At 58.7% G+C, this 54,881-nt stretch carries 57 protein-coding genes, 1 tRNA gene and 4 pseudogenes; 24 read left to right on the top strand and 38 right to left on the bottom strand.

What is annotated here, in order from left to right:
• The 4 genes and pseudogenes from A3220_RS17765 to A3220_RS03185 all read right to left on the bottom strand — a co-directional run.
• Window positions 1–672, bottom strand: a pseudogene (locus A3220_RS17765) (hypothetical protein); the annotation flags it as partial.
• Window positions 673–1,080: 408 nt separating this feature from the next.
• Window positions 1,081–1,254: a hypothetical protein gene (locus A3220_RS17770; protein ID WP_252860411.1), complete on the bottom strand. Its 174-nt coding sequence runs from the start codon at window positions 1,252–1,254 to the stop codon at window positions 1,081–1,083.
• 147 nt (window positions 1,255–1,401) lie between these two features.
• Window positions 1,402–2,055, bottom strand: a complete 654-nt coding sequence (locus A3220_RS03180) for a DsbA family oxidoreductase (RefSeq protein WP_062373116.1) — start codon at window positions 2,053–2,055, stop codon at window positions 1,402–1,404.
• Between the two features lie 28 nt (window positions 2,056–2,083).
• Window positions 2,084–2,431, bottom strand: a pseudogene (locus tag A3220_RS03185) (MBL fold metallo-hydrolase); the annotation flags it as partial.
• Between the two features lie 123 nt (window positions 2,432–2,554).
• Here A3220_RS03185 and A3220_RS03190 point away from each other — a divergent pair.
• Both A3220_RS03190 and A3220_RS03195 read left to right on the top strand, forming a co-directional pair.
• Entirely contained in the window at window positions 2,555–2,800 is a 246-nt protein-coding gene (locus A3220_RS03190; protein WP_062373118.1) for a type II toxin-antitoxin system CcdA family antitoxin, read from the top strand.
• Window positions 2,800–3,117, top strand: a complete 318-nt coding sequence (locus tag A3220_RS03195; RefSeq protein ID WP_062373121.1) for a CcdB family protein — start codon at window positions 2,800–2,802, stop codon at window positions 3,115–3,117. The genes A3220_RS03190 and A3220_RS03195 overlap by 1 nt, the downstream gene beginning before the upstream one ends.
• Window positions 3,118–3,186: 69 nt before the next feature.
• Here the strand turns inward: A3220_RS03195 and A3220_RS17775 are convergent, their stop codons facing one another.
• From A3220_RS17775 to A3220_RS03215, 6 genes are all read right to left on the bottom strand, one after another.
• Window positions 3,187–3,351, bottom strand: a complete 165-nt coding sequence (locus A3220_RS17775) for a type II toxin-antitoxin system CcdA family antitoxin (protein ID WP_269474860.1) — start codon at window positions 3,349–3,351, stop codon at window positions 3,187–3,189.
• The gene (locus A3220_RS03200) at window positions 3,314–3,613 is read right to left on the bottom strand and encodes a type II toxin-antitoxin system RelE/ParE family toxin (protein WP_062373125.1); all 300 of its coding nucleotides are present in this window, start codon (window positions 3,611–3,613) and stop codon (window positions 3,314–3,316) included. Before A3220_RS03200 ends, A3220_RS17775 begins: the two co-directional genes overlap by 38 nt.
• Complete coding sequence (locus tag A3220_RS03205) at window positions 3,614–3,883, bottom strand: type II toxin-antitoxin system Phd/YefM family antitoxin (RefSeq protein WP_022990375.1); 270 nt, start codon at window positions 3,881–3,883, stop codon at window positions 3,614–3,616.
• A 215-nt stretch (window positions 3,884–4,098) separates the two neighbouring features.
• Entirely contained in the window at window positions 4,099–4,323 is a 225-nt protein-coding gene (locus tag A3220_RS16760) for a type II toxin-antitoxin system RelE/ParE family toxin (RefSeq protein ID WP_252860412.1), read from the bottom strand.
• Window positions 4,311–4,568 carry a type II toxin-antitoxin system Phd/YefM family antitoxin gene (locus A3220_RS03210; protein ID WP_022992576.1) on the bottom strand — a complete coding sequence of 86 codons (258 nt, stop codon included), beginning with the start codon at window positions 4,566–4,568 and terminating at the stop codon, window positions 4,311–4,313. Before A3220_RS03210 ends, A3220_RS16760 begins: the two co-directional genes overlap by 13 nt.
• Before the next feature lie 178 nt (window positions 4,569–4,746).
• Window positions 4,747–5,043: a hypothetical protein gene (locus A3220_RS03215; RefSeq protein ID WP_054641812.1), complete on the bottom strand. Its 297-nt coding sequence runs from the start codon at window positions 5,041–5,043 to the stop codon at window positions 4,747–4,749.
• Between the two features lie 138 nt (window positions 5,044–5,181).
• On the opposite strand from A3220_RS03215, the gene A3220_RS03220 reads away from it, so the two are divergent.
• Window positions 5,182–5,493: a BrnT family toxin gene (locus tag A3220_RS03220; protein ID WP_054641813.1), complete on the top strand. Its 312-nt coding sequence runs from the start codon at window positions 5,182–5,184 to the stop codon at window positions 5,491–5,493.
• Entirely contained in the window at window positions 5,468–5,740 is a 273-nt protein-coding gene (locus A3220_RS03225) for a BrnA antitoxin family protein (RefSeq protein ID WP_054641814.1), read from the top strand. The genes A3220_RS03220 and A3220_RS03225 overlap by 26 nt, the downstream gene beginning before the upstream one ends.
• A gap of 74 nt (window positions 5,741–5,814) precedes the next feature.
• On the opposite strand, the gene A3220_RS03230 is transcribed toward A3220_RS03225, so the two are convergent.
• From A3220_RS03230 to A3220_RS03250, 5 genes are all read right to left on the bottom strand, one after another.
• On the bottom strand, window positions 5,815–6,129 hold the full coding sequence (locus A3220_RS03230) for a HigA family addiction module antitoxin (protein WP_008174257.1): 315 nt from the start codon (window positions 6,127–6,129) through the stop codon (window positions 5,815–5,817).
• Between the two features lie 14 nt (window positions 6,130–6,143).
• Window positions 6,144–6,425: a type II toxin-antitoxin system RelE/ParE family toxin gene (locus tag A3220_RS03235; protein WP_054641815.1), complete on the bottom strand. Its 282-nt coding sequence runs from the start codon at window positions 6,423–6,425 to the stop codon at window positions 6,144–6,146.
• 138 nt (window positions 6,426–6,563) lie between these two features.
• Window positions 6,564–6,851: a HigA family addiction module antitoxin gene (locus A3220_RS03240; protein ID WP_036148342.1), complete on the bottom strand. Its 288-nt coding sequence runs from the start codon at window positions 6,849–6,851 to the stop codon at window positions 6,564–6,566.
• A 10-nt stretch (window positions 6,852–6,861) separates the two neighbouring features.
• Window positions 6,862–7,140 (bottom strand): type II toxin-antitoxin system RelE/ParE family toxin, encoded by a 279-nt coding sequence (locus A3220_RS03245; RefSeq protein ID WP_008174254.1) that lies wholly within the window; start codon window positions 7,138–7,140, stop codon window positions 6,862–6,864.
• A gap of 114 nt (window positions 7,141–7,254) precedes the next feature.
• Complete coding sequence (locus A3220_RS03250; RefSeq protein WP_062373128.1) at window positions 7,255–7,770, bottom strand: hypothetical protein; 516 nt, start codon at window positions 7,768–7,770, stop codon at window positions 7,255–7,257.
• A 137-nt stretch (window positions 7,771–7,907) separates the two neighbouring features.
• On the opposite strand from A3220_RS03250, the gene A3220_RS03255 reads away from it, so the two are divergent.
• Together A3220_RS03255 and A3220_RS03260 are read left to right on the top strand one after the other, a co-directional pair.
• Window positions 7,908–8,129 carry a hypothetical protein gene (locus A3220_RS03255; protein WP_062373131.1) on the top strand — a complete coding sequence of 74 codons (222 nt, stop codon included), beginning with the start codon at window positions 7,908–7,910 and terminating at the stop codon, window positions 8,127–8,129.
• Window positions 8,122–8,412 carry a type II toxin-antitoxin system RelE/ParE family toxin gene (locus A3220_RS03260; protein WP_062373134.1) on the top strand — a complete coding sequence of 97 codons (291 nt, stop codon included), beginning with the start codon at window positions 8,122–8,124 and terminating at the stop codon, window positions 8,410–8,412. The genes A3220_RS03255 and A3220_RS03260 overlap by 8 nt, the downstream gene beginning before the upstream one ends.
• Before the next feature lie 238 nt (window positions 8,413–8,650).
• Here A3220_RS03260 and A3220_RS03265 read toward each other — a convergent pair whose 3' ends face one another.
• The 6 genes and pseudogenes from A3220_RS03265 to A3220_RS03290 form a co-directional block, all read right to left on the bottom strand.
• A complete protein-coding gene (locus A3220_RS03265; RefSeq protein WP_062373138.1) occupies window positions 8,651–9,517 on the bottom strand; it encodes a hypothetical protein in 867 nt (288 codons plus the stop codon).
• Window positions 9,514–10,791 (bottom strand): hypothetical protein, encoded by a 1,278-nt coding sequence (locus A3220_RS03270; protein ID WP_062373140.1) that lies wholly within the window; start codon window positions 10,789–10,791, stop codon window positions 9,514–9,516. The genes A3220_RS03265 and A3220_RS03270 overlap by 4 nt, the downstream gene beginning before the upstream one ends.
• A complete protein-coding gene (locus A3220_RS03275) occupies window positions 10,788–11,417 on the bottom strand; it encodes a hypothetical protein (RefSeq protein ID WP_062362328.1) in 630 nt (209 codons plus the stop codon). Before A3220_RS03275 ends, A3220_RS03270 begins: the two co-directional genes overlap by 4 nt.
• A pseudogene (locus A3220_RS18250) lies at window positions 11,414–15,074 on the bottom strand (ATP-binding protein). The gene A3220_RS03275 and the pseudogene A3220_RS18250 overlap by 4 nt, the downstream one beginning before the upstream one ends.
• 103 nt (window positions 15,075–15,177) lie before the next feature.
• Complete coding sequence (locus A3220_RS03285; protein ID WP_062373144.1) at window positions 15,178–16,200, bottom strand: histone deacetylase family protein; 1,023 nt, start codon at window positions 16,198–16,200, stop codon at window positions 15,178–15,180.
• On the bottom strand, window positions 16,197–16,889 hold the full coding sequence (locus A3220_RS03290) for a GntR family transcriptional regulator (RefSeq protein WP_062373147.1): 693 nt from the start codon (window positions 16,887–16,889) through the stop codon (window positions 16,197–16,199). Before A3220_RS03290 ends, A3220_RS03285 begins: the two co-directional genes overlap by 4 nt.
• 212 nt (window positions 16,890–17,101) lie before the next feature.
• Between A3220_RS03290 and A3220_RS03295 the strand changes: the two genes are divergently transcribed.
• The 6 genes and pseudogenes from A3220_RS03295 to A3220_RS03320 all read left to right on the top strand — a co-directional run bounded on the left by A3220_RS03295 (window position 17,102) and on the right by A3220_RS03320 (window position 24,756).
• Complete coding sequence (locus A3220_RS03295) at window positions 17,102–18,658, top strand: ABC transporter substrate-binding protein (protein WP_062373148.1); 1,557 nt, start codon at window positions 17,102–17,104, stop codon at window positions 18,656–18,658.
• Window positions 18,659–18,719: 61 nt separating this feature from the next.
• Window positions 18,720–19,696, top strand: a pseudogene (locus tag A3220_RS03300) (ABC transporter permease).
• A complete protein-coding gene (locus A3220_RS03305) occupies window positions 19,693–20,526 on the top strand; it encodes an ABC transporter permease (protein WP_016914894.1) in 834 nt (277 codons plus the stop codon). Before A3220_RS03300 ends, A3220_RS03305 begins: the two are co-directional and overlap by 4 nt.
• Before the next feature lie 9 nt (window positions 20,527–20,535).
• Window positions 20,536–22,188, top strand: coding sequence for an ABC transporter ATP-binding protein (locus A3220_RS03310; RefSeq protein ID WP_062373150.1), 1,653 nt, complete (start codon window positions 20,536–20,538; stop codon window positions 22,186–22,188).
• Window positions 22,189–22,223: 35 nt separating this feature from the next.
• On the top strand, window positions 22,224–23,606 hold the full coding sequence (locus tag A3220_RS03315) for an FAD-binding oxidoreductase (protein ID WP_062373153.1): 1,383 nt from the start codon (window positions 22,224–22,226) through the stop codon (window positions 23,604–23,606).
• A 25-nt stretch (window positions 23,607–23,631) separates the two neighbouring features.
• Window positions 23,632–24,756, top strand: coding sequence for an aminotransferase class I/II-fold pyridoxal phosphate-dependent enzyme (locus tag A3220_RS03320; protein WP_062373156.1), 1,125 nt, complete (start codon window positions 23,632–23,634; stop codon window positions 24,754–24,756).
• A 50-nt stretch (window positions 24,757–24,806) separates the two neighbouring features.
• Here A3220_RS03320 and A3220_RS03325 read toward each other — a convergent pair whose 3' ends face one another.
• The 9 genes from A3220_RS03325 to A3220_RS03365 form a co-directional block, all read right to left on the bottom strand.
• On the bottom strand, window positions 24,807–25,763 hold the full coding sequence (locus tag A3220_RS03325; RefSeq protein WP_062373159.1) for a branched-chain amino acid transaminase: 957 nt from the start codon (window positions 25,761–25,763) through the stop codon (window positions 24,807–24,809).
• The gene (locus A3220_RS03330) at window positions 25,760–26,866 is read right to left on the bottom strand and encodes a class II histone deacetylase (RefSeq protein ID WP_062373162.1); all 1,107 of its coding nucleotides are present in this window, start codon (window positions 26,864–26,866) and stop codon (window positions 25,760–25,762) included. Before A3220_RS03330 ends, A3220_RS03325 begins: the two co-directional genes overlap by 4 nt.
• The gene (locus A3220_RS03335) at window positions 26,863–27,894 is read right to left on the bottom strand and encodes a histone deacetylase family protein (RefSeq protein WP_058579881.1); all 1,032 of its coding nucleotides are present in this window, start codon (window positions 27,892–27,894) and stop codon (window positions 26,863–26,865) included. The genes A3220_RS03330 and A3220_RS03335 overlap by 4 nt, the downstream gene beginning before the upstream one ends.
• Before the next feature lie 20 nt (window positions 27,895–27,914).
• A complete protein-coding gene (locus A3220_RS03340) occupies window positions 27,915–29,189 on the bottom strand; it encodes a TRAP transporter large permease (RefSeq protein WP_058579880.1) in 1,275 nt (424 codons plus the stop codon).
• On the bottom strand, window positions 29,186–29,731 hold the full coding sequence (locus A3220_RS03345; protein ID WP_058579879.1) for a TRAP transporter small permease subunit: 546 nt from the start codon (window positions 29,729–29,731) through the stop codon (window positions 29,186–29,188). Before A3220_RS03345 ends, A3220_RS03340 begins: the two co-directional genes overlap by 4 nt.
• Before the next feature lie 54 nt (window positions 29,732–29,785).
• Window positions 29,786–30,859, bottom strand: a complete 1,074-nt coding sequence (gene dctP, locus A3220_RS03350) for a TRAP transporter substrate-binding protein DctP (protein WP_058579878.1) — start codon at window positions 30,857–30,859, stop codon at window positions 29,786–29,788.
• A gap of 101 nt (window positions 30,860–30,960) precedes the next feature.
• Window positions 30,961–31,896: an ornithine cyclodeaminase family protein gene (locus tag A3220_RS03355; protein ID WP_058579877.1), complete on the bottom strand. Its 936-nt coding sequence runs from the start codon at window positions 31,894–31,896 to the stop codon at window positions 30,961–30,963.
• Between the two features lies 1 nt (window position 31,897).
• Entirely contained in the window at window positions 31,898–32,254 is a 357-nt protein-coding gene (locus tag A3220_RS03360; protein ID WP_008959745.1) for a RidA family protein, read from the bottom strand.
• A gap of 151 nt (window positions 32,255–32,405) precedes the next feature.
• Complete coding sequence (locus A3220_RS03365; protein WP_058579876.1) at window positions 32,406–33,173, bottom strand: AraC family transcriptional regulator; 768 nt, start codon at window positions 33,171–33,173, stop codon at window positions 32,406–32,408.
• 197 nt (window positions 33,174–33,370) lie between these two features.
• Here A3220_RS03365 and A3220_RS03370 point away from each other — a divergent pair, with 197 nt between their 5' ends.
• Window positions 33,371–34,741 (top strand): glycosyltransferase, encoded by a 1,371-nt coding sequence (locus A3220_RS03370; RefSeq protein WP_084812741.1) that lies wholly within the window; start codon window positions 33,371–33,373, stop codon window positions 34,739–34,741.
• Between the two features lie 96 nt (window positions 34,742–34,837).
• Here the strand turns inward: A3220_RS03370 and A3220_RS03375 are convergent.
• From A3220_RS03375 to A3220_RS03405, 7 genes are all read right to left on the bottom strand, one after another.
• Window positions 34,838–34,924, bottom strand: a tRNA-Leu gene (locus tag A3220_RS03375).
• A gap of 75 nt (window positions 34,925–34,999) precedes the next feature.
• The gene (locus A3220_RS03380) at window positions 35,000–36,169 is read right to left on the bottom strand and encodes a M20 aminoacylase family protein (RefSeq protein ID WP_058579875.1); all 1,170 of its coding nucleotides are present in this window, start codon (window positions 36,167–36,169) and stop codon (window positions 35,000–35,002) included.
• A 34-nt stretch (window positions 36,170–36,203) separates the two neighbouring features.
• A complete protein-coding gene (locus A3220_RS03385; RefSeq protein WP_252860414.1) occupies window positions 36,204–37,877 on the bottom strand; it encodes an ABC transporter ATP-binding protein in 1,674 nt (557 codons plus the stop codon).
• On the bottom strand, window positions 37,874–38,767 hold the full coding sequence (locus A3220_RS03390) for an ABC transporter permease (RefSeq protein ID WP_084812742.1): 894 nt from the start codon (window positions 38,765–38,767) through the stop codon (window positions 37,874–37,876). Before A3220_RS03390 ends, A3220_RS03385 begins: the two co-directional genes overlap by 4 nt.
• Window positions 38,767–39,708: an ABC transporter permease gene (locus A3220_RS03395; protein WP_062373165.1), complete on the bottom strand. Its 942-nt coding sequence runs from the start codon at window positions 39,706–39,708 to the stop codon at window positions 38,767–38,769. Before A3220_RS03395 ends, A3220_RS03390 begins: the two co-directional genes overlap by 1 nt.
• 99 nt (window positions 39,709–39,807) lie before the next feature.
• The gene (locus A3220_RS03400; protein WP_058579873.1) at window positions 39,808–41,418 is read right to left on the bottom strand and encodes an ABC transporter substrate-binding protein; all 1,611 of its coding nucleotides are present in this window, start codon (window positions 41,416–41,418) and stop codon (window positions 39,808–39,810) included.
• A gap of 30 nt (window positions 41,419–41,448) precedes the next feature.
• A complete protein-coding gene (locus tag A3220_RS03405) occupies window positions 41,449–42,975 on the bottom strand; it encodes a M81 family metallopeptidase (RefSeq protein ID WP_058579872.1) in 1,527 nt (508 codons plus the stop codon).
• A gap of 147 nt (window positions 42,976–43,122) precedes the next feature.
• Between A3220_RS03405 and A3220_RS03410 the strand changes: the two genes are divergently transcribed.
• From A3220_RS03410 to secF, 6 genes are all read left to right on the top strand, one after another.
• Window positions 43,123–44,064, top strand: a complete 942-nt coding sequence (locus A3220_RS03410; RefSeq protein ID WP_084812743.1) for a LysR family transcriptional regulator — start codon at window positions 43,123–43,125, stop codon at window positions 44,062–44,064.
• Window positions 44,065–44,178: 114 nt separating this feature from the next.
• A complete protein-coding gene (gene queA, locus A3220_RS03415) occupies window positions 44,179–45,210 on the top strand; it encodes a tRNA preQ1(34) S-adenosylmethionine ribosyltransferase-isomerase QueA (protein ID WP_062373168.1) in 1,032 nt (343 codons plus the stop codon).
• A 36-nt stretch (window positions 45,211–45,246) separates the two neighbouring features.
• Window positions 45,247–46,392 carry a tRNA guanosine(34) transglycosylase Tgt gene (gene tgt, locus A3220_RS03420; RefSeq protein ID WP_062359885.1) on the top strand — a complete coding sequence of 382 codons (1,146 nt, stop codon included), beginning with the start codon at window positions 45,247–45,249 and terminating at the stop codon, window positions 46,390–46,392.
• Between the two features lie 77 nt (window positions 46,393–46,469).
• Window positions 46,470–46,796, top strand: coding sequence for a preprotein translocase subunit YajC (yajC, locus tag A3220_RS03425; RefSeq protein ID WP_044628915.1), 327 nt, complete (start codon window positions 46,470–46,472; stop codon window positions 46,794–46,796).
• Window positions 46,797–46,933: 137 nt separating this feature from the next.
• Window positions 46,934–48,787 carry a protein translocase subunit SecD gene (secD, locus tag A3220_RS03430; protein ID WP_062373171.1) on the top strand — a complete coding sequence of 618 codons (1,854 nt, stop codon included), beginning with the start codon at window positions 46,934–46,936 and terminating at the stop codon, window positions 48,785–48,787.
• A gap of 49 nt (window positions 48,788–48,836) precedes the next feature.
• Entirely contained in the window at window positions 48,837–49,763 is a 927-nt protein-coding gene (gene secF / locus A3220_RS03435; RefSeq protein ID WP_062359889.1) for a protein translocase subunit SecF, read from the top strand.
• A gap of 122 nt (window positions 49,764–49,885) precedes the next feature.
• Here the strand turns inward: secF and A3220_RS03440 are convergent, their stop codons facing one another.
• Entirely contained in the window at window positions 49,886–50,680 is a 795-nt protein-coding gene (locus tag A3220_RS03440) for an inositol monophosphatase family protein (protein WP_044628918.1), read from the bottom strand.
• Window positions 50,681–50,820: 140 nt separating this feature from the next.
• Here A3220_RS03440 and trmJ point away from each other — a divergent pair, with 140 nt between their 5' ends.
• From trmJ to A3220_RS03465, 5 genes are all read left to right on the top strand, one after another.
• The gene (trmJ, locus tag A3220_RS03445; protein ID WP_062373174.1) at window positions 50,821–51,600 is read left to right on the top strand and encodes a tRNA (cytosine(32)/uridine(32)-2'-O)-methyltransferase TrmJ; all 780 of its coding nucleotides are present in this window, start codon (window positions 50,821–50,823) and stop codon (window positions 51,598–51,600) included.
• Window positions 51,601–51,764: 164 nt separating this feature from the next.
• Window positions 51,765–52,628, top strand: a complete 864-nt coding sequence (cysE, locus tag A3220_RS03450) for a serine O-acetyltransferase (RefSeq protein ID WP_054641570.1) — start codon at window positions 51,765–51,767, stop codon at window positions 52,626–52,628.
• Window positions 52,629–52,707: 79 nt separating this feature from the next.
• Window positions 52,708–53,175, top strand: coding sequence for a Fe-S cluster assembly transcription factor (locus A3220_RS03455; RefSeq protein WP_044628921.1), 468 nt, complete (start codon window positions 52,708–52,710; stop codon window positions 53,173–53,175).
• Between the two features lie 31 nt (window positions 53,176–53,206).
• Complete coding sequence (locus A3220_RS03460) at window positions 53,207–54,376, top strand: aminotransferase class V-fold PLP-dependent enzyme (RefSeq protein ID WP_062373189.1); 1,170 nt, start codon at window positions 53,207–53,209, stop codon at window positions 54,374–54,376.
• Window positions 54,377–54,430: 54 nt separating this feature from the next.
• A complete protein-coding gene (locus tag A3220_RS03465) occupies window positions 54,431–54,757 on the top strand; it encodes an iron-sulfur cluster assembly accessory protein (protein WP_044628923.1) in 327 nt (108 codons plus the stop codon).
• Window positions 54,758–54,881 lie beyond the last annotated feature (124 nt).

The raw sequence follows: 54,881 nt of genomic DNA on the forward strand, positions 1-54,881 counted from the left end.
GCTAATGAAGTAACGGCCTGCTGCATCCTTGGATACCGTCACTGTGCTCGGTGCCGCAGGCAGGTCGCGGCTCCAGCGGATGTTTAGCGGTTCACGGCACTTGGCGAGCGTGATCTGCCCGTCACGGTACGAAAATGCCGAACTGGCAAAGGTGGCTGACTGCCGGTGCTTCTTCGATTTAAAGCTGGGGTACCGCGCCCGCTTGGCAAAGAAATGCTTGAACGCACTTTGTTGATGGCGCAAGCATTGTTGCAGTGGCACCGAACTAACCTCGGCTAGAAAGGCGGTGTCCGGCTGCTTCTTTAACTGTGTTAGGAACGCGCTGGCATCGTTATAGCCGATCTTTTCCTGACGCTGATAAAACGCCTGTTCCATGGTAAACCGCGTGCCCAGCAAACCTACGCAGGCAATGCCCTGGCGTTGCAGCACCTGGGCCGTGGCATCGGCGATATGCAATAGCGGAATGGAGACCGCCGCTGCCAATATCTCGGCAGTCGCCTGCCAGTTACCCTGATGCTGCAGCGCCTCTATCTCGGCAAAATCCGCGCTGTACAGCACCACCCTGGCAGAGTGCAGCCCGCCCAGCGCCGTGCGCACATGCTGGTTGACGAGGCGGTAGTAGGTTTGAGTGGACTCCCAGCTCATGCCGCCGATCAAGCCGATGGTTTTCATGGATGCACTTCCACCTTCTGGTCACAAGAAAGAGAGTGTATTGCGAAGGCAGCAGACAAGGCTCCGGACTCTATCAGAGGCTCACATGCTTACCGCCATCCGGCACTTCGCAGTTTTAACAGTAGCGCCCATAACCGGCTGCCCCCCGCTGAGCTTAAAAGCAAAACGGCTCCCACGACCACAGAAGTCCCCCCACGCCCTAACAAGTAAGCGCTAGCGTTTGGCCGCTGTTGCGCGAGAAACTCCCCCAACAGCACCGTGCCAGCAGCGATAAAATAAATACCCATGAGCGCTGTCCCCACCGCCATGCAGGCCCGGGGGCTTACCAATACACCTGCCCCTTGCGGCACCAGCCATCGGCTCAATGCCTCACGCCACAGAATAAGACTCAGCCCGATCAGAGTATTGCTAAAAAAAATGCACAAACTGAGCCATCAATACGCTTGAAGAAATGTCCTCTTGGCCAGCCAGAGCGATCAACAGAGAAACGGCGGCATCCGGTAGTGGACGTAGTGCCATCCATAACCCCAATAGCGCCAACAAACTAGCCATCAGCGGGCGCACTTGCATCCTTTGCATCATGACTCCCTTACTCGTTGCATTGTTGGCTGTGAAAGCTCCATCTGGCTACTCCAGATCTCCGGTAAACACGACTGTCAGCCAGCAGCGCAGACCTTCGTCGCCCACCGGATCCCGATACCACATACTTCAGGCAGCGCTTTTCACACATTAGCCGCTGGCGTTCTCTTCAGCCACCTGACGCAGCGCATCGACCAGCACATCGGTGGGCTGGGCGCCGGAAATCAGGTAGCGGCCATCGAGAATAAATGCAGGCACGGCACTGACGCCCATGTCCATAAAGCGCTGCTCGGCTTCACGCACTTCTTCGGTGTACTGATCGGAGCGAGCGATGGCCTCGGCGGTGTCGCCATCCAGCCCCACCTCGATAGCTTTTTCGCGAAGCACCAAGGGGTCGGCGGGATTTTTCGCCTCGCCGAAGTAGGCCTCGAAAAGCGCCAGTTGAAGCGCCGTTTCCTGATGCTGCGTGCCGGCCCAGGCCAGCACACGGTGCGCGGCGAAGGTGTTGTTCGCTCGGCGCTCCAGCGCGCCACGGAAATTCAGGCCAAGCGCTTCGGCGGCAGCCATGATCTCGCGCTGGGACTGTTCCATGGTGGCCGCGTCCTTGCCGTACTTGCGGCATAGATGCTCCAGAATCGGCTCGCCCTCGGGCGGCATGTCCCGATTCAGTTCGAAAGGCTGCCAGACCAGCTCGACGTCGATCTCGCCCTTGAGTGTCTCTAACGCCTGCTCCAAGCGTCGGTAGCCAATGGCGCACCACGGGCAGGCCACATCAGATACTAGGTCGATTCTTACCTTTTGCATGGGGTATCTCCTTTGGGTTCATTCATCTGAATTCCAGCGCGAAGAGCAGGCAAAGCTGGGTGACCGCACAGGTGGCTTCCAGCCAGGTTTGGATACCCTTGGGGGCCACAAGGGGCAGCGGCGCCGTGCGCCCACCCATGGCCGCACTGGCCAGAATGCCCGGCAGCCCGTAGCAGTGGTCGCCGTGCACATGGGTAATCAAAATGGCCTTCAGCGAATGAAACGTCAGCTTGGTGTGCAACACCTGATGCTGCGTGCCCTCGCCACAATCGACCAGATACCAACCCTTGCCCTTGCTTTCATGCAAAGCGACGCCAGACACGTTTCTTGTTTTGGTTGGGACTCCGGCGGAGGTGCCGAGGAAGAGTAGGTTCATATCTGATTGACGAGTCAACAATGAGCTTGAAGGGATGGCGTTCGAAGCAACGAGGCATGCTTGAATGCGCATTTCCATGCGCATAAAATCAGACTATACATCAAGAGCCACCAGGAGGCGACGATGGCCGAACTCTACGATGCAGCCGCACCCAAAAAAGCAGCGAATCTCTCCATCAATAGCGACCTGCTGCGCAGGACACGTGAATTGAACATTAACCTGTCTGCCACCCTGGAGCGAGCGCTGAAAGAAGAGCTTTCCCAATGCGAAGCGCAGCAATGGGTCGAAGAAAATCGAGCTGCGATAAAAAGTTATAACGATTTTGTCGAACGACACGGATGCTTTGGCGACGAATTCAGGGAGTTTTAATGGCACAGTTCGACGTATACCCCAACCCAAGCAAAACCAGCAAAGCGCACTACCCCTACCTTGTGGATGTTCAAAGCAGTTTGCTAAGCGAACTGACCACCCGCATCGTCATCCCGCTGGGAAACCGTTCCGCCTTCGGCAACGACACCATGCAAGGACTCACTCCTGAAATCAGCTTTGGCGATCAGGCGCTATTGCTGTTAACGCCACAGATTTCGTCGGTGCCTGAAAAACATCTACGGAATCCCATCGGCTCTCTCTCGCATGTTAGAGACCTAATTATCGGGGCTCTGGACCTGGCGATCACCGGCTTTTAACACTGGCAGGATGCGGCAACCTCATGGAGGCAAAGCCATCATGTTAGACGCTCATGCCGAAGCGGGCCATCAGAATTGACGGTGCCGCGCGAGAGGCAAACCGTTAGCTTCAACGTATGCGTTCGAACTTGCCAGAGCTTTGGCATTCTCTTTCAGCCACTTCTCCTGTTTATGCCGTTTCACAGCCTCCGCAATGTTATGTTTCGTTTGCTGGTAATTCGAGCTGCCTCTCACTCCGCCAGACTCGTATAAGCAGAACCTCTTTAGCCTGCCTGAGATAGACAACTCGAAACGGCGCGTGAATCAATTCACGAATATGATCCATGTTGAATTCAGGAACAACTCGGCCAGCATCCGGGTGGATTTGAAGCATTTCACAGTGCTCTAGGATAGCAGCCACGAAATCATCACCGATATGTGGCACATCCTGCTCTTTGTAATACTCCTGAATAGCCTGTAAGTCCTCGAGAGCAGACTGTGCTAAGCGTAGTTCCATTTACTTGATACCCAACGTTTTCTTGGCGTCCTCCAACGATACGGTGTTGCCCTCGCGAACATCCATAAGCCCCCGCGCCACCGCCTTTACAAACCTCAATTCCTCTGCGGTTCTCTCATAATCCTCGAGCCCCTGAACAACAGCTATGCCGCGGCCACGGCTGGTGAGCAGGATTGGACGATGCGTGTCCTGCGCTCGACCAACCACCTTTCCGGGATTGATTTTAAGGTCTGATAGAGGAATGACATCCTCGGAAAATTTCACTTGCATAGTGATTACCCAGCCAACGATTTGGTGCCATTAATAGCACCAGTTAACAGGTGCAGTAAAGAAACATAACGCCGAAGCGCACCGGTGACTTTGACGTAGCGAAGCGGAGACAAAGGCATCCCAGTGACGCGCCTGGTTAGCTGTTCCCAAGCATGTACGCCCGAAGCTGTCGCTCCTCTCGCATAACATAGAGAATGAGAACTCGCTGATCATCCTCACGATAAAAAAATGCGACACGGTGGAACCACTACCTCCCTGTATACTGAATTAGGGAGTTCTGGAGGAATCCGTCCGGATTGGGGAAAATCTTCCAAACGCTCGGTCTTATCGAAAACTTCCTGGACCAGATGACTTGCGGCAACAGGATTATCCAGAGCAATGTACTCAGCTATGGCATCCAGTTCTTGAAGGGCAGGCTCCGTCCAGATTACTTCAGCCATTTACTCATTTTCTCCCTGGCCTCACTTTGGCTGTACGTTCTTCCCTCAAGTACAGCACGCTCTCCCCGTGATAGCCCCTCAAGCAGCTCAAGTCGGCGCTGCATAAACTCATAATCCTGCACATCGACAAGATATGCCGATGGCTGACCATGCTCCGTGATCAGTATCGGCTCCTTAGACAAGTGCAGATCTGCCAGAATCTTTGTGGCTTGGCGCTTGAGGTTCGTAACAAGCTCAACTTTCATGGGCTCACCCTAAATCAGACTAATAGTGACACTATAGTATCACTCTTCAGGTGGGGCAATCACAGCTAACGCGAAACTAAGCGGTGCCCTGACAAGGGCATCCGGTGGACGGCCGTCAGGCCGGGAACGTACTTGAGCGACTGGTTAGCACTGCTCAACTAAATACCTGTGACCCAAGTCAAAATGGTATTCCGTTCTCATCTTCTGTTTCACTTGATTCCGTAGACGGCTCAGAACCAAAAAGATCGTCTTCAATCGGCATCAGCTCCCATAGCTCGTTCTGGTGGAGCCATACCGGATCAGCATTCTCCTCAATGAACTGGTCTACAGGCATGCCATCCACAGTTGGTGGCCGCTTTATTCTGGCTTGCTTACCGTTCATAAAGACCCACTGGTACTTCCTTTGCCGATCTGCTTGCGCGGCTTTCTTTGCACTCTTTTGGGCCGGAGTGAGCTGTTTCTTAACTTTTGCCATAGCTAAACTTTGTTGGTGCGTACCGCTGCAGCATGCGCGCCCACGAAATGGAGCCGAGGGCGCAATGTAGTGGGCGTCGCCGTGCCTGCATTGGTTAGCACTTGTTGACGCCTGCGTATATGCTGATAATATACTTTTATGATCAATTGGGCACAAGTTACTGGCTTTGACTGGGACGAAGGCAACTCCCGAAAAAACGTGGAGAAACATGGCGTAAACCAGTCCGAAGCGGAAGAAATTTTCTTTAATGAGCCGCTTCTGGTGTTGGAGGATTCCAAACACAGCCAGACTGAGGCCCGTTTTCATGCTCTTGGTGAAACAGATGACGAGAGATTGCTCCACATCACGTTCACACTGAGGCAGAACGGTACGCTGATTCGGGTGATTTCCGCTCGCGACATGCACCGAAAAGAGAGGGCTGTTTATGAGCAAGCCAAAAAAGATGCCTGAGTTCAAAACTGAAGCAGAAGAACGGGAATTCTGGGAAACTCACGATTCCACCGACTACCTGGATTGGAGCCAGGCCAAGCCGGCATCGTTCCCGAAGCTGAAACCATCAACCAAGACCATCTCACTCCGGTTGCCGGAAACTCTGCTTGATCGGATCAAGATCGAAGCCAACAAGCGGGACATGCCTTATCAATCGCTGATCAAGGCTTGGCTTGCGGATGATGTAAACGACAGTCGTCGGACATGAGGTGCTAACGCCCACCATCACCGGTGACAAAACCAGAGCGAAGCGGAGGTTTTGGCATCCGGTGCATGGCTTGGTTATGCAGCATGTAGCGGCTTGATTCGATCCACTTCTTCCTTGACCGACTGCGCAGCAGTCCAAAGATCAACAGACCGCTGTGCGTTCAGCCAGAATTCTGGCGAGTTACCAAACAAACGCGCAAGCCTGAGCGCCATTTCAGGGCTGACAGCACGGCGTTCCCGCAATAGTTCATTCACTGACTGACGAGAGACACCCAAAGATTCGGCCAACCCCGAAACCGTCAGACCATAGTCCGGAAGAAAGTCTTCCCTCAGCATTTCGCCAGGATGAGTCGGTTTGCGCTGCATGCCAGCAGTATTAAGAATAGCCATGGTCATCACCTCACTCAGTGGTAGTCACACACTTCGACTTCATACGCATCGCCACCTTCAAAACGAAAACAGATACGCCACTGATCATTGATTGAAATTGCGTGCTGCCCCTGCCTGTTTCCCGACAGTGGGTGAAGGCGATTGCCGGGCGGCACTTTCAAATCCTCAAGCTGTACGGCCAGATCCACGTATTCAAGTTTTCTAGCGGCTCTCGGTGCAACATCCGCAGGAAATTTCTTTGACTTGCCCTTGGCGTAGAGTTCTTGGGTTCGTTTGTCAGCGAAGGATTTGATCATGAAACAAAGTGTATTTCGTCACGTGACGCTTGTCAACGAGACGAAGGAATGACTGCATAACGCCCGCCATCACCGGTGACAGAACCGCAGCGAAGCGGAGGTTTTGGCATCCGGTGCATGGCCTGGTTATGTGCTGCCTCAGGCTGCAACAAGCTTCTTCACGTTGAGCTCTTTGCGATGTTGTTCAGCATGCCAAAGTTCATATTGGGACTGCTGATTTAGCCAGCTTTCTGCCGAGGTATCGAAAGCGATAGAGAGCCGGATCGCCATTTCTGGACTAATGCCGGCCTTGCCATTCAACACGGCACTCAGCGTTTTGCGGCTAACGCCCAATGCCTCTGCTGCTGCTGTGACAGAAAGGCCAAGGGGCTCAAGACAAAGCTCTCGCAGCACTTCACCCGGGTGCGGAGGGTTGTGCATTAACATTGGCGGTACCTCAGTGATAATCTTCGTAGTTCACAATCTCGGCATCTCCGTCTTCGAACCGGAAGGTCACTCGCCAGTTACCGCTGACGGTCACTGACCAGATTCCGGCACGATTGCCAGAGAGCTCATGCAAGCGAAGACCGGGTAAGTCCATATCTTTGGCATTCGATGCTGCATTCAATCTACCGAGAATTAGCCGAAGCCTCTTTTCATGAGCGGCCTGAATCCCTGCAGTACTGCCGGACTTGAAGAATTTTGCCAAGCCCTTGTGTTTGAAGCTTCGAATCATTCCTTGAATGTACCCTGTAACGTATCAGGTGTCAAAGCGCATAACGCCTAGCTCAGCCGAGGGAGGCCGCATTGCGGCCTGACGTCGGCTGGAGCGACGTGTTAGGACGGTTATTCATAGTTTCTGTTTGACGAAATCAATGTGGTCTAGCACGAACTCTTGGATCAACCCTGATGCCGCAACAATATGAACCATGTGACTACGGGCGCTTGACTGAGTGACACACTCAAACGCATGCATCAGGAGCGTTGCCGCAGGATTACCGCTACTGGATTCATTTGGGCTGAAGAGTAGCGGTAGCATCGTGTTGTATTCGGCAAAGCGACCTTGATATTCGTTTACTACTTGGTTGAACGAGACATCCTCTCTTGAGGATGGAATGCTCTTGGCAAGGATATTCCGAGTGAAGCTATCCAAGATTTCTTCTCGATTCGATTGCTTACCAAACCGCAAATAAACGAATGTCATTATCGTTGCAGCAAAGTAAGTCAATTCCAATCGGCGGACAGTAGAGTCCTCGCAGCCGACCTCCTCCAGGAAGAGCCTATACAAGACGGACTGCCCTCCAATGGTCTGATTGGTCAGAGCATCAGCAATATCTGGTTCTTTGCGCTTGAATAAATTAAACATGTGAAAGTCCTAACGCCGTGCTTTGCGGCTGCTTTGTAGCGTCAGCGGAAAAGCAGTCCGACAACAGCGCCTTGTTACAACTTGCTTCAATTGTGGCACATTGCTACAATTTAGAAAACTCAACTTCGGAGGTTCAAATGGCTACGAACAGCATTCGCTTAGATCAAAAACTTATTGAGAAGGCTACTATTATAGCCAAAGCGCTTAATCGAACTCCGCCCAAACAAATAGAGCATTGGGCAAAAATCGGCGAGATGATGGAAGACAACCCTGACTTACCCTACGAGTTTGTAAGGCAAGCCATCATCGCGCAGGCCGAGCGAGACGCCGGAAAGCTAGAGGCCTACGACTTTGGTTAAGGCTAGCAGTGTATTACAAACCCCTACATTCAAGAAAGCGGTGAAGAAGCTCAAGTCCAACCAGAAAAAAGACCTTGATTTGACCGTTAAGGACTTAATGGCCAATCCCAACATTGGTGAGCAGAAGAAGGGGGATTTGGCCTTTCTGCGAGTCCATAAGTTCAAAATGAATAAGCAGTTGACGCTGCTGGGTTACAGTTTTGATGATGGTGCTCTTGTCCTTGAACTGATTGCCCTGGGGTCACACGAAAACTTCTACCGCGACCTAAAGCGGAAGAAATGATGTTGTAACAGTGCTTATACGGAACGCTGTATAACCCCAATAAACGCGCGCGCTCATTCATTGAGGTTATGTAGCCAGCTCCATCGACCCTATCCCACTGATTCGCCTGAAGGCAAAGGGAAAATAAGCGGCATATTCAGATTCGCATGCTGGCGCGTTTTGCTTTCCCCCCTGCGTACCGCAAGAAAAGCACTGCACGGTTGATTCTCTCAGCCAACCCCAGCCAAGAAGCAATCCGCTAACCAACCCCCACCGCCACCAATTCCCCCTCAAACCACTGCTGTTTGAGGCCGCGCTGTTTTTCCAGCAGCGTGAGGTAGGGCCTTAGTGGGTGTTGGGGCGGTAGGCTGACGTGGAGTTGGCGCAGGCGCCGTTGGTAGGGGAGCTGCCCGGCGGGCTGGTGCAGGGGGGTGGCGTGTTGGGTGAGCCACGCTATGTCGGGGAGCAGCAGGTGCGTGGCGCCGCTGTCCAGCGCGAGGGTGACACCCTTGGCGTCGAAGTCGCCTGCGTAGAGGTGCGGCCTGCGGGTTTTGCGCCATATCTCGGCCAGGTGGGCGAAGCCGCCGCCGTAGTGGCTGTCGCCTCGGTAGGCGATGAGCGGCTGGGCGTAGCCGCTGAGGGCGCTGATGTTCGGGTTGAAAGCGTAGAAGCTGTCGAGGTTTTCCACCTGTACCAGCGCGCCGAAGGCTCCTAGCGTGAGGTGGCGAACGTCCACGTCGCGACTGCAGCGCGGCTCGCTTGCAAGCCCTGGGGTAGGTTGCGGCGGCAGGCTGAGCAGTATGCGCCAGGCGCGGGGGCTTTCGCGGGTGGCTTTGTCTTCTTCCACGCCCTCTTTGGCCTGGGCGGCGCTGCTCAGGCCGCTGAGCGGGCGGCCCAGCGGGGCGAGGTGGGCGCTGGCCAGAACGCTATCGATCTGTGCCAGCAGCTCGGCATCGAAGCGCAGGGCCTGGCTGGAAAGCCGCATGCCGAGGTCGATATCCTGCTGGCGGCACCAGGCCACCACGTCTTCCACCCACTGGCGGCGGGGCTTCTCCACCGTGGGCTGGCGGAGTAGTTCGCGGGCGACGCCGTTAAGGCCGTTGCGTGCGCGGCTGGGCAGGTTCATACCGCCACCGCCAGGGCCACATCGTGAATCAGCCGCAGGTCATTAAAGGTGCTGGCCTTGCTCTCCTCTTGCTGCAGGCGGAAGGCCTGCTGTTCGCTGCGCGGCAGCCCTTGGTACTCGGCGATTACCTGGAACAGCCAGATTTCATCTGCCCACTCTAGGCCGCTCTGTTGTAGGTAGGCCAGGGCGCTGACCGGTTCGGCGGGCGGCTGGTCGAGCACCGCGAGGTAGAAGTGTTCGACGTCCAGCTTGAGCGCCTGCTGGCGGGCGGCGGCCAGGCTCTCTTCGGCGGGTTGAACGGGGTTGGCGACCGCGACGTTTTGTGCGGCGTGGCGTGGGGCGGGCAGCTCGTGCAACAGCTCGGCCAAAACGCGGGTATCCAGGGCGTGGTCCAGCGCGGGGGCGGCGGCGGGGTTGAGCGGTGCAGCGCGGTTGAACAGCGCTGGCACCTCACTGCGCTGGGCGTAGTTGCCGGGCACAAAGCCCGGGTGTTCGCGCAGGAAGGCGGCCATGCCGGTCATCAGACGGCTGCGGGCCTGCTGCTTGCGGAAGCGGGCCATGAGTTCGATCAGCCGCCGCTGCACTTCCCTCAAGCTGGTGTAGTGGTGGCTCAGGCGGTTCTGAAGCTGGCTGATGAGCAGCTTGCGCAGGCTGCCGTCGCTACCCACCAGGGCGATCAGCTCGTCGAAGTCGATCAGCGCGAGGCCATCGAGTAGCCGCACGATCTGCTTTTGGGCGCGGTCGTTCTCGCGGATCTTGTCGTTGAGCTGGCTGACGAAACCGAAATCGCTGTTGAGCCGCTGCCACAGGCTATCGATGGCGTCGGCGAAACGGCCGTTGAGGCCATCCACCTCCTGGCGCAGGCGCAGTAGCTGCTGCTCCTGGCGCCAGTGTTCGCCCTTGCTGCGGGCTTCTCGGTAGCTATCTACTTGGGTACGAATCAGCTCCAGGGTTTCGGCCACGTCGGCATTGACGTGGCGGCGGGTTTCGTCGGCGAGCATTTCGGCGATCAGGTCGCGCACCTTGGGCGAGAGTTTGACGCCGCTCTGCTCGTCGGGCCGCCATAGCACCCGGGCGGCCAGCAGCTTGCGCAACGCGCCGTCGCTCAGGCCTTCCAGCGGTACGTCGTCGCGGGTGTAGGCCTGCATCAGCCGTTCGGCGTGCTTGCCCAGCAGCGCCAGGCGTTCTGCGCCAGTTTTCAGCAGGCGGCTCTCCAGCTCGCTCACGCCACTGCCCACCCCATTGCCTAAAGCACTGTTCTCACGCCGACTCACAGCAGGGCCTCCTGCGTGCCGGTGTCCTCGTCGGCATCGATGGGCAGATTCTCTTCGTCGCGGATGAAGCGCACCACGTCCACCAGGTAGTCCATCTTGCCGGTCACCACGAACACTTGGCGTTCGCTGTGGGGCTGCATCAGGTAACCGTGCTCTTTCAGCCGTTTGAAGATCTGCTTCACCTGGGCATCCAGCTGGTCGCTCTGGGAGCCAAAGAAGTTGTCCGTGGCTAGCCGTTCCAAACGCTCGCGCAGGCTCTGGTTGTCTTCGCACTTGGCGCTGAACTCGGCGGGTTTGAGCACGTCGCCAGGGGCGGCCAGGGCGTCGCGGCCCAGCGCTTCCTGCACCAGTTGTAGCCACTCCAGCATGGGCAGCAGGCTGTTGACGGTGTCGGCGAGCTGGCGGGAGAGCTGCTCCCGCGCCGTGTCGCTGAGCTGCCGCCAGGCGAGATAGTAGACGCTGGCGTCTTCGTTGCTGGCCAGCCGTCGGTTGAGCGGGCGCAGGTAGGCGTCGATGGCCTCGCGGGTCTCTTCGTTGGCCAGGTGCCGGTAGGCGTTGTCGTCGCTGACGGCGCAGACGAAGTCACCTGCCAGCAGGCGTTCGAGCAGGGGGCCGTGTTCGATCATGCGCTCACCTCCTGTTGGCGCTGCTTGATTTTCTGCGCCAGCGCGCTGAGGCGTGGCTCGATACGCTTGAGCTGACGCTGTTGCTGGGCGTCCCGTTCGATGAGGTAGCGGTTGGCGAACAGCAGCAGCACGTCGGATTCCGGGTTGGGGAAGGCCCCGACGATATGGATGCGGTTGCTGTCGCAGGCGTCGAACAGTTTTTCGACGTTGTGGTAAGCCAGGGTGCCGATCTCATCAATCGGCCAGTGGATGGCGATGTGCGCATCGCCACGCAGCAGGCGGGTAAAGGCGAGCAGGAACTTGCACAGAATCAGATACGCCATGCCGTGGCTGGAGGACTCCAGCAACTGGCGGTCGTTCTTGATCACCAGGTCCGTGCCGCCTTCGTTCAGGTGCAGCTCCAGGCGCAGCAGGCTTTCGAAGCTGTACTGCTGGTCGCTGCGCAGCAAATCGACCACGTCGGCCAGGGCGTTGAGGTAGTCGTCGCTGGGCAGCGTCTGGCCGGACTCCCGCCACGCCTTGTAGCGCTGGGCGAACAGTTTGAGCGGCTCCCAAAAGCCCAGCTCGTCAATGGTGGACTGAATGCGCACTTCCGCCTTGGTGATGCCTTCCAGGCGCAGGTCGTCGGCGACCTCTTCCGAAAGCCGACGGCTCTGGGCGCTGATGCGCCGGTTCAGGTCGCGGAAGACGATGAAGAACTTGTCCAGGTCGTCGCTGAGGTTGCGGCCTTCCTGAATCAGCTGCTGCTGTTGGTCTTCCAGCAGTTTGAGCATGCCGCGTAAAAGCGGCAGTAGTAGCCGTGGGCTGTCGCTGGGCAGCTTGTCGCGCTCGCTTTGCAGGGCATCGGCAAAGCCGCTGCTGGCGTCCTTGATCAGTTGGCTTTCGACGTCCAGGCAGCCTCGGCGCAGTTGCTCCAGCTGCTGGTGGCGGCTGGCCAGGGCCTGGCGGGTGCGTTCGATGCGTTCGTCCACATCGCCCAGGCTGGCTTCCAGCAGCGCGCCTTCGGCCACCAGCTCCAGGCTTTCCAGCTGGTTGAGCAGCGGTGTCAGGGCTTCCAGGGTGCCACGGGCGCTGTCGCGCTGGGCCTTCAGGTCGCTCACCGCCTGCTGGTGGGCCTCTCTGGCGGCGTGGAAGGCGTTTTTCAGATGCGCTTTGTCGCGCTTGAGCTGTTGGTCGCGCTGGGCCAGCTCGGCCTCTTCCGCCACCAGCTGGGGTTTGTGCTGGCCCCACTCGATGCGCATGAAGCGCTGGTACTCGGCCAGCTCCTCCTGGCGGGCAGCGGTTTTGCGAATGCACTCGTTCTGCGCTTCCAGGCGAGTTCGCGTGGCCTTGAGCTGGGCGGGGTCGACGCCCTGTTCGGCCAGCTCCTGGCTGAAGGCCTCTTCCAGCTCGGCGCGCTGGCGCTGGTGTTCGGCGTTGGCATCGCTAAGCTGCTGTTTGTAGGTGCGTAGCTGGGCATCGAGGCTATCGAGCTGGCTCTGGGCGTCGGCCTTGAGCTCCAGCAGTTGGCCCTGGTGGGTTTCGGCCAGCTCGGCCAGGGCGTCGCGCTTCTCGTCGCGCAGCTCGGTTTGGGCCTGCTCCTGGCGGGCCAGGGCGGCTTCGATGTGGGCACGGCGGGCTTTCTGGCTTTCCGCGTGGCGGGCCTGCTGCTGGCGGCGCGCTTCCAGGGCGTACTCCACTTCCTGCTCGGCGCGCTGATGGGGCCAGGCGAGCGGTGTCCTGGGCGTCATCGGCCTGCTGTACCCGCTCGTTGTGCTGCTTAAGTGCCTTTTCAGCGGCGGTGCAGGCGGTGTGGGCACGGGCCTTGGTGCTCTCGGCTTCCTCGATGGCGGCCAGCAGGCTGGCTTCGTCCTGGGCGTAGTCGGGCAGCGCGATGGCGGAAAGATCCAGCGCCAGGCCGAACAGGTCGTCGCTGGCGTTGTCGGCCAGTTGGGGGGCGAGGTCGCGGCGCTCCAGCAGTTCCGGGGCGATCACCTTACCGAGCTGCTGTTCCCAGCCGGGGCGGTGGTAGCGCAGGAAGTGGCGCAGGCTGCCCTGTTCGGGGGTCTGCTGCTGGTAAAGGGTGTAGCAGTGCTGCTCGGCGCGCTCCCGCTGCTGGCGGCACTGCACCAAGTGCTGTTCGGCGGCGTCGCGTTCGCGCTTGTGGGCTTCCAGCTCGCGGCGCAGCGCTTCCAGGGTGGCCCCGGCCGCGCTGCGGGCCTGCTGGGCGTCGTCCAGCCGCGCCTGGGCCAGCTCAGCCTCCTGGGCTTCTTCGCGGGTTTGGCTGGGCATGGCGAGCTGCGCCTTTAGCTCGGCCAGCTGCTCGACGCCTAGCTCCAGCTGGGCCTGATACTCGCTCTCCAGCCGCTGGCGGGCCTGCTGGTAGCGCTCGTTATGCTGCTGCTCGGTTTGCCACTGCTGCTCGCGGCGCTCGGCTTTCTCCTCCACCAGCGCGTCGATCAGTTCCTGGTTCTCTTGAGTCTGGCGGGCGAGGTTTTCCGAGAGTTCGCGCAGTCGGCCATCCAGGCGCGCCTGGCTTTCCTTCACTGCGTCCTGCATCACTTGCAGGTGTTGCTGCAGCTGGTCGCGCTGTTCGCGCCACTGGGGCAGCGCGTTGATGTCCCGCTCCAGGCCGGGCATGTCGGCCTCAGCGTACTGCTCGAAGCGGGTTTGCAGGTCGTTGAGGCGGTGCTGGGCGTGCTGCAGCTGGCTTGCCACTTCGCTGTGCTGGTCGTTGAGCGCATCCCGCCGTTCGCCGTAGGCCTGCTCTTCGGCCTGAAACTCCCGCTGGTGGCGGTTGAGTTCGCCTTCCAGGTCGGCGACCTGCCGCTGGGCCTGTTCGCGGTCGGCGGCCAGCTGGGGTTTGAGTTGCCACAGGGTGGTATCAAGCTCGGCCAGTTCACGGTCGATGCCGGAGAGTTTGGCCAACGCGGCCTGCAGCGGCTCCAGGCGCATGGATTGGCGCATCTGGTGAATCCACTCACGGGCCTTGGCACTACGAATGCGAGTAACCGGCAGCTCGACGCCGTCCTCTTCGAAAATCGCCGCCAGCATGGTCTTGAGGGTGTCCATCTTGCCCTCTTTGGCATGCACCGCCGAGACCAGCTTTTCGATATGGCGAATGCGCCGCTCGGGGTTGACCAGGCTGAACTGGGCGGCGATCTGGCGCAGCTTCAGGCCATCGCGGCTGTTGCCGTGGAGCTGGGTAAAGTCGTTCTGGATCACCGAGCGGAACTCGGAAGTGGCGCCCAGCTTGGGCGACACTGGCGTGCCACTGCGGCGCAGCCCGCTGGCCCACTGGGTGTAGTCCAGCGCCAGCGGTCCCTGCTCGGTCTCTACCAGGTAGTCTTCCGGGCGGTAAGGCGCGCCGACGAAGCGATACTCCACGCCGCCTTCCTGCTTGCGGGTCAGCACCGCCTGGCACACGTTGCCTGCTTCGCGGCGGTATTCGTATACCAGGTAGCTGTTGCGGTTGGGTAGGTAGAACGCGTCGAACTTCATACGCGTTTTGGGCACTACCTTGTTGGGTAATTCGCCGTAAAACACCGGCACCAGCCGCTGTAGCGTGGTTTTACCGGAGGCGTTGGTGCCGCAAATATTGGTGTGGCCGTCCACACTGAGTTCGACCACGCCGTTCAGGTGGCCGTGAATCATCACGATGCGTAGCAGATGCGCCATGCCGTGTCCTTGATCGTTTAACGTCCGAAAACGCTATCTTGCCAGACACCTCCAGCGCTTGTCTTACTCTTCTCGGTGAAGCGGCTGGAATGTGGTAGTACGATCAGCGGCGCATCAGCAATCCTTCAAAAAAGCTCACCGCGTTGGCTTCCAGCCCTTCCAGGTAGTAGCCGCCTTCCTGTACCACCAGGGTGGGCACGTTCAGCTCTGCTACCCGTCGGCCAAGTTCCGCAAACCCGGCGGTAGAGACGGCCACTTTGGCTTGAGGATCGCGCTCGTAAATATCGAATCCTAGCGCCAGCACCAGCGCGTCGGGCTCAAATAGACGGATGGCCTGGCAAGCGTCCGCCAAGCGCTCGAAGAACACCGCTTCTTTTGATCCGTGCGGCATGGGCAGGTTGAGGTTGTAACCCAGCCCGGCGCCTTCCCCGCGCTCCTCCTCGAAGCCGGAGACCCCCGGGTAGAAGTTGGTGGTATCGCCATGGATGGAGATATAGAGCACATCGTCGCGCTGGTAGAAAATGTTTTGAATGCCCTGGCCGTGGTGCATGTCCGGGTCGAGCACGACGATGCGTGGAAACCGCGAGGTAAGATGTTGTGCCGCAATGGCGGCGTTATTGAGGAAGCAGAAACCACCCGCGGAATCGATGCTCGCGTGGTGACCCGGCGGGCGAGACAAGGCATAGGCGAAAGGCTCTCCGGCCAGTAACGCCTTGGCACCCGCTACGGCACTTTGCGCCGACCAGTACGCCGAGTGCCAGGTGTGCTGCCCCACCGGCGCGCTGCCATCGGCCAGGTAGCGCGCCGCTTCGGCCAGAATGCCGCGCAGTGCGTTGGGCGAACGCACGAAGATATTGGAGGTCACCTCCTCCCCCCAATCCTCGCCCACCGCCTGCCAGCGCCGATGGGCGCTTTCCAGAAAACGCAGATAGGGCAGCGAGTGCACGGCCCTGATCGGCCCCACGCCGTGATCCGCAGGGCTCCGAATATCAAAGCCCAGCCGCTTGGCAGCGGCCAGCAAGTGTATGGCGCGTTCGGGCACTTCTTGAGGCGTGCGCATTTTGCCCCGGGAGAAGTAGGTCTGTGGATGATGAAGCGCCTGATCCGCGTGAAAGAACGTCTTCATGGTAAGGGGGCTCCGCTGTCGCTCACCCCTTTCACCACGAAATCGCGGGCGACGCCGATGTGGTAATCGATGGCATCGCGGCACGTGGCCGCCTGGCCACTGGCTAGGGCATCCAGCAGCTTGAAATGACTGGTGGCGATGGTGTCGGGGGCTTCGTGGGTCTTGGTGATGAGCGTGATACAGAGCCGCAGCTCGTGGGTCAGGTTATCGAAAGCGCGCAGCAGCCGCTCGTTGCCTGCGTAGTGCAACATGAGGCGGTGAAACTGCAGGTCTTCCTCGATACGGCGCGTCCCGTCGTTACTGGCGGCCGCCTCGCACAACACCTCTACTTGTTGCTTCAATGCGCGCTCAGCCTCGCCGCTGTAACGCTCGGCCAAACGCTGGATGGCGTGTCGCTCCAAGCACAGCCTCAGATCGAAGACATCTTCAAGTTCAACGGCATTCAACGCCCGGACGAAAAACCCCCGCCGTGGTTTCGAGATCAGCAGGCCGCGACTCTCCAGCAAACGTGCTGCTTCACGCACAGGCGCACGACTCACGCCCAGGTCCTTGGAAAGCTGGACTTCTGACAGGCGCTCGCCGGGTAAAAAGTGCTGCTGAATAATCGCTTGCGTTAAGTAATCGGCCACCTGCTCGACAAGGTTATGCTGCTGAATGTAGGTATTGGGTGCTGCTAGCGGAGGGGCCATAAAGTGCACTCTCGATCATTCATATACTGCTCAGTATGACAAAAAAGGGCTCTTTGTCGACGGCCGATTGACGACTGTCGACAGTTTAACCAAGCACTGCTATGGTCAAAGAGGACCTCCAACAAACATCACAATCGGTCTCTACCGTCACGCCTCGCTCGCCTAACGACGACGTAAACACATTACGTGCTAATAACCTAGGAGCAGGAAACATGAAGACACCACTGGCTTTGGCCATCACCGCTGCAGCGCTTGCCCTTTCCACCGCCGCCACGGCACAAGAGCCTCAATCGGGCGGCACCATCGATACGATCATTCAGCCTGAACCGCCGGGCTTGGTGCTGGGCATGATTCAAAACGCCCCTACCCGCACCGTCGCGGGCAATATCTATGAGGGGCTACTGCGTTACACCACGGATTTAGAACCCATGCCGCAGTTGGCCGAGTCGTGGGAGGTCAGTGACGATGGGCGCACTTACACGTTTCATCTTCGGGAAGACGTGACCTGGCACGACGGTGAACCCTTCACCGCCGATGACGTAGTGTTCTCCGCCGATGTTTTCCACCGTGAGTTGAATCCCAGCGCGCGGGCCGTGTTACAGCATGTGGAAAGCATCGAGGCCACCGACGACCACACGGTGGTGTTTACCCTGACCGAGCCCTTCGGCCCCTTCCTGATCTCGTTCGAGGCGGGCACCTTCACCATGGTGCCCAGGCACTTGTACGAAGGCACCGACTTCCGCAATAACGAGCACAATGACCACCCGATTGGCACGGGGCCGTTCAAGTTCGCCAACTGGGAGCGTGGCACGGTCATCGAGCTGGTCAGAAACGACGACTACTACGAAGAGGGCCTGCCTTACCTGGATGGGGTCAACTGGCACGTGATTCCCGATGGCGGCTCTCGGGCCGTGGCCTTCGAGAATGGCACCATCGATGTCCTGCCCAGCGGCACCGTGGAAAACTTCGATATTCCGCGCCTTTCGGCTATGGATAACGTCTGCATGACCGAACAGGGCCATGAGTATTTCAGCCCCTTTGCCATGTTGTGGATGAACAACCGGGAAGGCCCCACCGCCGACAAGCGCTTCCGCCAGGCCGTGATGTACGCCATGGACCGCGAATTTGCCCGCGACGTGCTCTGGAATGGGCTGGGCAATGTACCGCTGTCGGCCTTTGGTTCGAATGCCAGCTTCCAGTATGACGGCCTGGAGCCCTACGACCACAACCCCGAGCGCGCTCGGGAGCTGCTGGCAGAAATGGAGTACGACGGCGAAGAGATCACCATTCTACCGCTGCCTTACGGCGAGACCTGGACTCGCTGGGCAGAAGCCGTGCAGCAGAACCTGCGTGAAGTAGGCATCAACGTCCGCACCCAGGCCACCGACGTGGGCGGCTGGAACCAGCGCCTGGGTGACTGGGATTACGACCTGGCCTTTACCTATCTTTTCCAGTACGGCGACCCTGCGCTGGGCATTTCACGTACCTACCTGTCTGACAACATCGCCAAGGGCTCCCCCTGGAATAACGTTCAGGGTTATGAGAACGAGCGGGTAGATGAGCTGTTCAATGCCGCTGCCACGGCGTTTCCTGATGAGGAGCGCGAAGCCCTCTACCGTGAAGTGCAGGAAATTCTGCATGAGGATGTCCCGGTTGGCTGGCTGATGGAGCTTGGCTTCCCCACCCTTTATCGCTGTGATGTTCAGGACCTGGTGACCTCAGGGGTCGGCGTGAACGATGGCTTCAAGGATGCCTGGCTGGACCGCTAGGTAGGTGCCACCCGGGCCGCCATGGCGACCCGGGTGTTTCAGCTATGTCAGGAATATGCTCATGTTATATGCCCGCTTGATCGTCATGCGGCTGTTCAAAGCCGTGATCGTCCTGTTTTTGATCGTGATCTTCAACTTCTTCCTGATTCAGATGGCCCCCGGCGACCCGGCGGCCATTCTGGCCGGGGAAGCCGGTGCCGCCGACCAGGAGTTTCTCGACCAGCTGCGCGTGCGCTTCGGCCTCGACCAGCCTATCTACGTGCAGCTATGGCGCTACGTCTCTGGCATTGCCATGCTGGATTTTGGCTACTCCTACCGGCTGGGCACTCCCGTCTTCGACCTGATCATGGCGCGCTTGCCCGCCACGCTGCTGCTCACCGGCACCGCCTTTGTGCTCTCGCTGGTACTGGGCATCATTGCCGGTTCCATGGCGGCGGCCAGAGCCAAGAAACCGTCGGGCTCGCTGATCATGGCGCTGGCGCTGGTGTTTTACGCGACGCCGCTGTTCTGGGTGGCGCTAATGTCCGTGGTGGTGTTCTCGGTGTACCTGGGCTGGCTGCCTGCCTATGGGTTGTACACCGTGGGCGCTGGCCATACCGGGCTGGCCCTGGCGCTGGACGTGGCGAAACATCTGGTGCTGCCTGCCACGACCCTAGCGCTCTTTTTCATGGCGATTTATACCCGCATGACGCGCACCTCCATGCTGGATGCCGCTCAGCAGGACTATGTCAAAACGGCCCGGGCAAGGGGCTCAAGCCGGGCGTCATCCAGCGCCGCCATGTGCTCAGGAATGCGCTGCTGCCGATCATCACGCTGGCGGGCCTGCAGGCCGGGCAAATGGTGGGCGGCGCGATCCTCACCGAAACCGTGTTCGCCTGGCCCGGCATCGGCAGGCTGATGTTCGAAGCGCTGCAACAGCGTGACTACAACCTCTTGCTGGGTATTTTCTTCTTCTCTGCGGCGCTGGTGATCGTGTTCAACATTCTCACCGATCTGGTGTATCGCCTGGCAGACCCACGCATCAAGGGGGCCTCATGAGCTTTTTTGCACGTTTCGCCCAGAACCGCGGGGCGCTGGTGGGGCTGGTCATCCTGCTGGTGATCATCGCCATGGCCCTTCTTGCCCCGCTGCTGTTTCCCGAATCGCCCTGGCGCATGGTGCAGCGCCCCTTCCTGCCGCCGTTCTCGCAAGAGGGGTTCCCCCTGGGCACCGACACCATGGGCCGCAATGTGGCGGCAGGCCTGATGCATGGCGCCTGGGTATCGCTGCTGATTGGCCTGGTGTCCACCAGCGTGGCGCTGCTGATTGGCGTGCCGCTGGGGGCCATTGCCGGGTATTACGGAGGCTGGATCGATGACGTGCTGATGCGCATCACTGAGTTTTTCCAGACCATCCCCAACTTTGCCCTGGCCATCGTGCTGGTGGCCATCATGCAGCCCAGCGTGACCTCCATCGTGCTGGCCATTGCCCTGGTGAGCTGGCCGCCCGTGGCCCGCCTGGTGCGGGCGGAGTTCATGTCGCTGCGCCACCGGGAGTACGTCGAGGCCGCTCGGCTGGTCGGCCAGTCCAATACCACCATCATCCTGCGTCAGATCCTGCCCAATACGCTCTCGCCCATCATCGTGCTGGCCTCGCTCATGGTGGCCACGGCGATTCTGCTGGAGTCGTCGCTCTCGTTTCTGGGGCTGGGCGACCCGAACGTCATGTCCTGGGGCTACATGATCGGTGCCGCGCGTACCGTGATTCGCCAGGCATGGTGGCTGAGCTTCTTCCCTGGCGTGGCCATTCTGCTGACCGTTCTGGCACTCAACCTGGTCGGTGAAGGGCTGGACGATGCGCTGAACCCCAAACTTTCCCGTGAGCGTTAGGAGCCTGCCATGAACGATGTCGTGCAACCCGCTGGCCAGGACGATGCGCCCGCCGTACTACAGATCGAAGGCTTGAGCGTGGCGCTGCCCAAGGGCGCAGACCGGCCGCTGGCGGTGGAGAATGTCAGCTATAGCGTCAACCGTGGCGAGATCATGTGCGTGGTCGGGGAGTCCGGGTCGGGCAAGTCCATGGCCGCCAACACGGTCATGGGCCTGCTGCCCAAGGGCGTTCGCCCCGTGCAGGGCAGCGTCACGTTCGAAGGCCAGAACCTGCTGGCCCTGAGCGAAAAGCAGCACCGAACGCTGCGCGGCCTGAAGATCGGCATGATCTTCCAGGAGCCAATGACAGCGCTGAACCCCTTGATGCGCGTGGGCGCACAGATTGCCGAAGTGTTCGAGGCCCATGGCCAGCTCAGCCCCCGGCAGCGCCAGGCGCGGGCGCTGGAACTGCTGGTGGAAGTGGGTATCCCGCAGCCAGAGAAGGCCATCAGCGCCTACCCCTTCGAGCTTTCCGGCGGGCAGCGGCAGCGGGTGATGATTGCCATGGCGCTGGCGCTAGAACCGGTGCTGCTGATTGCCGATGAGCCCACCACGGCGCTGGATGTCACCACCCAGGCGCAAATACTGGCGCTGATTCGCGACCTGCAGCAGCGGCGCGGCATGGCCGTGATGTTCATCACCCACGACTTTGGCGTGGTGGCCGAGATTGCCAGCCGCGTTTGCGTGATGCGCCACGGCAAGATCGTCGAGCTGGGCGACGCCCGCTCGGTGCTGAAAAACCCCCAAGACGCCTACACCCAGGCGCTGATTGCGGCCATTCCCAGCAATGCGGTGCCGCCCCACCGCGACATCGGCCAGGTCGCGCCGCTGCTGGAAATCAAACGGCTGCAAAAAGTGTTCCGCTCGCGAGGCGGCTGGTTCAAGCCTGCCCGCGAGGTGCATGCGCTGAATGACGTATCGCTCACGCTCGCCCGGGGGGAAACCGTGGGCATCGTGGGGGAGTCCGGCTCGGGGAAATCGACTCTGGGCCGCTGCGTGGTGCGCCTGGAGCATCCGGATAGCGGCGAGCTGCTGTTGGACGGCGTCAACCTCTCGCAGCTAAAAGGCGACGCGCTGCGCCGCGAACGCCACCGGGTGCAGATGATCTTCCAAGACCCCTACGCCTCGCTCAATCCGCGCACCAAGGTGGGCATGGCGATTGCCCAGGGGCCGATTGCCAACGGCACGCCAAAGGCCGCAGCGCTGAAACAGGCAGGCGAGCTGCTCGACATGGTGGGACTGGGCGCCAGCGCCGTGGAGCGCTATCCCCACGAATTCTCCGGTGGCCAACGTCAGCGAATCGGTATTGCCAGAGCACTGGCGCTCAACCCGGAACTGATTGTTGCCGATGAGGCCGCCTCCGCGCTGGATGTCTCCATTCAAGCACAGGTTCTGGAGCTATTGGAGGAGCTGAAACAGCGCCTATCTCTTTCGCTGCTGTTTATCACTCACGATCTTCGCGTTGCTGCCCATATCTGTGACCGCATCGTGGTCATGCAGCACGGCCGCATTGTCGAGCAAGGTAGCGCCGAGCAGATTTTTCTCGCCCCGCGTGAAGCCTATACCCAAGCACTGCTCAAGGCCATTCCAGGCCGAGAAGCGCCAGTGGCGGCGACAGCGTGAGTTATCGAATGGACAAGCTAGGCGAAGGAACACACATGCAAATAACCCTAGAAACGCTGCGCGCCATCGTCGGCGCGCCTCATGTATTGATCGGCGACGATGTGAGCAGTCGGCGTGTGGACTGGATGACGGGCGCGCCCTGCCAGGCAGGCGCGATAGTCCGCCCAGCGAATACCGAGCAGCTTGCGGCGGTGATGCGTGCCTGCTACGAGTTACGGCAGCCGGTCGTCACCCACGGCGGCTTAACGGGCTTGGTACACGGCGCGGAGGCGAGCCCCGATGAGCTAGTGATCTCGCTTGAACGCATGACCGCCATTGAAGAAATAGACCGCGTGGGCGGTACGCTCACCGTACAAGCGGGGGCACCGCTGCAGCGTGTTCAGGAAGCCGCCAGAGAGGTGGGTCTGCAGTTCCCGTTGGATTTAGGCGCGCGGGGCAGTTGCACCATTGGCGGCAATATCGCCACCAACGCTGGGGGCGTGCGGGTGATTCGTTACGGCATGATGCGCCAACAGGTGCTGGGGCTAGAGGCCGTGATGGCCGACGGCCGGGTGGTCAGCTCCATGAACCGGATGCTGAAGAACAACGCCGGGTTCGATTTAAAGCAGCTCTTCATCGGCAGCGAAGGCACGCTGGGTATCGTTACCCGCGCCGTGCTGCGCTTGCAGCCCCCGACGCCTTTTGAACAAACCGCCATGGTGGCCTGCCCCTCCTTCGACGCATTGACGGGGCTGCTCAGCCAGATGGGGAAAGCGCTGGGCGGCAGCTTGGGTGCTTTCGAAGTCATGTGGCAGAATCACTACCGCTTGCTGACGGAAACGCTTGGCCGCCACATGGCGCCGATTGCTCCTGAGCACCCTTTCTATGTGATCACCGAATCGCTAGGCAGCGATGCCGAGCGTAACGCTACCCAGTTCAGTGAAGCCCTGGAAAGCGCGCTAGAGAGCGGGCTGATCGTCGATGCTGTCTTGGCGCAGTCGAGCACCCAGCGCGACGGCCTATGGGCGATACGCGAGGATATCGAAGGCCTGGTCAAAGGCCTTGCCCCCGTATTGACCTTCGATATCAGCCTGCCGATTGCCGAGATGCAGCGCTATACCGATGCGCTGGAAGCGCAGTTAACCAAGCGCTGGCCTGACGCTCGGCTGGTAGTGTTTGGCCACTTAGGCGATGGCAACCTGCATATTTCCGTGAGTACAGGAAGTGCCGAGCTGTCGGTTCGCCGCGAAGTAGAAGCCATGGTTTATCAACCACTGGCCGCACTGGGCGGCTCGATCTCTGCCGAGCACGGTATCGGCCTGGAGAAGCGCCCCTGGCTAAGCACCTGCCGCTCTAGCGCGGAAATCGAACTGATGCAGACGCTAAAGCACGCGCTTGACCCACACCGACTACTGAATCGCGGTAAGATTTTAAGCTAACCACTTTTATATTTAGGATTCGCCCATGTCCTCGCATACAACGCCCCGCTACCCCGCGCACCTTACAGGCGAAGGCCCCCACAACCCTTTCCCGGGTATCAAAGTATTGGAGCGGAAACTGGGCCGGGAGCTTCCCCATCGGCTGGGCTCTAACGAGGGATTAGACATGCCGCACCGTGCCCTGCGGGAGCACTTTGGCGACGCGGTGGCACAGCACGTGTACTGCTATGGCGATGCAGAGGCCTTGGGAGTGCGCCAGCGCTTGAGCGCGCAGCAGAACATTCCGCTGGAGCATCTGCTGGTGGATGCCGGTGCCGATAGTCTGATCGCCCTGGCGCTGCGCACTACCTGCACGGCGGGCGATGCGGTGGTGAGCACCGCAGGCACCTACCCTACCTTCGGTTACTTCGCCCAGGGCCAGGGCTGCCACTTGATCGAGCCCAGCTACCATGAAGCCCCCGGCGTGCTCGCCCCGGATTTAGAAGCGCTGGCAGCCGCCGCCCATCAAGAAGAGGCGCGGTTGGTGTACCTGGCGAACCCCGACAATCCTAGCGGTCACCTGCATAGCGATACCGCGATTCTCAAGCTGCGCGAGGCGCTGCCGGAGGCGTGCTGGCTGCTGCTAGACGAGGCCTACGGCGATTTTCGTGACGACGCGGGCAGCGAGTTTCTCGGCAAAGCGCTGCCGGGGGTGATTCGCCTGCGTACGCTCTCCAAAGCCCACGGCCTTGCCGGGATGCGTATTGGCTACGCGATTGCCGAGGCTGACGTGCTGGCGATGATGATGAAAGTGCGTATTCACTACGCGGTGTCGTCGTTCACCCAGGCCGCGGCTGAAGTCGTGCTCGATCACCCCGACGAAGTACGCCAGCACATTGAAGCAGTGAAAGCCCGCCGCGAGCAGTTGGCGCTGCACTTTATTGGTTTGGGGGCCGACGTGCTGCCCAGCGCGACGAACTTCGTCGGCATTCGGCTACCCAGCGCGGAGTTGGCGGCAGCGGTGCATCAGGAGCTGTTGGCCGAGGGCGTGCTGGTAGCCCGCCTCGCCCACCCGGAATTGGCCAACGTGATCCGGATTACAGCGGTCGAGGACGCGTTAGCGCCCGGCAGATTGGCCGCGCTGGAAAAAGCGCTTCAGCAGCACGGCTAGCATCGCCTGCCCCGGAGCAAAGCCGGGGCGACTTCAAAGCAATCAGCCCGTTATGCCGGGGTTAGCCAGTGCCGGTAGGCGTCTAGTTCGCCGCGCACTGCTTGGCGATAAAGATGCTGCAGCTGGGCCGTTACGCTATTCGCCGCCACCGGCTCGCTAAGGGGCGGCGCCCCGGCGCGAGTGCCGATTCTGCGCCCATCCAGCTCTCTTAGCGGCAGAATTTCGGCGGCGGTGCCGGTCAAAAATGCCTCATCGGCGGTGTAAAGCTCATCGCGGGTAATGCGCCGTTCTTTGACTTCGATGCCCAACACATCCCGGGCCAGTTGAATGACGCTATCTCGGGTGATGCCCTGCAGGCAGGAGGTCACTTCCGGGGTGTGTAGCACGCCATCGCGCAGTAAAAAGACGTTCGCCGCCGAGGCCTCGGCCACATAGCCTTCGGGGTCGAGCATGATGGTTTCATCAAAACCCGCTTTGACTGCCGTGTTGAGCGCCAGCATCGAATTCACGTAGTGGCCGCTGGTTTTAGCGCGGCACAGGCTGATGTTGACGTGGTGACGCGCCCAAGAGGACGTCAAGGCGCGCAGCCCGTGGGACGCTGCATGAGGGGAAAGGTAGGGCCCTAGATCCCAGGCGGCAATCATCACATGGGTGGTCAGCCCTTGGGCACGCAGCCCTAGGCCTTCCGCGCCGAGAAACACGGTGGGCTTTAAATAGGCGCTGCTTAACCCATTTTTAGTCAGGCTCTCACGCTGGGCATCGATCAGCTCGGCTTCGCTAAACGGCAGCGGGATATCCAGCGCGTGGGCGCTTTCCACTAGCCTTCGCGTGTGCTCCGCTACCCGAAACAGCTGCGGGCCTTGCGCTCCTGCATAGGCGCGCACCCCCTCAAAGCAGCCCATGCCGTAGTGCAGCGTATGGGTGAACACATGCACTTTGGCGTTTCGCCAAGCGAGCCATTGGCCATCCTGCCAAATCCAGCCGTCACGATCATAGAGTGGTGTCATCGGGTTGTTTGCTCCCACTGTTGGTGCCAGCCATCAATTAACGCCTGTTGGTGTGGCTGCAGCGATTGATAGCCCCAGGCGGCAATTTCTTCGTTTTGCGGATCGAATACAGAAATCTGGCTACCCGCAAGGGTTTGGATTACCGCATGGCCGCAGAGCGGCACGTAGCCTTCGGAGTAGCCGCCTTCATGTACCACCACCAGCTTGCCGCTGCAGCAGCGCTCTGCCACGGCCTTTACTTGAGCGGTCATGGTGGCGAAGGCCTGGCTGTTGAGCAGCATCTTGCCTAGCGGGTCTTTAGCGCAGGCATCATAGCCACAGGCCACCACGATTAGGTCGGGGGCGAACGCTTCCAGCGCGGGCAGCACCAGCGTTTCCATGGCATACGCGTAGGCCCCTAGGCCACAGCCAGGAGGCAGCGGCAGATTCAGGTTGGCGCCTAACCCGGCCCCTTCGCCCTGCTCATCGAAACCACCCGTGTCCAGCGGGTAGTTGGCCGCTTGATGTATGGAAATGGTGAAGACATCGGGGTCATGATAGAACGCCGCCTGCTGGCCGTTGCCGTGGTGAACGTCCCAATCGAGTATCGCGACCCGGTTAGCTTGGCCAAGGGCACGGGCACGCATCACCGCCACGGGAATATTGCCCAACAGGCAGAACCCTCGACCCTGGTCGGCTTCGGCGTGGTGGCCTGGCGGGCGACATAGCGCATAGGCGTTAGCCACCTCGCCCAGCGCCACGGCCTCCACAGCGGCAATGGCTAACCCTGCGGACTGAGTGGCGGCCGCCCAGCTGCCCGGCATGTAAGGCGCGCAGTCGCCGCCGTTGCCGCCCTGCGCTTTGTCCCCTGCCTGCAGTTCATCCAGGTAGCGCGGGGTATGAAAACGCTTAAGGTCGGCCAGCGTGGCAGCGGGGGGCTTGACCACGTGCAGCTCGTCGATCAGCCCGCTGACTTCCAGGATATTTTTCAACCGCCGTTTACTCTCGGGGCTTTCCGAGGCGGCTTGGGGCTGCAGAAATTCGCCCGGCGCAGAGAATACGCCGATGGCACCCTGATCGTGCCAAAAGCAGCGCTCGTGCCAATAGAAACCGGTGCTGCTCATACGTTAAACCCCTGCATAAAGGCCGCCAGGTTGGCGCTTAAATGCTCGGTGGGGTAGCCACCCTCCTGCACGATGACCATGGGTAGCGCGAGCGCTCGCAGGCGTTTTCCCACCTCGATGAACGCCTCGGTTTCCACGTTGAGGCCCGCGAGCGGGTCCTCTTTATGGGCATCGAGTCCGAGTGCCACCACGACGGCATCCGGTTCAAAGCGCTGCAGGTGGTCGATCAGGATCGCCAGGGCATCCAAATAGACCTCGCCATCGCTGCCCACCGGCAGAGGGAGATTGACGTTGGCCCCTACACCTTCATCGCTGCCCTCTTCGTCCGCGCCGCCCCAGAAAAAGGGATAAAAATCACTCGGGTCAGCGTGCAGCGAGCCTGTCCATACGTCGCCCCTGGCGTAGAAAATATCCTGGGTGCCGTTACCGTGGTGCAGGTCCACATCGATGATCGCCACCTTGGCAAAACGTTCGCGCAGCACGGTGGAGGCCAGTGCGGAGTTGTTCAGCAGGCAAAAGCCGCCGGCACGCTCTGGCCCGGCGTGATGGCCCGGCGGGCGGCACAGCGCGTAGGTAACTTCCTCCCCTCCCAGCACGGCGTCTGCTGCCGCCTCGGCGGTGGCGGCCGAGGCCAGCGCGCCTTGAAAACTGGTCGCACTGAGCGGGCAGGCCATATCGTGCAGGTGCCAGCCCGCTTGCCCAATCGGGTGGCGGGGGTAGTGGTGGCCGCCGCCGCAGGGGTGAATGTTGGGCGCCACGAACTCTGCAGCATTGGGAAGCGCCTGCCAGCGGGTATAGATGGTCTCTAGAAATGTTAAATAGCGCGGCGTGTGAATCTGCTCCAGGCGCTTACGCAGCCTGGGAGAGTCCACTTCCTCCGGGGCAGTGAGCACTAAGCCCGCCTTTGCTAATCCCTGCGTTAGCAGCTCAGCGCGCACCGGGCCTTCTGGCGAGGCGGCGGGCTGGCCGCGTAGCAGAAACGTGGGGGGCGCATGCAACGCTTGGTCTGAGTGGTAAAAACACTTCATGAGTCGCAGTCCTTAGCTGGTCACAGCAGTGACGGTATCCAGGTAGAGAACGCCGGGAAGGCCGCCAGCAGCACAATCACCACCAAGAACGAGACGTAAAACGGCAGCGACGCCACGATGGCCCGTTCATAGGGCACCTCGGCTATTCGCGCGGCGGTCATTAGCGTCATCCCCACCGGCGGTGTGACGTTAGAGATATTGAGCACCACAATCATCAGAATAGCGAAGTGAAGCGGATCAAAGCCAAGCTGAATCATCGCGGGCACCAGCACCGGCGCGATAACAACCAGCGCGGGCAGTACGTCCATCACCGTTCCCACCACTAGCAGCAGCAGGCAGACCAGCATTAGCTGCACAAAGGCCGCGTCGCTAAAGGTGGTGATGATGCTGGCTGCATCCCGAGCGATGCCTGAACGGGTCACAAACCAGCCTAGCACCGCCGAGGTGGCCAGTAGGAAAAACACCACCCCGGAAAAGCGCACCGTCGTGACGAGCGCATCCCATATTTTTCGCCAGGTCAGGTTCCGGTAGAACACCACGCCGATCACGATGGCGTACACCGCCGCAAACCCCGACGCTTCGGTGATGGTGGTTAGGCCTGAGAGAATGCCGCCTAGAATAATCATCGGCACCACCAGCGCGGGCAGCGCCAGCACAAACGACATGATCGCCATCTTAAACGGCGTGGGTGCTTGTTTTGGGTAGTTGCGCTTCCAGGCTAAAAAGAAGCTGACACCCAACAATGCTGCGGCCATCAGCAAGCCAGGAATAATGCCACCGGCAAACAGGTCGATGACCGAAATATCCCGCAACAGCGTGGCGTAAACCACCATCACCACGCTGGGGGGAATAATCGGCCCAATGATCGAAGAGCACGCGGTCACCGCTGCGGCATACTCCGCATCGTAGCCCTGCTTTTTCATCTCGGGGATCATGATTTTGCCGATGGCCACCGTATCGGTCACCGCTGCCCCCGTTAGGCCCGCAAAAAACACCGACACCGAGATATTCACATGGGAGAGCGAGCCCCGTACCCGGCCAAACAGCGCATTGTTGAAGGCGATCAGTTTGTGGGTCAGCCCACCCTGATTCATTAGCTCTGCGGTGAAAATAAAGTAGGGCACGGCAATCAGCAGAAAGCCGGAGACGCCGGAGAACATGCGGTCGGCGATGATGCCGAGCATCCGTTCACCGCCAATCGCAAACCCGCCCGCCAACCCAGACATCGCCATCACAACCGCCACCGGCGCGCCAATAAACAGCAGTACAACAAACGCAATAATCGCAGGCGTCATGAGCGGTACTCCCCATCAGCGGTGTCGATAAGCTCGCCAATCACGTCCTGCTCATCAATAAAATGTTCCAGCAGTGCAAACCCATGTACCAAGTGCAGCAGCATTATCACACCGCTTATTGGCACCACAATGGCGGTGACCTTGCTGGGAATGCGGATTTGGTCGGACACCATGTACACCTGGGTGGCGCTGGTAAAGTAGTCCCAGCCGTACCAGGTGAGTATGAGCGCAAATAGGCCAATAACGCCCAAACTCAGCCCGGCGGCCACCTGTACCATCACTTTAGGCAGGCTGCGCACCAGCAGCGTCATGGCGACGTGTTCGCCGTAGCGCAGTGAAATCGTCATGGAAAGAAAACCAATCCAGGGCAAAAACAGCCGCGCCAGCGAGTAGGTCCAGCTCAGCGTGCTGCCCGTGATCAGTTTGTATAAAAATGCGGTAAAAGAGATGCCTAGCATCGCCAAAATACAGCCCACACACACCACGATAGCGGCCTGATTCACCAGGTCGCTTAAGCGGCGCAAAGGAGTTAAAACGCCCATGGCTTTTTCCTCACGCTGGGGCGCATGACCCCAGCGTTGATCAATCGCTTACCGTTATTGTCCGTAAATCCGCAGGTCATCTTCCGCTAGCTGCTGGCCCACGCGCTCCACTTCATCCAACAGGCCCTGCACCCGCGCCTCGTCCATCCCGAAGTCATTCACGATCCACGCCTGCCAAGCGGGGCGGGCCACTTCGGCCATGCGCTCACGTTCGGCATCGGGCATCAGGTAGCAGGCTTCAAAGCGTTCGCAGGATTCGACCCAGCTTGCGGTGGCTAACGCGCCCGACATGCCATGGCTGAGCTGAATGGCCTCACGCGCCGAGCTAATCACCGCCTGCTGATGGGTTTCCGGCAGCGATTGGTACCAGGACTCGCTCACCACCCAAGGGGCGCTGTTATACACATGCCCGGTGAGCGTGGTGTAGTCGGTGACTGCATCGAAGTTGAAGGTGGTGTTGAGCACCGGCGCATTGAACTGCCCATCGGCAAGGCCGGTTTCCAATGCGGTGATTAGCTCGCCCCAAGGTAACGGCGTGGCGGAAGCGCCTAGCGAGCGCATGATTGCCACGTGGGCGGGGTTCTCTTCGGTACGGATATTGAGGCCTTCTAAATCCTCGACGGTCTCGATTAAGCGCACGTTGTTAGTGAAGGCGACGAAGCCACCGCCATCGTCGAAGGTGCCCAAATAACGCATATCAGCAGCTTCGACGGTGCCGGACATAAAGTCGGCGAACCATTCACTATCAAAGAAACTCCACGCCTGACGCCAGTTGGTAAACAGGAACGGCGCCGTGACTACCTGATAGTCTTCGTAGAAGGAGGACATCGCCCCGGCTGACATAATCGTTGATTGCAGCGTGCGCCCGCCCTGCACTTCAGAGCCGTTTTCTACCTCAGAGCCTAGCTGGCCGCCGCCGAAGATCGTGACCTCAAGGTCCCCGTCGGTTCGCGCTTCCACCAGGTTCTTAAAGTGCACCAGCGCCGGATAGATTTCGTTATTGCTCATATCCTCAGGCAACTGCGTAGCGATCACCATTTCATAGGATTGCGCCTGGGCATTGGCGCTGGCGATAGCCAGCGGGAGCGCCGCCAGAGCGGCGATAAGCAAGGATTGATTAGCTTTCATAACATGCCTCGTTTTGGTTATTGGTCGGTCTTCGTTATGAGTGGCGTTGCTACCCATCGGGTAGCGATGTTGTTAATACGATTGTTATTTAAAAATCATGGCTATTCGGGTAGCGACTCCCATACTTCTATCGCAGCGGCTAAATCTTCCAGCGAAGCGCCTACCGATTTGAAGAGCGTGATGGCCTCCGGTGCAGAGCGCCCCGACTTAGTCCCTGCTAACACTTCAGCAAGCTCCGCTTGAATCTGGTCGAACTGGAACTCGCCCTCTTCAATGGCTTGCAGAATGTCGCCCGCTTCGCCTTTGGCACCGGCGTAGGTGTCCACAAATACCTCAGAGCGGCGCAGACACAGCGCATCGGTTTCGCGCATTTGCGGTCGAAACGCGCCGATCAGATCCAGGTGAGTGCCGGGCGTCATCCACTCGCCTTTGATCAGCGGTTGGTTGGAGAGCGTTACGCAGCTAATGATGTCCGCTTCAGCCACGGCATCCGCCAGCTCGTCCACCACGTGGGTTTCAAAACGCTCGGCGTACTCGTCGGCAATCGCCGCCGCCTTACTGGAATTACGGCCCCAGATCAGCACCCGCTTGATGGGACGCACGCTGGCGTGGGCTTCGATCACCATGGGCGCCAACTTGCCTGTACCCACCACCAGCAGCGTTTCTGCGTTTTCATTGGCCAAGGCTTGGGCGGCCAGCGAAGAAGCCGCCGCGGTGCGACGCCGGGTCAGCTCACTGCCATCGATACACGCCAGCGGCTGGCCGTGCTTACCCTCGCTGAGCAAGTAAAGCCCAGAGATTGCCGGGATACCGTGGTCGGCGTTTTGCGGAAATACATTGACCATTTTGACGCCGATATAGCCCGCCGCTTCCCAGGCGGGCATTAGTAGCATCGTGGCTTCGCCATCTGGCCGGTGCATCGCATGGTGATGGCGGGGAGGCGACTCCACGCCGTTCACGAACGTTGCGTGTAGCCGCTTGATCAAGCCACCCCACGTCAGGTGGCGAGAAACCTCTTCGGCAGAAACAACCCGCATATCAGGCCTCCGGCAGCGCGGCTACCACCATAATCTCAACTTTCCACTCGGGCTTGGCGAGCTGGGCTTCCAGCGCGGCACGCACGGGCGGGCGACCGGGCACGACCCAGGCATCCCAAGCAGCGTTCATTTGATCGAACTCCGCCATGCTAGTGACCCAAATTTGCGCAGAAATCAGATGTTCTTTCGAGGTGCCCGCTTGAGCTAGCAGTTGATCGATACGCGCCAGCACCTGCTCAGTTTGGCCACGCATATCCGCCGTGGCATCAGGGGGAACCTGGCCAGCCAGATAAACGGTGCCGTTGTGAATCGCCACTTGGCTCATACGTGCATTGCTGTCTTGATAGGTAACGCCCATGGTGTTTTTCCTTGAAAGAGGTTGTGTTGATTTAAAAGGGATCATCAGAGATTAGTGCGCTCGCAGACAAATTACTTGCCCGACACTGCGGTAGATTTGCCCGCAAGTCATGCAGGCAAGAAAATCTTATCACTAGCGGTCAGATGAGGGTCTAGCGATCTGAAGAAGGGGAAAGCTCAAAATAACGCCGATAGGCGCGGGAAAAACTGCCCTGATCGCGAAAGCCGACCAGCATAGCGATATGCCCCAGACTGAGCGTGCTATGGCGAACCAGCGTGCGGGCGTGCTCTAAACGCCTGCGCTGGACATAGGCCAACGGCGTTACGCCAGTCAGCTCACGAAAGCAGCTGTGGAAGTGTCCTGGGCTCAAAGCACATAGGGAGGCTAACTGTTCAACGCGGATCTCATCGGCCAGATGCTGGTCCAGCCAGGCATCCAAACGGGCAAGGTCGAGGCGTTCGCTAATACAGTGTTGGCCCAACTGCCCAACCGCTGCGGGAGTGGCGTCATGCAGATACATGGTCAGCGCGCGCAGCAGCAGAATCGCGATTTCATTCTGCAGCCCAGGGCACTGTTCAAGCTGATTGGCCAGGGCGTGGGTAAGCTGGTTTAACGCGGGAGGCACGCTGAAAAAGCGCGGCTTATCGAACAGGCGCTCAATCTCGCTGCCTTTCTCAAGCGACGCCAACTGGGCAACGGGAATATCCAACACTAGGGTACGGTTGTTGCCATCGCCCTGGTATTCGTGATGGCGCGAGGAAGGAATCAGACAGCCACGGCGGGCGGTCACCCTTTCCCCCTGGCCTTCCATCGAAAGCTCCGTAACACCACAGGTAGCCAGTATAAGCTGATGGAAGTCGTGGGTATGGGCCACCTGTTCTTGGGCTAAGTTGCGGCTATGCAGCTCAAAAAGGGCCATGGAAGGTTACCGTCTTTCGTCGAATGCTATTTCAGCACTATAAAACGGCTAGGCAATAAAAAGCGAGGGAGCGGCCAACCGTGAGCTAACGCTCTGGCGGGTAGGTGTACGGGCATTGACTAAGCGCGCCGACTGTCATCCGCCAGTCATAGACTCGGGTTAGCGTGGCAATAAGCTGCCAAAAGAGTCCAAACAACATGCCACAGCGCCGACTCCCCTCTCTCCGCTCTCCTCTCAGTGACCCGGAAGTCGAGGCCCTAACCCAATTAGCCAACGGCAATGCCCTGCACCAGCAACGTGAAGCTGACCGTAATGCGCGGATGGCGTCAGCTTTGACGCTGTTTCACCCAGCAGCGTCAACGACCGAGACGCAGTTGAGCGGTTTGAAGATACTGATGATTTCGGATGTCTACTTCCCCCGCGTCAATGGCGTTTCTACCTCTATCGGTAGTTTTCGAGGGGCCCTTGAGCGTTTGGGCCACTCGGTTACGCTGATCTGCCCCGACTATCCAGTCGGCCAAGTGGATGAGCCGGGCGTGCTTCGCATCCACTCGCGCCAGGTACCCGGCGACCCGGAGGATCGCATGATGCGCTACCGGGACTTGATCGCCCTGGCACCACAGCTTGCCGACCAGGACTTCGATCTCATTCATGTCCATACGCCGTTTACCGCCCACTATGCCGGCGTGGCGCTGGGACGTCGGCTCGGACTGCCAGTGGTGGCCACCTATCACACCCTGTTTGAGGAGTATGTTCATCACTATATCCGCTGGCTTCCACGACGCTGGCTGCAACTTGCCGCGCGCAGACTTTCAGTGCACCAGTGCCAGCAGCTCGACGCCTTGGTGGCACCCTCTCAAGCAATGCAGAAAGCACTTATCCGCTACGGCGTGACCACGCCCTCCACGGTCATTCCCACCGGTTTGTCGCTGGAGTCGTTCTGCCACCCTCAAGGAGCCCAGGATGATAGCGACTTTCGATCCCACTACGACCTGCCTCAAGAAGCGCGACTGCTGCTCTATGTAGGTCGCGCCGCCTTTGAGAAGAACATCGACTTTCTGATCGATATGCTGCCCAAGGTATTAGCCGAACACCCCACCACCCGGCTGATTATTACCGGCGAAGGCCCGGCCCATGACTCGCTTGTTCGACGTGCCCAAGAAATTGGCGTGGCAGAATCGGTGCTGTTCCTCGGCTATCTCGACCGCAACGGCCCACTGCAGGCGGCCTATCGCGCCGCCGACGTTTTTGTATTTGCATCACGCACGGAAACCCAAGGGCTGGTTCTGCTGGAGGCAATGGCACTCGGCACGCCGGTGGTTTCCACCGCCGCGATGGGCACACTTGATGTGTTAAAAGAGGGCGAAGGCTGCCTAATCGCCGAAGATAACCATGACGACTTCGCCGCCAAGGTCAATCGCCTGCTAAGCGATAACACCCTGCGCCAACAGCTCGCCGCGCGCGGCCAGGCCTACGCCGCTAGCTGGCACGAGGATGCCAAAAGCGCCGAGCTTATAAGTCTTTATCAGAAACTTGCGGTAGAGCGTTTGGTTAATGCGAGAAAGTAAGCGTTAAAATTTGCGTGGACACATGCAGGCATTTAGGAAGGAAAAAACTCAAATTTCAGACACAAAAAAAGGCACCTAAGTGCCTGATTTTAAATATGGTGCCGGTAGCCAGACTCGAACTGGCACACCCGTAAAGGCGGCGGATTTTGAATCCGCTGCGTCTACCAATTCCGCCATACCGGCAATGGAGGCGAATTATACAGACACTATTCCTCGCGTCAATAAAAGCATGTGGTTATCAGCTAGATCCGTAAAAATTCATGCACCGGGCGACAGCCGTTTTTCAATCAGCCTTGAAAATAGGCTGGCCCCAATCGGCAGAATATCGTCGCCGAGTACGAAGGCTGGGTTATGCACCGGCATATTGCCGCTGTGACCCACCCAGCAGTATGCTCCAGGTACTACCTTGAGCATATCCGCGAAATCCTCACTACCCATCAATGGCTTGTTATCAGTGCTTACATTAGCCTCGCCGACGATTTCCCGGGCGGCGTCGGCGAGCAGCTCCGTCTGCATGGGGGCGTTATTCAACACGCTGAACACATCGCGAATCTCTATATTGATATCAACTTCATAGCTTGCCGCCATGCCAGCGACCAGCGTGCGCATACGCTCACGGGTTTGCTCGCGCACGCTGTCGGAAAAGGTTCTTACGGTGCCGGCAAGGGTGGCCGTCTGAGGAATAACATTATAGGCCGACCCAGAGTGCACCTGAGTGATCGAGAGCACTACGGGGTCGTGGGGGTTGATATTACGGCTGACGATGCTTTGCAGCGCCTGAATCAAAGCGCCACTGACTATCACAGGGTCGCGGGAGTAGTGTGGCATCGCCCCGTGGCTGCCGCGCCCAGTTACGGTGATATCAAAGAAATCGGCACCTGCCATGGCGGGGCCAGGGCACAGCGCGACTTCGCCTGGGCCATGCAAAGGTGAGTTGTGAAGCCCATAGATTTCATCGCAGGGGAAGCGCTCAAAAAGCCCTTCTGCAATCATGCGTCGAGCGCCCCCCAACCCCTCTTCCGCTGGCTGAAAAATTAGCACGACAGTGCCAGCGAAGTTACGGGTTTCGGCAAGATAGCGGGCGGTACCCAGCAGCATGGTGGTATGCCCGTCATGGCCACATCCGTGGAAGCGTCCAGGTGTTTGTGAGCTAAACGAGAGACCACTCTCTTCCTCCATGGGCAGTGCATCCATATCGGCGCGTAGCCCGATGCGCTTACCCTGGCCAAGGCGACCGTGGATCAAGCCAACCACCCCGGTGGTGGCGATCCCGGTGTGAATTTCATCGACGCCGTACTCTTTCAGCAGGCCCGCGACGATGGAAGAGGTTCGCTGCTCTTCAAAGCCAATTTCGGGGTGGGCGTGTAGATCATGGCGGATAGCGCGTAGCTCATCGCCGTACTCTTCTATGCGAGCAATCGTAGTCATCTTGTTCTCCGTTGGGGATGACAAATCATCATTCTTAGGGTGTCTCAACTGGGCTGAGCAATGGTTTGAGCGGTGCACCGGCGGCAAAATCCCAGCTACGTCCCGGTGCGGCTTCCATTAGTTGCCGTGTGTATTCAGCCTTGGGCTGGGCAAGCACCTGGGCCGCTGGACCATATTCGATTAGTCGGCCACGCTGCATCACCAGCACGTCGTCGCAAATTTGCGCGGCCACGCGCAGATCGTGGGTAATAAACAGCACGGCAATCCCCAGCCGAAGTTGGATCTCATTGAGCAGCTTGAGTACCTGGGCTTGCACCGAAACATCCAGCGCGGAGACTGCCTCATCGGCGACGATTACCTCGGGCTCCATGGCCAATGCCCGGGCGATAGCGATACGCTGGCGCTGGCCACCCGAAAACTGGTGAGGGTAGCGGTCAATGGCATCAACCGGTAGGCCTACCAGTTCGAGCAGTTCACGCCCGCGAGCCAGCGCCTCTCGGCGTGGTGTACCGTAGTTGGTCGGCCCTTCGATCAGGCTCTGCCCCACCGTCATACGCGGGTTAAGCGAACGATTGGGATCCTGGAAGATCATCTGAATGCGCTTGCGGTGCGGCTTGAGCATCGATTTAGGCAGCTCAGTAATCTGCTTACCGCTGACCCTGATATTGCCGCCTGTTGGGGTAATAAGTCGCATCACACAGCGCGCCAGCGTCGACTTTCCAGACCCCGATTCCCCGACGATACCTAACGTTCGCCCACGTTTGAGCACAAAGCTGACATCATCCACGGCGCGGGTCGGCGCGACGGGCTTACGCAACCAACGCATCAGACCCTGGTTAGCGTTGAACACTTTCTCAAGCGACTGCACTTCCAGCACCGTTTTATTGCTGGTGGCCTCCCGCGGCGGGCGTGGTAGCAGACTAGGCACTGCGGCAAGCAGGCGTTGGGTGTAAGCCTCTTGAGGGTTACCCAGCACCTGGTCAACAGGGCCACTTTCCACCAGCTGGCCATGATGCATGACGCATACCCGGTCAGCGATATCCACCACCACGCCCATATCGTGAGTGATAAATAGCACCGCGGTGCCATGCTCGCGCTGGAGCTGTTTAATCAGCGCCAAAATCTGATGCTGAGTTGTCACATCTAAGGCGGTGGTAGGTTCGTCAGCAATCAGCAATTGAGGCTTAAGTAGCAACGCCATGGCAATCATGATGCGCTGGCGCTGGCCGCCCGAGAGCTGATGAGGGTAGCTTGTATAGATACGTTCAACGTCGGGAAGGTGGACTTGTTCAAACACCTCAAGCACTCGGGCTCGGCGCTGCGGGGCTGTTTGTGAGGTGTGCTGGCACAGCACTTCGTCCAGCTGGCGGCCTACGCTTAACACCGGGTTAAGTGCGGTCATCGGCTCCTGAAAGATCATCGCCATATGCCGCCCGCGCAGGGCTAGTAACTGGGCCGGCGTGGCGGCGAGCACATTCTCCCCGGCAAGCCGAATCTGCCCACTGCGCGCGACCAGCGCTCCGGGGGGCAGCAGTCCCATTGTGGCAAGCGAGGTGACCGATTTACCCGAACCGCTCTCCCCCACCAGGCACAGCGTCTCGCCAGCGCTAATGGCGAATGAGATAGCGTCCAGAATACGCGTAGGCTTATGCCCAGTGGTTTCGACAACCAGGTTTTCAACCTCAAGTATCGGGGTGTCCGCCATCATGACATCCTCCGTTTCATCTTCGGATCGAGTGCATCGCGTGCACTATCGCCGAGCAGATTAATCGATAGAATGCAGGCCGATAGCAGCAGCCCGGCCCAGAAGATCAGCGAAGGCTTAAGCTGAAAGTAAACCCGCCCTTCGGACATGATATTGCCCCATGAAGGTGTTTCAGTGCCGATCCCCGCGCCAAGAAAGGAGAGAATAGCTTCGGTAAGAATGGCAGAAGCACAGATATAGGTGCCCTGCACGATCAGCGGGGCCAGGGTACTCGGCATCAAGTGACGCCACAGCAGCTTCGGCGTGGAGGTGCCCATCAATATCGCAGCCTCCACAAATGCCTCTTCGCGAGTTGCCAGTACCCTCGAGCGGACCAGACGCACCACTTGGGGGATCTCGGGAACCATAATCGCGATCATCACTGTCCATAGGGAGGCGCTGGTGAGCGAGACAATGGCAATCGCCAGCAGGATGCCGGGGATTGCCATCAATCCATCCATGATGCGCATCAATATCGCGTCAAGGGTACGGAAGTAACCCGCCAACAAGCCTAGCGGTAAGCCTATAGCCACACTTGTCACGGCCACTCCTAGCCCGACAGTTAGCGACACGCGGGCGCCATAGACAATCCGTGAGTAGAGATCGCGTCCATAAGGGTCGGTGCCGAGCCAAAACTCACTCCCCATGGGCTTCAGGCGGTTAGCGGGCGATAGCGCCAGCGGGTCATGATTCGCTAGCCAAGGTGCAAACAGGGCGACAGCTACGATCAAGATCAGCACAAGGCCAGCGGCCAGGGTAACTCCCTGCGGGCGAGTCTGGCTTAGCCGCGACAGTAGGCGGCTAACGCCGCGCCCTTCGGGGGCGACGGTAAAGTGGGAGTGCGAGGCATGCATCAGTAGCGAATCCTCGGGTCGGTGATCGCGTAGGAGAGATCGATCAGTAGATTGATAATCACGTAGAGCCCGGCAGTGAGCAGAATCAACGCCTGGATCACCGGGTAGTCGCGGGCCAGTACAGCGTCCACTATCAGCCGCCCTAGGCCAGGAATATTGAACACACTCTCGGTGACCACGACCCCAGGAATCATCAGGGCAAAGCCGGTACCAATCACGGTTAGAATCGGTACCGCCGCATTACGCAAGGCATGGCGAAAGAGCACCGCACGCTCGGCAAGCCCTTTGGCGCGGGCGGTACGGATATAATCCTCGTCAAGAACTTCAAGCATACTGGCGCGGGTCATACGCGTGATAAGCGCGATATAGATCGAAGAGAGCGTTAGCGCTGGCAGCACGATGCGACTGGCAAAAGGGGCAATTCCCTCGCTAAGACTTCGAAAGCCCTGCACCGGCAGCCAGCCCAGCTCAAGGGCAAACAGCTGAATCAATAAATAGCCAATCACGAATACCGGCACCGAAAACCCCACCACCGAGGCCGACATCACCAGGTTGTCGAGAAAGCGCCCATGGCGCCAAGCGGCAATGACCCCTAGCGGAACAGAGATAACCACGGTAAACAGTATCGCTACCACCGCCAAACTGACGGTTGGCTCTAGGCGCTGCCCGATCATTGTTAATACTGGTGTCTGGGAAATCAGCGATGTCCCGAAATTGCCGCGTACCAACTCTCCAAGCCAAACAAAGAACTGGATATGCAGCGGCTGATCAAGCCCTAATGCCGCCCGAATATTGGCGAGTTGAGCGGGGCTTGCCATATCCCCAGCAATAATGGCTGCCGGATCTCCTGGCGAGAGACGCAGCAGTAGGAAGACAAACAGCGCTACCACCAACATAACGGGGATCGAGGCTAAAATACGGCGAATGAAGTAAGCGAACATGCGGTGCCTGCTATAGGTTGTGGATAGGCATGGTCGAATAACAAGGCCAGTGCGCAGGTTCACTAGCGAACGTAATGTCCCTCGCGCACTGGCAAAACCTTATTCGCTCTTAGTCAGATTCCAGAACACGGGCACAGGCCCTTTGAGCACACCGTCGAGCTGGTTGGACCAGGAGGAGACCGAGCGATAATCGCCTAGAGGCACATAGATAACCTGTTCAAGCGCATGGACTTGTATCGCCTCTGCAATACGCTCTCGCTCTTCGTCACTCTCAGCCATGGCGAAATCCAGGCGCATGGCTTCCAGCTCTTCATCCTTGGGCCAGCCGAAGAAACTACCCTCTCGCCCTTGGGCGTTGAGCATCGGGTTGACGATAGGATTCCACACTTCCGGGATAATCCAGTTGGTGAAGAACATGTTCCAACCTCCATCCGCTGGATCATTCTGGCTGGCACGTCGCGTCACCAGCGTCTGCCAGTCCATCGGCTGCATTTCGACATTAAAACCGGCCTGACGCAGTGCTTGAGCAGCCACCACCGGCTGGGGAGAGACCGTTGCCACATCAGTAGGCTGTAGCATGACTACCGGGGTGCCGTCATAACCCGCCTCTTCCAGTAGCTCGCGAGCCCGATCAAGATCGCCAGTGGCCATCCAGGTATCGGTGCCAGCATCACTGCCTAACGGCGTCGTGCAACCAAAGAAAGAGCCACATGCTTCGTAGTAATCAGCATTGCCAACCAAGGCCGCAAGCACATCCTCTTGATTCATCGCCAGCATCGCCGCCTGACGAATACGCACATCATCAAAGGGTGGGTAGAGGAAGTTCATCCGCCCCATGGTCTGGCTGCCCATCTCGCTGAGTGTCTCAAGGATTAGGTCGTCATTGGTTTCAAGCAGCGGCGCCAGATCAAGCGGCACCTGTTCGATGAAGTCGATATCTCCACTGCCCAAGGCGTTAATAGCCGTTTGTTGGTCGGGCATGGTGATCCACTCGACGCGGTCAACATTGACCACCTTGCCGCCCGCCGTCCAACTTGGCGGCTCATCACGGGGCACGTACTCCTCGAACTTGGTATATACAACCCGATTACCGGGTTGGAACTCGTCAGCCATAAAACGGAAAGGGCCAGAACCGATCTGCTCAGGAATTGCCTCTTCAGGACTTGTGCTCGCCAGACGCTCGGGCATCATGAATGCGGGAACAGAGGAAGGTTTGGCAAGCAGCTCGAGTACATAGCTAAACGGCGAAGATAAGGTCAGGGTGATGGTGCGTTCGTCGCTGGCTTCAAGCGATTCGACATGGTTCATCAACATCAAACCACCGGAGTCGCGTTTTGCCCAGCGCTCAAGAGAGGCAACACAGTCGGCAGCGGTGACCGCCTCGCCATCGTGCCAGGTAAGTCCGTCGCGCAGCGTGAAGGTATATACCAAGCCGTCATCAGAGATTTCCCAATCAGCCATCTGAGGCTGTGGCTGGAACTCTTCATTCATGCCGAGCAGGGTATCGAACACCATATAACCGTGATTACGGGTGATATGCGCCGTGGTTAGGATTGGATCAATGATCCGCACCCCTGAATGCATAACTGCGTTGACGGTTTGCGCCTGAGTCTCGGCAACAAATGACATTGCACCAAAACTGAGCAGCGTCGCACTAAGCAGGCTCCGAACCATGCCAGGAGACGATTTAATCACTACTGTAGATTGCATCGTGATACCTCTTTTTTCTTGGTGATAGAACTACTCTGAGTGGCCAACCAAATTAGATTGCGAAGCCTCATCAGGAGGAACAAAAGGCTCTCCCATGGGACGAGTTCGGATACCCGGCGCCAGGTACCGCCAAGGCAGCTCGCCGGGGTCAGCCGCCATTGGGCCAGGCGATTTGGCGATCAAAATAGCCGCGGCGATCGGCTGAAAATCGGCACGAAAATGTACCGAGCTTTTGAGCACTAAAATCTTCTTTACCTCAGGCTCAATACCCACCATGCGCAGCAGGTTGCGATCTAGTAGTTGGCTCTTACGACTGGTCACTAAGATCGCCACGCCGCCTACTCTCAACTGGGCACTGGGCCCAAGATCGACCTGATTGCCGTGCATCATTGGGCCGTCGAAACGACAGCGGCCATCGCTCAGGCGCACCACCTCGAACTCGGCTTCCAGTGGTGCATCGCCAACACTTGGTTCTCCACCCAACGCAAGCAAAATCCGTGCCCCCTCACCCACGGCATGTGCTTTTGCAGCCGCCGCCGGGTCACAAATCAACCCTAAGGCGGCGTCTTGGGCATCCGCTTCCACCAGCGCACGCAACATACCGGTGGTGGTTGCATCGCCCCCGGCACCCGGGTTGTCCTGGGTATCAGCAATAACCACTGGTCGGTTTTCACCATTAGCAAGCCGCATTGCTTCAGCAACGGCCTCTTTAGGCGTCAGGAAAGGGACTTGCCAGCGCGCTTCAAGAGTGACGATCTCGTCAGCAAGCCGCGCTACGTCAGCCTCTAGCCGCTCACGGTCGGCCCCATACCCCCAAACGACTGGGCCGCATTCAGCAAAGTCCGCTGCGGGAAAGCCAGCAGCGAATGAACACACGCCGTTACTGCGCTGGTCATGTTCGCTAAGCCCGTGATAGACACTCTGAGCTGGTTCAAGAAAGGTACTGCCAGCGGAAATAGGAATAAGGAAAGGAATGCGCCGCGACGAGAGATGTAACGTCTCGCCATCGAAGATGCGTTTGAGCAGCGCCATGGTGCGGGCGCCCGTTTCAGCCATATCCACATGTGGATAAGTGCGGAAGGCCACTAAGCCAGATGCCGCTTCAAGCATGCGCTGGGTAACATTGGCGTGCAGGTCAAGACTAGCCACTATCGGTAGTTCACTGCCCACGATCTCATGCAGTCTAGCCAACAGTTCACCCTCGCCATCAGCGAGATGTTCGCAAACCATTGCGCCGTGTAGGTCGAGATAAATAGCATCAAAAGTATCAGACGAAGCAGCGAGGGTTATTTCACCGGCAATACGCTCAAAAGCATCTTTAGTGACATGCGCCGAAGGGCTTGCTGCGGCCCATATCACGGGTAACAATTGATGCCCCTCGGCTATGGCTGCCGTGATAAATCCACCAATCGGTATATTTACCTTTTCGAGCTCAAGTAAAGCTTCATCCCGACATAGCGCGGGAAAACCTCCCCCTTGAACAAAACTCTCGTAGACAGCTTTGGTAGGCGCGAAAGTATTGGTTTCATGCTGAAAACCCGCGATCAGAATTTTCATCCCTTCTCCTAGACTTAAGTATATGACGCAGTGCAGCAGTCACATATTTTTCACTCTAGGCGTGGCATAGACAGACAAGCAATGACCGATGCATTATGAAACTGTTGCCCTTTGAGCAACACTGCTTCCCAACCACCGGTATTTGGCATGTCATCTCACGCACCGTTGAATAATGAAGGGTTTAATTCGCGTCGAATGCGCTACGCCTTTGAGGCGATGACGCAGGGTTCTATTCGTCGCGCGGCGGACAAACTGGATATCGAAGCCTCCGTTATCAGCCGTCAAATCGCACGCCTGGAAGCGGAGCTGGGGGTAAGGCTGTTGGAACGACATGGGCGAGGTGTACGCGCTACAGAAGCGGGGGAGTTACTGCTTGATTTTCATCGAGAGCGCCAAGCCGCTGAATCTGCACTGCTCAGTGATTTTTCCGAGCTCGACAACCTCAGCCGAGGATCGCTTCGATTAGCAATTAGCGAGGGCTACAGCGCCACGCTTATGAGCGAAGTGGTCAATCATTTTTCCCAGCAACACCCAAAACTGCACTTTGAAGTGACCCACGCGAGCGTAAACCAGGTCGTCACGCGGGTTATGGAAGGTGATGCGCATATAGGGCTGGCCTACTCTCCACGCCTTTTACCGGGTGTTCAATCAATAGCCTCGGCTCGCCAACCGGTATGCGCAGTAATGCACCCTGACCACCCCCTGAATCAGCTGCCCTCCCCCCTCTCACTGGACGATATTCTCCAATATCCACTGGGGTTAATATCCAAGGGATACGGTCTGCGTCAATTAGTCGACACCGTGGAAATAATCGATAAACGCCACTTCACACCAAGCCTAGTCAGCAACTCGCTAGCAACCCTCAAACAGTACGTAAGCGCTGGGCACGCAGTAACTTTTATGCCGGCGGTGGCACTCAAACATGAACTTGCACGGAGCCAGCTTGTAGCGCTACCTATCGCCCATCAGGTGTTTATCGAGGCCGAATCACACCTCATCGTGCGTCAGCATCGCCCCCTATCGCTCGCAGCCTCTCGATTAATCAAAGAAATCTGTCGGATTTACCCCTTTTCCACCACCTCAATATAAACCTATGAGTGATACGCCTGACTTCAAACAAGTAGTCGAGTATCCTGTATGGACTTTTTTTCCGGGTATAATGCTCGGCTCTCTTCACTCTCCTAGCGAAATGTCTCCTTCTCCATGCAACGCTCCGATTTTCATTACGAACTACCCGACGAGTTAATTGCTCGTTACCCTTCTGAGCAGCGTAGCGACTGCCGTTTGCTGTGCGTGGATGGCCAGAGCGGTGCGTTGGAACATCGCCGCTTCCCTGATTTGCTCGAGCTTTTGGAACCGGGCGACCTGCTGGTGTTTAACGACACCCGCGTGATTCCGGCGCGCCTGCATGGTCACAAGGCCAGCGGCGGCAAGGTGGAGATGCTGCTTGAGCGCCCGCTGGATGCCCACCGTGGCTTGGCGCATATCCGCTCCAGTAAATCGCCGAAACCCGGCACCGAGCTGATTTTCGAAGGCGATGTTCACGCCATCGTAGAAGGCCGCCGCGACGCCCTATTCGAGCTGCGCTTTTTAGGCGACACGCCAATGATCGCGCTGCTGGAAAAGCACGGCCATATGCCGCTGCCGCCCTATATCACCCGGGAAGACGAGCTGAGCGACCGCGAGCGCTACCAAACCGTCTACGCCCGCCGCGATGGTGCCGTTGCGGCACCTACCGCTGGCCTTCACTTCGACCAGCCGCTGCTGGACGCCCTAGCCGAAAAAGGCATCAACAGTGCTTTCGTGACGCTGCACGTTGGTGCGGGCACCTTCCAGCCGGTGCGGGTGGACAACATCCTCGAACACCACATGCACAGCGAGTGGATCGAGGTGACCGACGCGACCTGCCAACAGATTCGCGAGACGCAAGCCGCCGGTAAACGCGTGATCGCCGTGGGAACGACGAGCGTTCGCTGCCTGGAGAGCGCTTGCATGAAAAGTAGCGATGGCCAGATAGCGCCGTTCAGTGGCGATACCGACATCTTCATCTACCCCGGCTATGAATGGCGCTGTGTGGATGCGCTAATCACTAACTTCCACCTGCCCGAATCCACCCTATTGATGCTGGTATCGGCGTTCGCGGGGTATGAGCACATCATGCAGGCCTACCGTACGGCAGTAGAAGAGCGCTACGCCTTCTTTAGCTATGGCGACGCCATGCTGCTGACCCGCTAACCGCCGCGCTTACCGATTGATTAACGAGTTATTGTGATGCGAAACGAATGCTTTATGCGCTTTGAGCGCCTAGCCGAGGATGGCCGCGCGCGTCGTGGCCGTTTGCACTTCCCCCGCGGCACGGTGGAAACCCCTGCGTTCATGCCGGTCGGCACCTACGGCACGGTAAAAGGCATGACACCCGAGTCGGTCAAAGAGATCGGCGCCGAGATCATCCTGGGCAACACCTTTCATCTCTGGCTGCGCCCCGGCACCGATGTGATCGAAGCCCACGGCGACCTCCACGACTTCGCCCAGTGGGATAAACCGATCCTGACCGACTCCGGCGGCTTCCAGGTGTTCTCGCTGGGTGAAATGCGCAAAATCACCGAGCAGGGCGTGCATTTCCGCTCGCCGGTGGATGGCAGCAAAGTGTTCATGGGGCCGGAAGAGTCCATGGCGGTTCAGCGCTCGCTGGGCTCTGACGTGGTGATGATCTTTGACGAGTGCACGCCCTACCCGGCCACGTTCGAAGAAGCCGAAAAATCCATGGAGCTGTCGCTACGCTGGGCCAAGCGCTCTCGCGATGCCCATGGCGATTCGCCCTCGGCACTGTTCGGCATTATCCAGGGCGGCATGCACCCTGAGCTGCGTGAGCGCTCGCTCAAGGGGCTACTTGAGATTGGTTTCGACGGTCTCGCCATCGGTGGCCTCTCGGTGGGCGAACCCAAAGAGGAGATGATCAAAGTCCTCGATTACCTGCCCACCTGGATGCCGGACGACACCCCGCGCTACCTGATGGGTGTGGGCAAGCCGGAAGACCTCGTTGAGGGCGTACGCCGCGGTGTGGATATGTTTGACTGCGTGATGCCCACGCGCAACGCTCGCAACGGCCACCTGTTCACGTCAGATGGCACTGTTAAAATCCGTAACGCCAAGCACCGTTTTGACACACGCCCGCTGGATGAAGAGTGTGATTGCCATACCTGCCAGAATTTCTCTCGTGGCTATCTGCACCACCTTGATCGCTGCAATGAAATGCTGGGTTCCATGCTCAATACCATCCATAACTTACGCTACTACCAGCGTGTGATGGCTGATTTGCGCGCGGCAATCGAAGCGGGTACATTGACGACCTTTGTGGAAAGCTTCTACGCAAGGCGCGGCCTCCCGGTGCCTCCCCTTGCAGAATCTGACACCTAAACAATAAAAGCCACTGGCTGAGGCGAGTGGCTTAATCCGTTCACCCATTGAGTGTTCTAACCCAGGAGTTCCCTGCAATGCTGGATTTCTTCATCTCACCAGCCCATGCCCAAGAAGCCGCTGCTGGCGGTGGCATCGCGCAAATCGTCATGCTGGTCGGCTTCGTACTGATTTTCTACTTCCTGCTGTGGCGCCCGCAAGCCAAGCGCGCCAAGCAGCACAAACAGCTGGTCTCCGGCCTCGCCAAGGGCGATGAAGTCGTGATCGGCGGCGGTTTGGTTGGCCGCGTGACCAAAGTCAGCGACGAGTTCCTGACTCTGGAAGTCTCTGAAGGTACCGAAGTCAACGTGCAGAAGAACGCCGTGGCTGCCGTACTGCCTAAAGGCACCATTAAGTCCATCTAACGCTTGCACTCCCCCCCCCTGCCGACCCAGTGCCAGCCACCCCGGCAGGGGTGACATGGTAGCGTCGATGGTGAACGTTGCTGTGCCCAGCCTGTCTGTGCACAGCGATTCCGTTTGTAATTGAAGGCAGGGCTTGCATGCTCAACCGTTACCCCCTGTGGAAGTATCTGCTGATACTGGTCGTCCTGGTGGCTGGCCTTATCTACTCGCTTCCCAATCTATTCCCCGCAGATCCCGCTATTCAGGTTAGCGATGCCCAAGGCAACGCCCTGGATGAACGGCAAATTACCCGCGTTGAAGAAGCGCTCAGCGAGCGAGATATCGCCGTCAAAGCCGTTGAAGAGAACAATGGTCAATGGCTGATTCGTCTGCAAAGCGACGATGACCAGCTCGACGCGCGGGATATTGCCGCCGAGGTGCTTGGCCCCAATGCGACCGTGGCGCTCAACCTTGCCGATGCGACACCTGGCTGGCTGCAAGCTTTTTCTGCTTCCCCGATGACGCTGGGCCTTGATTTACGCGGTGGCGTTCACTTCCTACTGGAAGTGGATATGGACGCCGCGCTGGCCCAGCGCCTTGAGGTGAACGCCAGCGCCATCCGCGAACTGCTGCGCAGCGAGCGTATTCGCTACCGCAACACCACCATCGACGACCGCTCGCTGTCGATCGACTTCGCCAGCAGCGAAGACCGCGACGCCGCCCGCCGTTTGATCAGTCGCGACTTCCCCAACTTCGAATACACCAGCGAAGGGGATGGCCGCGCTTCGAGCCTGGTCATGACGCTGAGCGATGTCACGGTCAACGAAATTCAGGATTACGCGATCAACCAGAACTTGACCACGCTGCGCAACCGCGTGAACGAGCTAGGCGTGGCCGAGCCCATGGTACAGCGCCAAGGGCCGAGCCAAATCGTGGTCGAGCTACCCGGCGTACAGGACACCGTGGCCGCCAAGCGGATCGTGGGCGCGACGGCCAACCTCGAGTTTCGTCTAGAAGCGCGCAACGATACGCCGGATGCCGAAACCGAACGCTTCGAGTTTCGTAACGATCCTTCTCGTTCGGCAGAGCTGATGCGGGATGTGATCATCACCGGTGACAGCGTTTCCAGCGCCAGCAACAGCTTCGATGAAAACGGCCGCCCTCAGGTCAACATCAACCTGGACGGCACCGGCGGTACGCTGATGAACCGCGCCACGCGCACCAACATTGGGCGCAATATGGCGGTGCTGTTTATCGAGCATAAGAGCGAAGACCGCATCGAAGTCGATCCGGAAACGGGCGAAGAGACCATTGTTCGCGAACCGTATACCGAGCGCGGCCTGATCAGCTTGGCGACGATTCAAAGTGCGTTGGGTAACAGCTTCCGCATCACCGGCCTTGATTCCCCCACTGAAGCCGCCGAGCTTGCCCTGCTACTGCGTTCCGGCTCGCTCGCCGCGCCGATTTACTTCGTACAAGAACGCACCATTGGACCAAGCCTAGGCGCTGAAAACATCGAGCGCGGCTTGCTATCGGTGCAGATCGGCCTGCTACTAGTCGTGCTGTTTATGCTGGTGCGCTACAAGGTATTCGGTGTTTTTGCCAACATCGCCCTGGCGCTCAACCTCACGCTGCTAGTCGCCGTGATGTCGATGCTGGGCGCCACGCTCACGCTACCCGGTATTGCCGGTATCGTGTTGACGCTGGGCATGGCGGTGGACGCCAACGTGCTTATCTTTGAGCGGATACGCGAAGAACTGCGCAACGGCATGTCGATTCAGCAAGCCATTTACGCGGGTTATGAGCGGGCGTTCACCTCGATTGTGGATGCCAACATCACCACGCTGCTGGTGGCGGTGATTCTGTTCTCGATTGGCACCGGCCCGGTGAAGGGCTTTGCCGTCACGCTCTCTATCGGCATTCTGACGTCAATGTTCACTGCGCTGCTGGTGACGCGCGCCATGGTCAACCTGACCTATGGTGGCAAGCCCGTCAAAAAGCTGTGGATCTAATTTTAATGGGATCTCAACACGCGCTCAGCACAGAATTTAAGAGGTGGTAATGAAACCCCTATCACAACTGCGCATCGACTTTATGGGACGGCGCAACCTTGCGTTTATCGTCTCGGCCGTGATGCTGATTGTCTCTATTGGCGCCATTTTGTTTCAGCAGCTCAACCTGGGCCTGGACTTTACCGGCGGCACCCTGGTAGAAGTGCGCTACGGCGTGGCACCTTCACTGGATGCCATTCGCCAACTGCTGGAAGACAGCGGTTTCCAAGATGTCTCGGTACAAACCTTTGGCGCTTCAACAGAAGTATTGATTCGCCTGCAGCAAGCGTTTGATGGCGACGTGGGTAACGAGGTTGTCAATCTGCTGCGTGCCAATGGCGATAGTGTCAACTTAGTGCGCGCCGAGTTCGTGGGCGCCCAGGTCGGCGACCAGCTGCGTGACCAGAGCGGCTTAGGCCTGCTCGTCGCGCTGGGCGTGGTGATGCTTTACGTAGCTTTCCGCTTCCAGTACAAGTTCGCCCTTGGTGCCCTGCTAGCCCTGCTGCACGACGTGATCATCGTGGTAGGCGTGTTCGCGCTGTTCCAGCTCGACTTCGACCTAACGGTGCTGGCAGCCATTCTGGCGGTCATCGGCTACTCGCTGAACGACACCATCGTCGTGTATGACCGCATCCGCGAGACGATCCGCACCTCGCGTATCGACGATATGCCGCAGATTTTCAACGAGGCGATTAACGCTACGTTGTCGCGCACATTAGCCACCTCAGGCACAACCGTGCTGGTACTGCTAGCGCTGCTGCTGCTCGGTGGCGATATGATCGAGAACTTCGCGATTGCCCTGCTGGTGGGTATCGTGGTGGGTACGTTCTCGTCTATCTATATCTCCGGTGCCCTGTTGATTCCGCTGAAACTCTCTCGGGAAGACCTGATTCCCACCAAGAAAGAAGTGGATGAAGAGGAGGAAGAGCTGCCGTAAGCACGCAAAAGCAGCCAACGAAAAGGCCCTGCCGGGATTACCCGGCAGGGCCTTTTTACTACCATTTTAGTGACTACTCACCACTCACTACTCACTACGCAGCGCGACCGCGCCGCCAGTGATTAAAAGTGCGGCGCCAGCTGCTTAATCAGCGCTTTGTAGAGGCGCGGGCCAGCGGCCATTAGCTGGCTTTCAGCATTCACGGTCGGCTTGCCGTCCGGAGTGCCCATCAGCGCGCCCGCTTCTTTTAGCAGCAGCGTACCTACCTGCATATCCTGCTCTTCTAGGCCCAGTACGAAGACGCTGTCTACACGTCCTGCGGCCAGCTCGCACATATCCAGCAGGCCGCTGCCGGTCGCTACCAGGGTTTCTACCTGCGGCGCAAGCTGCTGGGTAATGGTTAAGTAAGCAGGCAGATGACTCGGGCGCAGCCAGGTTTCTGGCAGGCTCATCGCCATGCGTGTGGCAGGAATAGCGGTTGGTTTGCTAACCCGCATGCGCTTATCGTTGTGCTGAGCGCCGCGGCCGCGACTGGCGATATATTCGTCATCACCAAAGGGAGAGATCACCACCGCGTGTTCGGGGCGACCTTTAACGAGACACACCACTGAGAGTGCAAAGCCCTTACCTGCTACCGCTAAGTTGGAGTAGCCGTGCAGCGGTTCAATTTTCCATACGGTATCTTCACCTTCGCCTTCACCCGCTTTATAGGGCGTATAGCGGCCAGAGAAGCCGTGCAGAGGGTAGCCGCGCTGCAGTTGTTGAATGATGGTCGCCTCGGCTTTACGCGCTGTGTCTTCCAGCAAGCGGTCGAGGTTAAATTCTTCATGGGCGTTTTCGATACGTTCGCGAACGCGTAAAAAGTGTTCAACAGCGCCACGCGCGGCGCGCAGCGTAAATTGGACCATCGGATTCATGATCGGGCCTTGTCACAGTGATGTTAAAGAACGATTCAGGCGCAATACGCCTTTTGGCGGGCAATTCTAACAGAGGCCCCTCGGGCATGCCATCGACTCATGCTAAACTGCGCGTTTTACGCACATGAACCGGGCCTACTATGCTTGAGCGCATCCGAATTGTTTTAATTGGCACCAGTCACCCTGGCAATATTGGCGGCGTGGCACGCGCCATGCACAACATGGGCTTAGCTGATTTAGCCCTGGTCGCCCCTCGCTGCGACGTCATCACTCAAGACAGTATTTCTCGCGCCTCAGGTGCCGACCATCTACTTCACCAAGCTACGATGCACGCCACACTTGAAGACGCCGTGGCCGATTGCACGCTGGCCGTTGGCGCCAGCGCCCGCTCGCGCACGCTGCCCTGGCCGATGATATCGCCTCGGGAACTTGCCGAGCGCCTACCCGGCGAATGCCAGCCAGAAAATGCCCGTGTGGCGCTGGTGTTTGGCCGTGAAGACAGCGGCTTAACCAACGCCGAGCTGCAGCGCTGCCATGCCCATGTGCATATTCCGACCAACGCTGATTTTAGCTCGCTCAACCTTGCCGCGGCGGTTCAAGTGGTGGCCTACGAGTGTCGCATGGCGTGGCTAAGCCAGGCAGATGCCCCAACTGCTGCCGATGATAATGACGAGCTAGCAACCCACGAAGAGCTTGAGCGCTACTTCGAGCACTTAGAGCGGGCGTTAATCGCCATCGAGTTTCATGACCCCGCACAGCCACGCCAATTGATGGCACGCCTGCGCCGCCTCTATTTACGGGCACGGCCTGAAAAGATGGAGATGAACATTCTGCGCGGCATCCTCTCGGCGACTGAAAAATCCGCTAAAAAGAGTGGAACCGGTAGTGTGAATCAAGAGAACGCCAACACATCCGCGTAGCACATAACGGCGTACTAATCACAAGAGGCGCCAGCAAAGCGGCAATGGACTAAACTTGAAGTTACAACAACGCGCCCCAACATCGCCTTTTCGACTGCCGCTTTGCACTCACCATATTCCAATACTGTATTGCTGCTGCCTCCCTTAACGCCCAAGGATCACCCATGTTTCAACGCCTGCGTGAAGACATCAATAGCGTATTTGACCGCGACCCGGCGGCACGTAATTTTCTTGAGGTGCTGACCAACTATCCCGGCCTACACGCCCTACTGCTACACCGCTGCGGCCACTGGCTGTGGAAAAAGAACTTTAAGTGGCTGGCACGGACGCTATCGACCTTCTCCCGCTGGCTCACCGGCATTGAAATCCACCCAGGCGCAACCATTGGGCGGCGCTTTTTTATCGACCATGGCATGGGCGTGGTGATTGGTGAAACCGCACAGGTGGGCGATAACGTCACGCTCTACCAAGGCGTGACGCTAGGCGGCACCAGTTGGAACAAAGGCAAACGTCACCCTACGCTGGAAGATGGTGTGATTGTTGGTGCCGGCGCCAAGATACTGGGGCCGTTTACCGTGGGCGCAGGTGCCAAAATTGGCTCTAACGCGGTAGTTACAAAAGAGGTGCCAGCGGGAGCAACGGTGGTCGGCATCCCCGGCAAAATCGTCAAACGCGCCGACCCGGATATGGAAGAGGCGCTGGATATCGACCCGACCCGCCGGGAAGCCATCTGCCAGAAGTTTGGTTTCGATGCCTATGGCGTCAGCCAAGACATGCCCGACCCGGTGGCGCGCTCGATGCAGGCCATGCTCGATCATATGCACGCCGTGGACGAGCGTATCGAGCGCATGTGCTCAACGCTTCGCAAGCTCGACGCCAACTACCGCGATGGTCAGTTACCGGCTCTGCGAGATGAGGACTTTGCCGATATTCTGGATGAAAACGATACCGGCTGCCCTGGCCTTGGTCATACTGCCCAGGAACGCAGCAGCCCATCACCGGAAAGCAGCACCACGCGCAATAGTTGACCAAAGCACTCAGGATTTCCATAATGGCGCAACATTTGCTGCCAGCGCGCTGAAAGCTCAGCGACGAGGGGTACCTGCTATGCGCTTGACGACAAAAGGCCGTTACGCCGTTACGGCCATGCTGGATTTGGCGCTTAACGCCCCCAGCGGCCCTACCAGCCTGGGAGATATCTCCCTGCGACAGGAGATCTCGCTCTCTTACCTGGAGCAACTCTTCGCAAGGCTGCGCCGGGCGGGGCTAGTTAGCAGCGTGCGCGGGCCGGGTGGCGGTTACCTACTGGCCAAAGCACCCGAGGAGATCAGCGTCTCTCTGGTGATTGATGCAGTCAACGAAACCGTCGACGCGACCCGCTGCCAGGGGCTATCCGACTGCCAGCAGGGCGATACCTGTTTAACGCACCATTTATGGTGCGAGCTATCCGGGCAAATTCGCAGTTTTCTCGACGATATTACGCTGGCGCAGTTGATACAGCGCCCTGATGTGATCCGCATCGCTACCCGGCAAAAACAGCGGGTCGATGCTGGCATCCTCGCGTCTTCCCCCTGAAGGTATTTACTGCACGCTGGAATCTATGACGATGACCTCCACTCCCTCTCTGCCCATTTATCTCGATTATGCCGCCACGACGCCGGTCGATGGTCGTGTGGCTGAGGTGATGCAGCGCTACCTCACGGTAGACCAGCTGTTCGCCAACCCCGCTTCCCGCAGCCATATGCTGGGCTGGCAGGCCGAGCAGGTGGTGGAACAGGCGCGCCGCCAAGTGGCCGATATGATCGGCGCTGACCCGCGTGAAATCGTCTGGACCAGTGGCGCCACCGAAGCCAATAACCTAGCGCTGATTGGCTTTATGCGTGCTAACCGCGAACGTGGCATGCACCTTGTCACCTCCAGCATTGAGCATAAAGCGGTGGTAGACACCGCCAAGGCACTGGAGAGCGAAGGCTTCGAGATCACCTGGCTAACCCCAGGGCGCGATGGACGCATCACCCCTGAGCAACTGCGTGCCGCCATGCGCGACGACACGGCACTGGTATCGCTAATGGCGGTGAATAATGAGCTAGGCAGCATTCATGATATTGCCGCCCTAGCGGAAGTCACCCATGAGTTCGGGGCGGCGTTCCACACCGATGCCGCCCAGGCGGTGGGGCGTATTCCGCTCGACGTGGTCGCTCAGCATATTGATTTGATGTCGCTATCAGGCCACAAAGCCTACGGGCCTAAAGGGGTCGGCGCTCTGTATGTGAAACGCCACCCAGATATTCGCGTCGAGGCACTCATTCATGGTGGCGGCCACGAGCGCGGCATGCGCTCCGGCACGCTGCCGACTCATCAGATTGCCGGGATGGGTGAAGCGTTTAACGTCATGCAACAGCAGCAGGACGCGGATCAGGCCCATATTGCGGCGCTACGCGAACGCTTTCTAAGCGGCTTATCAAACCTGGAAGGCATCATCCCCAACTCCCCACTGGAGAACGCCGTTCCCAACATCTTGAACTTGGCGTTTGAAGGCGTGGATGGCGAGGCACTGCTGATGGCGCTACGGGATGTAGCCGTGTCTACCGGCTCTGCCTGCAACTCGGCAAGCGTTGACCCGTCTTATGTACTATTGGGCATTGGTACGCCCCGTCGGTTCGCGCTCTCATCGCTGCGTATTAGCTTTGGGCGCTTTACCCAAGAGGCCGATATCGACCACGCATTAACCCTACTGCGCCACGCGGTGAGCGGCTTACGTGCGACCGCACGTTAGGCGGCTGACGCTCTCCTGACGCACTGCTAACGACTTCTTAAAGGAGAACGCTTCATGGCAACACTAAACATTACGCCCGCTGCAGCTGAACAAATTCAGCGTGTGCTCGACGAGCGCGGCCAGGGGCTAGGCCTGCGGGTATCCGTTAAACCCAGCGGCTGTTCTGGCTACAGCTATGTGCTTGATTTTGCCGATGAAGCACGGGATGACGATGTGCGTTTCGAAGATCACGGCGCAAGCGTCTACGTGGCTCCTGATGCCGTCGAGATGCTAGACGGCAGCGAAGTGGATTACGTCAACGAAGGCTTGAATCGCTTTTTCCGCTTCAACAACCCCAATGTAAAAGATCAGTGCGGCTGCGGTGAAAGCTTCACAGTCTAAGCTATCCGCCGTGGCTGTTGCGTATATCACCGGTATTCATCCCCACCGGGAGGCGCTATAATCGCGGCCACTCGGCAGCCGACGCAACATACGGCCCTAGCCGACCACTTTTTTCCTGCGCCGC

This window comes from Halomonas sp. KX33721, assembly GCF_001596805.1.
Classification (GTDB): Bacteria; Pseudomonadota; Gammaproteobacteria; order Pseudomonadales; family Halomonadaceae; genus Vreelandella; species Vreelandella aquamarina.

Coding starts and splice junctions, on each gene's coding strand:
- A3220_RS03220 (WP_054641813.1), top strand. CDS start 5,182: ATGATCAATTGGGCACAAGTTACTGGCTTTGACTGGGACGAAGGCAAC.
- A3220_RS03345 (WP_058579879.1), bottom strand. CDS start 29,731: ATGGGCGTTTTAACTCCTTTGCGCCGCTTAAGCGACCTGGTGAATCAG.
- A3220_RS03200 (WP_062373125.1), bottom strand. CDS start 3,613: ATGGAACTACGCTTAGCACAGTCTGCTCTCGAGGACTTACAGGCTATT.
- A3220_RS03320 (WP_062373156.1), top strand. CDS start 23,632: ATGTCCTCGCATACAACGCCCCGCTACCCCGCGCACCTTACAGGCGAA.
- A3220_RS03225 (WP_054641814.1), top strand. CDS start 5,468: ATGAGCAAGCCAAAAAAGATGCCTGAGTTCAAAACTGAAGCAGAAGAA.
- yajC (WP_044628915.1), top strand. CDS start 46,470: ATGCTGGATTTCTTCATCTCACCAGCCCATGCCCAAGAAGCCGCTGCT.
- A3220_RS03315 (WP_062373153.1), top strand. CDS start 22,224: ATGCAAATAACCCTAGAAACGCTGCGCGCCATCGTCGGCGCGCCTCAT.
- A3220_RS03245 (WP_008174254.1), bottom strand. CDS start 7,140: ATGATTCGAAGCTTCAAACACAAGGGCTTGGCAAAATTCTTCAAGTCC.
- A3220_RS03335 (WP_058579881.1), bottom strand. CDS start 27,894: ATGAAGTGTTTTTACCACTCAGACCAAGCGTTGCATGCGCCCCCCACG.
- A3220_RS03255 (WP_062373131.1), top strand. CDS start 7,908: ATGGCTACGAACAGCATTCGCTTAGATCAAAAACTTATTGAGAAGGCT.
- A3220_RS03395 (WP_062373165.1), bottom strand. CDS start 39,708: ATGTTCGCTTACTTCATTCGCCGTATTTTAGCCTCGATCCCCGTTATG.
- A3220_RS03295 (WP_062373148.1), top strand. CDS start 17,102: ATGAAGACACCACTGGCTTTGGCCATCACCGCTGCAGCGCTTGCCCTT.
- A3220_RS03405 (WP_058579872.1), bottom strand. CDS start 42,975: ATGAAAATTCTGATCGCGGGTTTTCAGCATGAAACCAATACTTTCGCG.
- tgt (WP_062359885.1), top strand. CDS start 45,247: ATGCGAAACGAATGCTTTATGCGCTTTGAGCGCCTAGCCGAGGATGGC.
- secD (WP_062373171.1), top strand. CDS start 46,934: ATGCTCAACCGTTACCCCCTGTGGAAGTATCTGCTGATACTGGTCGTC.
- A3220_RS03230 (WP_008174257.1), bottom strand. CDS start 6,129: ATGGCTATTCTTAATACTGCTGGCATGCAGCGCAAACCGACTCATCCT.
- A3220_RS03380 (WP_058579875.1), bottom strand. CDS start 36,169: ATGACTACGATTGCTCGCATAGAAGAGTACGGCGATGAGCTACGCGCT.
- dctP (WP_058579878.1), bottom strand. CDS start 30,859: ATGAAAGCTAATCAATCCTTGCTTATCGCCGCTCTGGCGGCGCTCCCG.
- A3220_RS03290 (WP_062373147.1), bottom strand. CDS start 16,889: ATGGCCCCTCCGCTAGCAGCACCCAATACCTACATTCAGCAGCATAAC.
- A3220_RS03210 (WP_022992576.1), bottom strand. CDS start 4,568: ATGAAAGTTGAGCTTGTTACGAACCTCAAGCGCCAAGCCACAAAGATT.
- A3220_RS03390 (WP_084812742.1), bottom strand. CDS start 38,767: ATGCATGCCTCGCACTCCCACTTTACCGTCGCCCCCGAAGGGCGCGGC.
- trmJ (WP_062373174.1), top strand. CDS start 50,821: ATGCTTGAGCGCATCCGAATTGTTTTAATTGGCACCAGTCACCCTGGC.
- A3220_RS03410 (WP_084812743.1), top strand. CDS start 43,123: ATGTCATCTCACGCACCGTTGAATAATGAAGGGTTTAATTCGCGTCGA.
- queA (WP_062373168.1), top strand. CDS start 44,179: ATGCAACGCTCCGATTTTCATTACGAACTACCCGACGAGTTAATTGCT.
- A3220_RS03440 (WP_044628918.1), bottom strand. CDS start 50,680: ATGAATCCGATGGTCCAATTTACGCTGCGCGCCGCGCGTGGCGCTGTT.
- A3220_RS03215 (WP_054641812.1), bottom strand. CDS start 5,043: ATGGCAAAAGTTAAGAAACAGCTCACTCCGGCCCAAAAGAGTGCAAAG.
- A3220_RS03370 (WP_084812741.1), top strand. CDS start 33,371: ATGCCACAGCGCCGACTCCCCTCTCTCCGCTCTCCTCTCAGTGACCCG.
- A3220_RS03275 (WP_062362328.1), bottom strand. CDS start 11,417: ATGATCGAACACGGCCCCCTGCTCGAACGCCTGCTGGCAGGTGACTTC.
- cysE (WP_054641570.1), top strand. CDS start 51,765: ATGTTTCAACGCCTGCGTGAAGACATCAATAGCGTATTTGACCGCGAC.
- A3220_RS03460 (WP_062373189.1), top strand. CDS start 53,207: ATGACCTCCACTCCCTCTCTGCCCATTTATCTCGATTATGCCGCCACG.
- A3220_RS03340 (WP_058579880.1), bottom strand. CDS start 29,189: ATGACGCCTGCGATTATTGCGTTTGTTGTACTGCTGTTTATTGGCGCG.
- A3220_RS03240 (WP_036148342.1), bottom strand. CDS start 6,851: ATGTTAATGCACAACCCTCCGCACCCGGGTGAAGTGCTGCGAGAGCTT.
- A3220_RS17770 (WP_252860411.1), bottom strand. CDS start 1,254: ATGATGCAAAGGATGCAAGTGCGCCCGCTGATGGCTAGTTTGTTGGCG.
- A3220_RS03455 (WP_044628921.1), top strand. CDS start 52,708: ATGCGCTTGACGACAAAAGGCCGTTACGCCGTTACGGCCATGCTGGAT.
- A3220_RS03285 (WP_062373144.1), bottom strand. CDS start 16,200: ATGAAGACGTTCTTTCACGCGGATCAGGCGCTTCATCATCCACAGACC.
- A3220_RS03385 (WP_252860414.1), bottom strand. CDS start 37,877: ATGATGGCGGACACCCCGATACTTGAGGTTGAAAACCTGGTTGTCGAA.
- A3220_RS03195 (WP_062373121.1), top strand. CDS start 2,800: ATGGCACAGTTCGACGTATACCCCAACCCAAGCAAAACCAGCAAAGCG.
- A3220_RS03235 (WP_054641815.1), bottom strand. CDS start 6,425: ATGATCAAATCCTTCGCTGACAAACGAACCCAAGAACTCTACGCCAAG.
- A3220_RS03400 (WP_058579873.1), bottom strand. CDS start 41,418: ATGCAATCTACAGTAGTGATTAAATCGTCTCCTGGCATGGTTCGGAGC.
- A3220_RS03355 (WP_058579877.1), bottom strand. CDS start 31,896: ATGCGGGTTGTTTCTGCCGAAGAGGTTTCTCGCCACCTGACGTGGGGT.
- A3220_RS03330 (WP_062373162.1), bottom strand. CDS start 26,866: ATGAGCAGCACCGGTTTCTATTGGCACGAGCGCTGCTTTTGGCACGAT.
- A3220_RS03265 (WP_062373138.1), bottom strand. CDS start 9,517: ATGAACCTGCCCAGCCGCGCACGCAACGGCCTTAACGGCGTCGCCCGC.
- A3220_RS03360 (WP_008959745.1), bottom strand. CDS start 32,254: ATGGGCGTTACCTATCAAGACAGCAATGCACGTATGAGCCAAGTGGCG.
- A3220_RS03465 (WP_044628923.1), top strand. CDS start 54,431: ATGGCAACACTAAACATTACGCCCGCTGCAGCTGAACAAATTCAGCGT.
- A3220_RS03205 (WP_022990375.1), bottom strand. CDS start 3,883: ATGCAAGTGAAATTTTCCGAGGATGTCATTCCTCTATCAGACCTTAAA.
- A3220_RS03180 (WP_062373116.1), bottom strand. CDS start 2,055: ATGCAAAAGGTAAGAATCGACCTAGTATCTGATGTGGCCTGCCCGTGG.
- A3220_RS03250 (WP_062373128.1), bottom strand. CDS start 7,770: ATGTTTAATTTATTCAAGCGCAAAGAACCAGATATTGCTGATGCTCTG.
- A3220_RS16760 (WP_252860412.1), bottom strand. CDS start 4,323: ATGGCTGAAGTAATCTGGACGGAGCCTGCCCTTCAAGAACTGGATGCC.
- A3220_RS03325 (WP_062373159.1), bottom strand. CDS start 25,763: ATGACACCACTCTATGATCGTGACGGCTGGATTTGGCAGGATGGCCAA.
- A3220_RS03305 (WP_016914894.1), top strand. CDS start 19,693: ATGAGCTTTTTTGCACGTTTCGCCCAGAACCGCGGGGCGCTGGTGGGG.
- A3220_RS03365 (WP_058579876.1), bottom strand. CDS start 33,173: ATGGCCCTTTTTGAGCTGCATAGCCGCAACTTAGCCCAAGAACAGGTG.
- A3220_RS03310 (WP_062373150.1), top strand. CDS start 20,536: ATGAACGATGTCGTGCAACCCGCTGGCCAGGACGATGCGCCCGCCGTA.
- A3220_RS03190 (WP_062373118.1), top strand. CDS start 2,555: ATGGCCGAACTCTACGATGCAGCCGCACCCAAAAAAGCAGCGAATCTC.
- secF (WP_062359889.1), top strand. CDS start 48,837: ATGAAACCCCTATCACAACTGCGCATCGACTTTATGGGACGGCGCAAC.